Raw genomic sequence first — 56504 nt, forward strand, 5'->3', positions numbered from 1 at the left:
GAGGCGCCCTGCCGTGAAGTTGCGCGAGAGGGGCGACTCGCAGGTCGCGATGAGGTCTCCCAGGCCCGCCAACCCGATCATGGTGGACGCCTGCGCACCCATCGCGACGGCGAAGTCGGAGATCTCGGCGAGCCCGCGCGTCATGACGGACGCCTTCGTGTTCTCGCCGTAGCCGACGCCGTCGACGATGCCGACGGCGATGGCGATGAGGTTCTTGAGGACTCCGCCGAACTCGGTGCCGATGACATCCACGTTCACGAACGACCGGAGGTAGTCGTTGCGCGCGAGCTTTGCGACACTGACGGCTGTGGCCTCGCTCGCGGATGCCACGACGATCGCCGTGGGCTGCTCCTTCGCGATCTCGAGCGCGATGTTGGGGCCGCTCGCGACAGCCACCCGCTCGGCCGGGAGCTGCAGGACACCCTCGAGCACCTCGCTCATGCGCAGCCCACTCGCCCGCTCGACGCCCTTCATGAGGCTCACGACGACCGCGTCGCCCTCGATGAGGGGGGCCAGCTGTGCGGAGAGCTCACGGGCGGTCTGCGCCGGCACCGACACGAAGACGAACTGCTGCCCGCGGACCGCCTCGACCAGGTCGGGTGTCGCGTGCAGGTTCCTCGGGAGGTCGATGCCGGGGAGGTAGCCCGTGTTCCGGTGCGACTCGTTGATCTCGTTCGCGACCTCGGGGCGGCGCGCCCAGATGGTCACGTCGTGGCCCGCATCCGCGAGCACCTTCGCGAACGTCGTGCCCCAGCTGCCGCTGCCGAGGACGACGGCACGCTGCGCGGAGCTCACGCTCCCCCCGCCTCTCGGGACGATCCGCCCCGGTCCTGGGGGAACTTGCCGTGCTCGCTCTGGCCGTGCTTGGCGGGGTCGTAGAGCTCGGCCGGAGCCTGCTCACCGCGGATGCCCTCGAGGAGGCGGGTCACGTCGTGCATGACGAGCTCCGTGGCGCCCTTCATGGCGCTTGCGCTGTGCATCCGCCCGGTGAACTCCGTGAGACTCACCGGTTCCCCGACGTGCACCGTGATCTTGGTTCGCCACCGGAGCGTCGGCTTCTTCGAGTACCGGGGCAGGATGTTCTGCGCACCCCAGATCGCGGTCGGGTAGACGGGGATGTCGGCGCTGAGCGCGACCCTCGCCGCGCCGTTCTTGCCGCGCATCGGCCACAGGTTCGGCTCGCGGGTGAGGGTGCCCTCCGGGTAGATGATGACCCCCTGTCCGAGCCTCGCGAGCTGCTGGGCGGACGCGATCGCGGCCTGGTTGGCGCCGCGCGCGTCGCGCGAGACGGGGATCTGCCCGCTCTTGCGGAGGATCCAGCCGAGTCCCTTGACGCGGAAGAGCCGGTCGGCGGCCATGAAGCGCGGCGCGCGGCCGAGCTTCCACACGGCCATCCCCATGATGAGCGGATCGACCTCGCTGGTGTGGTTCGGGGCGACGATGAACGCGCCCCGCTCCGGCAGCGTGCCCTTGATCTCCCAGCGCATGATCGGCCAGCTCAGCGGAAAGGCGATCGCCGCGAGGAACCAGAAGATCGAGGGCTTGCTCTTCTCAGGAGATCCGCGCTTCCCGGCCGACACTCCTACGCCTCAACCGTGAAGTCAGCTCCGAGGGTCTCGAGCTTCGCGATGAAGTTCTCGTAGCCGCGCGCGATGATGCCGACGTTCGAGACCCGCGAGGTGCCCTCCGCCGCGAGCGCCGCGATGAGGTGGCTGAAGCCGCCGCGGAGGTCGGGGACCTCGATGTCGGCGGCCTTGAGCTTCGTCGGGCCGGAGATGACGGCCGAGTGCTGGAAGTTGCGCTGGCCGAAGCGGCACTCCTGGCTGCCGAGGCACTCGCGGTGCAGCTGGATGTCGCTGCCCATCTCGACGAGCGCGTCGACGAAGCCGAAGCGCTGCTCGTACACCGTCTCGTGCACGATTGAGACGCCGTGCGCCTGCGTGAGGGCCACGACGAGCGGCTGCTGCCAGTCGGTCATGAAGCCGGGGTGCACGTCGGTCTCGATGACGACGGGGCGCAGCTCGCCACCAGGGTGGTAGAAGCGGATGCCGTCGTCGTGGATCTCGAACGCTCCGCCTGCCTTGCGGAACACGTTGAGGAACGTGAGCATCTCGGGCTGCTTGGCACCGCCGACGAAGATGTCGCCGTGCGTGACGAGTGCTGCGGAGGCCCAGCTGGCTGCCTCGTTGCGGTCGAAGAGCGCCTTGTGGCTGTAGCCGCCGAGACGCTCGACACCCTCGATGCGGATGACGCGGTCGGCATCCACCGAGATGATGGCGCCCATCTTCTGCAGGATGTTGATGAGGTCCATGATCTCGGGCTCGATGGCCGCGTTGCGCAGCTCCGTGCGGCCGTCCGCGCGGACGGCGGTGAGCAGGACCTGCTCGGTGGCGCCCACCGACGGGTACGGGAGGGTGACCTTGGCACCGTGGAGGCCCTCGGGGGCGCTCATGCGGATGCCGCTCGGGAGCTTCTCGATGACAGCTCCGAAGTTGCGGAGCACTTCGAGGTGGAAGTCGATGGGCCGGTCGCCGATGCGGCAGCCGCCGAGGTCGGGGATGAAGGCCTCGCCGAGGCGGTGCAGCAGCGGGCCGCAGAAGAGGATCGGGATGCGGCTGGAGCCGGCGTGCGCGTTGATCTCGGCCATGTGGGCCGTCTCGACGTTCGTCGGGTCGAGGCGAAGGTCGCCGGAGACCTCGTTGCGGTCGATCTTCACGCCGTGGAGCGTGAGGAGACCGGCGACGACGCGCACGTCGGAGATGTCCGGCACGTCGCGGAGGACGCTGACCTCCTCGCCGAGGAGCGCCGCGACCATGGCCTTGGTGACGAGGTTCTTCGCGCCACGCACCTCGATGCGACCCGAGAGCGGGCGTCCGCCGTTGAAGACGATGGTGTCGCCGGTCAGACCGACTGATGCGCCGGCGCGAGCCGAGTCGTTGGTGATCGTGTTCACTGAGTTGCACTCCCTGCGGTGGTGGACCTGCGGATCGGAAGAGTCCGCGGACGCCACGCCTCTCGGCGTGACTCAAAGGTGGAGATCGCGTGTTCGTCACGCAACGTCAACGAGATGTCGTCGAGCCCCTCGAGCAGACGCCATCTCGTGTAGTCGTCGATCTCGAACGTCGCCGTCATGTCTCCGACAGTAACGGTGTTCGTGGTGAGATCAACGACCGCAGTCGCACCCGGGGCCGCCTCGGCGGCGTCCCAGAGCTGTTCTACGAGGTGCTCGGCGAGCGTGGCGACAAGCAGCCCTTGCTTGCCGGCGTTGCCGAGGAAGATGTCGCCGAAGCGGGATCCGATGACGGCGCGGAAGCCGTAGTCCTTGAGCGCCCACACGGCGTGCTCCCTGGAGGAGCCGGTGCCGAAGTCCGGTCCGACGAGCAGGATGCGCGGGTTGTCCTGGTACTCGGGACGGTTGAGCACGAAGTCCGGGTCCTGCCGCCAGCCGTTGAAGAGCGCGTCCTCGTAGCCCGTCTTCGTGACGCGCTTGAGGTAGACGGCGGGCAGGATCTGGTCGGTGTCGACGTTGGAGCGGCGCAGCGGCACGGCGGCTCCCTCGATGCGGGTGATCTTCTCCATCAGACGGCCACCTCCTGCGGCGTTCGGGTATCGGTGCTCGCGGCGGGCGCGTTGGGCTCGTCGAGATCAGACGGACTGGAGAGCGTACCCCGAACCGCGGTCGCAGCGGCGACGAGGGGCGACACGAGGTGCGTGCGTCCGCCCTTGCCCTGCCTGCCTTCGAAGTTGCGGTTGGAGGTGGATGCGCAGCGCTGCCCGGGCTCGAGCTGGTCCGGGTTCATGCCGAGGCACATCGAGCAGCCGGCGAAGCGCCATTCTGCGCCGAATTCGGTGATGATCTTGTCGAGGCCCTCGGCTTCCGCCTCGAGGCGCACGCGTGCAGAGCCGGGCACGACCATGACGCGGACGCCCTCGGCCTTCTGGCGTCCCCGGATGACGGAGGTGAAGGCGCGGAGGTCCTCGATGCGACTGTTGGTGCAGGAGCCCATGAAGACGACGTCCACGGGGATGCTCTTCATGGCTCGTCCCGCTTCGAGCGCCATGTACTCGAGCGCGCGCTCGGCGGCCTGGCGGTCGTTGGGGTCCGCGAAGTCGGACGGTTCCGGGACGACTCCGCTGAGGGAGATGCCCTGACCCGGGTTGGTTCCCCACGTGACGAACGGCTCGAGGGTGTCGGCGTCGATGAAGACCTCGGCGTCGAAGCTCGCGTCGTCGTCGGTCCTGAGGGTGCGCCAGTAGTCGACGGCCGCGTCCCACTCGTCGCCGACCGGGGCGTGGTCGCGGCCTTCCAGGTAGGCGAAGGTCTTGTCGTCCGGGGCCACCATGCCGGCGCGAGCGCCTGCCTCGATCGACATGTTGCAGACGGTCATCCGGCCCTCCATGGAGAGCGCCTCGATGGCCGAGCCGCGGTACTCGAGCACGTAGCCCGCTCCGCCGCCCGTGCCGATCTTCGCGATGACGGCGAGGATGATGTCCTTCGCCGTGACGCCCTCCTTGAGCGTGCCGTCGACGTTGATGGCCATCGTCTTGAACGGCTTGATGGCAAGCGTCTGCGTGGCCAGCACGTGCTCGACCTCGCTCGTGCCGATGCCGAACGCGATGGCTCCGAAGGCGCCGTGCGTCGATGTGTGGGAGTCGCCGCAGACGACCGTGATGCCCGGCTGCGTGAGCCCGAGCTGCGGCCCGACGACGTGCACGATGCCCTGCTCGGCGTCGCCCAGGGGGTGGAGCCGGATGCCGAACTCCTTGGCGTTGCGGCGCAGCGTCTCGATCTGCGTGCGGCTCGTCGTGTCCGCGATGCGGTTGAGGATGTCGACCGTCGGCGTGTTGTGGTCTTCCGTCGCGATGGTGAGGTCGGGGCGCCGCACCGGCCGACCCGCGACTCGGAGACCGTCGAAGGCCTGCGGGCTGGTGACCTCGTGCATGATGTGCAGGTCGATGTAGATGAGGTCGGGCGAGCCGTCTTCACCCTTGGCCACGAGGTGGTCTTCCCACACCTTCTGAGCCAGGGTCCTGTGCTGCGACTGTGCCTCGTGCGTACTGTTTTCCGTCTTCATGTTGCTTGCGTCTCCTCGCATCTGCTCAGGCGCCATCGACACCGCGACGGGATGCACCTGCGAAGTTAGGCCCCGTCGCGGCAGCAAAGGAGAAGCAGACCGGCAGACATGCGGACCATGCTAACACTGCGCCTTTCTGCGGGTTCTGGGCCATGAGCTGCATCCGTTCGGGCATGCGGCTCCTGACTGGGCGAAGGCGGGGCGGCGCCTAGCTCCGGCGTATCGAGAGCCGGTACTCGCCCAGCTGCACGACGTCGCCTGAGCGGAGTTCCGCTGGGACTCCAGGCTCAACCGCCAGCGCGCCGTGCGCATTCCCGCCGGGGAAGAGGGCGACGCCGTTCGTGGAGTTCAGGTCGTCGACGTAGAGGCGCTCGCCGTCGGCCCAGAAGCGCGCGTGCGTCTTCGACATGGTCTGCGTGATGTCGGGGACCGCGGAGACGGAGGCGTCGGGGAATCGATCCTGCGAGGGGTTTCGACCGATGACGACTGGCCCGTAGATGGGGACGCTGACGCCGTCGGCGAGGACGACCACCCACTCGGGCAGAGGCTGCTCGGCGCTGGCGCCCGGGGAGTCGTGGCCCGGCTGATCGAGCCTCGTCTCGGACGCGTGCGCCGCGCCGGTGAGCCCGGCCGGAGATTCGAGCGAGAGACCAGGCTGCGGGGTGCCGCCGAACGGGGCCGCGCTGGGGGCCGCGGACGGCGCCGCGAGCTGGTCGCTTGTCCACGGCGCTGCTGGCGCGTGCGCCGACGGCGAATGGTCGGGAAGCGAGGGCTGCTGCGGGGAGAGCCTCGGCCGTGGCGCTGGCATCGGGGGAAGCGGGTACTCGTCGTCGAGCTCAGCGCGCAGCCAGTCGTCGGCTGGCGCTTCCTGCGCCCCGCCGTTCGCTGCCGACGGCGGCGACCATTCGGGCCGACCCGACGTGTTCGCTGCCTCAGGCATGATCGCGCCCTGCCCGATCAGCCCGGGCGGCACCCCGATGAACCCAGAATGTTCCACGGGGCCATGATACGGGGCGTGGGGCGCGGCGGAACGTGAAGAGTCCACGCAGGCGGCGCCAGAAGCCGACGGACCCCCTCGCCTCGGCGACGGCGGCGTCCGCGTCAGCCCACAGCGAGGCCAGGTCCTCGTCGCTCACGGGGTCGTCGCCGAACACGGCCCGGTCGCTTCGGTCGGCGAGCGGGACGAGCGAGGGATGCACGGCGCCAGCGGTCTGGATCCGGGTCGCTCGGAGCGGAATCGGGTAGCCGAGCTCGGCGAAGCGGTCGATGCTGTCGCTCCACGCCCCGGCCGCGCGCCGGTCGGGGCTGCCCTCCCGGAGCCGCCGGCTCCGCCGCCTGCGCTTGAGGAGCGCGACGGCGATCAGTGGGACGAGGAACAGCGCGAGGGGGACGGCGAGGGAGATGCCGAGCGTGAGCGCCCAGGCAGGCCACGTCTCCTCGTCATCGGGTTCCTCCTCCTGTCGTCGCTCGTCGGCGCTCGTGAGGAGCTCGTCTGGCTTCTCCTGCGTCTGCGGGGGCTGACGCACCTGCGCCTTCGGCTTGGACTGCGGGTCGGTGGTCGTGTTGACGGGCACGTCGGTCTGCTCCGGCGTCGGGTCGAACGCGACCCAGCCGAAGCCCTCGAACGGCACCTCGACCCAGGCGGTGACATCGGAGCCTCGCACCTCGGTGGTGCCGTCTGCCGAGATCTGCTCCGGCGCGTAGCCCATGACGACCCTGGCGGGGAACCCGAGCTGGCGGGCCATGATCGCCATCGCGGACGCGTACTGCTCCTGGTCGCCGACGAGGTAGCGGAGGTCGAAGAGCTCCTGCATGCGGTCGAGCCCGTGTCCGGCGCGCGATGGCACGGAGTCGCTCGCCGTGCCGTGGCTGAAGAAGCCCTCGGCGATGAGCGCGTTCTCGATGGCCTTGAGCTGCAGGTATGGGGAGGTCTCGCCGGCGACGTAGCTCTGCATCCGCTCGACGAGGGCGGCGGGCGCCGACGGCATCGCGGGATAGTCGAGGTCGAGGACTGCCGCATTGTCGAGCTGCCCCTCGATGGGAAGGTCCTGGACGAGCGCGGAGATCTGGTAGCTGTCGCCATCGCGGAGCCCGGAGGTGATGAGCCCTCCCCCGGTTCTGGCGTTGTAGCGGAAGTCACCGCTGCGGTCCGGCAGGCTGCCGCCTGCGAGATTCACGTCGGTGGGGATGCCGACGCTCGGCAGCCAGATGTCGGAGTAGTCGCGGATGGTGACGTCGATCGATCGCTCGGAGGATGACGTCAGCGGGGGGTCGCTCGGGACGACTCGACCGGAGAGGTTGTAGCTGCCGGTCGAGGCGAGCGTCGCGGCGGGGTCGGCGATCTGCCAGGACTTGCCCGAGTAGCTCTCCAGCGTCGCGAGGCGCACCCGGTCTCCCCCTTCGAGACCGGTCACGTCGAACAGCGTCGAGTCAGGTCTGAGCTTCGAGTACTCGCGGAATCCGGCGAGTGGGCTCGTGTGCGAGAGCGGGTCGAACGGCGGCGTGACTTGCTCGCGCGCCACCACGCGCTGCTCGGCGACGGTCGCGGAGGCGACGTAGCCGCCCGCGGTCGTGATGACGGCGGCGACGAGGACGATCACGGCGGTGCCGAGCGCACGGGAGCGCGCGAGGGCTCGCCTCGCCCCAGTCGACGCGATGTTGCCGAGGCCGCGGCGCCAGCTGAGCCAGACGAGCGCGATGACGGCGAAGGCACCGCCGCGCAGCACGCCGGCGACGCTGTCCTCGGTGCCGACGAAGATGGCGCTCGCGAGGACCGCCAGGGGGCCGAGGAGCGCGAGGCTCGGTGGCCAGATCGCCCCAGGCCGCTTCGGGGCGACCCACAGCAGCAGGATCATGGCGACGAGGGAGGTGACGGCCGCCGCGAAGTACGGGAGCACCGCGAGGTAGGCGGGGGCGAGGAGCGGGGTGGAGAGCGTCACGGCGTCGCGCCAGGCGAAGACCGGGGCGCGCGCGAGGTCGGCGAGGGTCGAGAAGCTCGGCAGCACTCCCGCGAAGGCAGCCTGCGGCAGCGCGAAGGCGGTGCCGAGCAGGAAGTAGGCCGCGGTGGCGACGAGGAGGGTGTTGAGCCGAGTGAGGTCGAGCCAGCGCGCGAGGATCGCTGATCCGATGCCGACGATCAGGCCGCCCGCGACCGCGAGCAGGAACCAGGCGCCGCCGAAGGCGGGCGCGAAGCCGAGCGAGGCGAGCAGCGTCAGGACCGCGATGACCAAGGCGTCGATGAGGGTGCGCGACTCCAGGCCAGGGCGGAGGTGTCCGCGTGCCGCCTGGCCGCGTCCTGCCCTGCCCGGCCGTGTTCTGCCCGGCCGCGTCCTGCCAGCCCCCGTCCTGCCCCGTTCGGCCGGCCGCGGAGCTGTCTCCTCTCCGAGGGCCCCGCCCGACGCGGCCGCCGTCACGCGCGCACCCGCGTCTCGCGGACCAGGCGCGGCAGGTCGTCGAGCTCCGGCACCGTGCAGACGACGGTCTCGCGCAGCCGCGTGCGACTCGCGGGGTGCCCGATGGCGCAGCGGAAGACGACGAGGGTCACGTCCGCCGCGTACACGGACTGCAGCTGCCCGAGCTGGGCATCCGTCGTGGCGCTTCCGCAGACCAGGAACACGATGCTCGCCTGCGGGAGGCGTCTGACGCTGAGCGCGATGAAGTCGCGGAGGGAAGGTGAGCTCGCCGTCCACGCCTCGAGCCTGCTGCTCCCGTCAAGCATCGACGAGACCGCTCGGGTGGGCAGACGGCCGCTCTGCGTGAGGGCGCTCACGGCGACGCCCGAGCTGATGAGCTCCTGCGTGAGGGACGCGAGCACCTCGACGGCGAGCTCGAACTCGTCCTCCGAGGCGTAGGCGGCGGCCTCGAGGGTCTGCAGCACGTTGGCCTGCGAGCGCCGCGTCTCCTGGAACTGCCGGACCATGAGGAGACCCGTGCGCGCGCTGGTTCGCCAGTGGATGTTCCTCCGGTCGTCGCCGGACTCGTAGGGCCGCAGCGCGTGGAACGCGAGGTCGTCGTCGGTGATGCGCTCCCCCGTCACGCCCTCGAGGTCGCGGAGCAGCCCGGCGACCTGGGCGGTGAGGCGAACCGTCCGGGGGTGCACGAACAGCTCGAGCACCCCGGTCCACCTGGTCGACCGCTCGAGGAGCCCGAGCGGGTCTCCGCGCAGCGACCTGGCAGGTCCGGCCTCGATGACGGCCCTCCGGCTCGTCGGCACGGCGAAGAGGTCCTCGTGCGTCTCGTCCGGCGCGAGTTGCGGAACGCTGAACTCGGCCGTCGCGTGCCCGACCGGCAACGCGAGGCGGGTGGGCAGCACGCGGCGCTCGCCGAGGTTCGTGACCTGCAGCCGACCGAGGGCTCGGTCTCCGACGCGCACTCGCCGGGGCTCGAGCTCGACCTGCACGCCGAAGCTCTCGCGCCCGATCGTGAAGGGCACCGCGGCGGCGAAGACCCCGACGAGGACTCCCCCGATGCCGATGAGCTCAAGCCAGCCGAAGGCGGTTCCGCCGACGAGGAGCACGACACCGGCGACGAGCACGATCCACCCGAGCGGCGTGACGCACCTGATGGCGTCGCCGATCGTGAGGCGGTCGCGCTCGGCGAACTCGACCTCAGCATCGGTGGAGACGTGCCCCTCGGTCATCAGGCGGCTCGGTGCTGGGGAGGTTCGACCTCGATGAGGCAGCGGTCGATGACCTGATCCGGGGTCGTGCCGGAGAACTCCGCCTCGGGGTCGAGGATCAGCCGGTGCGCGAGCACGGGATGTGCGAGGTCGCGCACGTCGTCGGGCACGACGTAGCGGCGACCGTGCGCGAGCGCCCAGGCCTTGACGGCGCGCGCGAGCGCAAGCGCGCCGCGGACGGAGACGCCGACGAGCACGTCGCGGTCGGCGCGCGTGGCGGTGACGATCTCCGACACGTACGCCATGATCGACTCGTCGACGTGCACCTCGGCGGCGAGCTCCTGCATGACGACGACGTTCTCGGCGTGGAGGATCGCGGGCACGCTGTCGGCGCGCTGCCGGTTGCCCGCGTCCATGAGCAGCCGCACGGTGCTCGCGTGGTCGGGGTAGCCGAGGGACGTCTTCATGAGGAAGCGGTCGAGCTGCGCCTCAGGGAGCTTGTAGGTGCCCGCCTGCTCGACGGGGTTCTGCGTGGCGATGACGAGGAACGGCACGGGAACGGGATGCGGGGTGCCGTCGACCGTGACCCGCCCCTCTTCCATGACCTCGAGGAGGGCCGACTGTGTCTTCGGCGAGGCGCGGTTGATCTCGTCGGCGAGCACGATCGAGGCGAAGATCGGGCCGGGGTGGAACTCGAAGGCGCGCGTGCCCTGATCGAAGATCGTGACGCCCGTGACGTCGGAGGGCAGCAGATCCGGGGTGAACTGCACGCGGCTGTTGCTGCCGTCGATGGTCTTCGCGAGCGCCTTGGCGAGCACCGTCTTGCCGGTGCCAGGCACGTCCTCGAGGAGGAGGTGGCCCTGGCTGAAGAGGGTCGTGAGCGTGAGCTCGACGACGTGTCGCTTGCCGACAACCGCCTGCTCGATGTTGGTCGTCAGACGCTCGAAGGCGTCCTGGAACCAGGCGGCCTGCTCTTCGGTCACGGTCATGCTGGCTCCTCTTCGCGACGCTCGTGCGCGCCGGCTCTCTCGATTGTCTGCTCGACCACCGACATCGTTGCTACCACGAGTCGAGGGGCTTCTTGCTTCTGGCGACCTCCGCACCGTTCAGGTACACGACCACGGTGTACCCGCCGAGGCTGCCCTGGCACTTCTCGAGCACAGTGCCCGACTCGCCGTTGATCGCGGCCCCGCTCACGTTCGTCTGCGTACCGACGAGCTTGTCTTCCCCGGACTTCGCCTTGCTGTAGCACTCGACGGTGTAGGGCGCGTCGGAGAAGTCCTGGCCCTTGATGACGAAGCTGCGGACCTCGTCGGGCTTGCCAGAGACCTTCTTGCCGCCGATGACCTCGACGCTCATGCGCGCCGTGTAGTTCAGGTTGCCGATAACGGGGTCCGTCGAGGTGGAGACACCGGCCTCGTTCTTCGCGGCGACCGAGACCTTCACTGGCGTGGAGGAGAACTTCGGCACCTGGATGCCCGTGATGGCGAACGAGAGCTGCGTCGCGGGCACGCTCGTGGTGGTCGGCGACTGCGCGCCGACCTGCACGGTCACGTCGTAGCCGCTGAGACCACCACCGCTCGCAGTCGGTTCAGCCCACTCCGCCGTGAGGGTGCCGGTGAGCTCCCCCGGCGGAGTCTGGCCGTCGGCGACCTTCAGATCCTGCGGGGCCTGCGGGAGGTTGATGGGCTTGGCGCTGGTCGAGCTCGCGGGAAGCCCGTAGCCGAGGGAGTTCAGGGCGCGGACCGTCGCCGTGTAGTCATTGCCAAGGACGAGGCCGTCATCTTCCGTGAACGTGACGCCGTAGACGTCGCCGGCCGTCGTCTTGGTGAAGACTGCACCGCCGCCCGTGAGCGTCACCTCGTACCCGGTGATCTCCGGCCCGTTGGAGACGGCGCCAGACCAGTTCACGGCGAGCGTCCCCAGGGCGCCGCCCTTCCTGAGCGACACATCGCTCGGGGCGCCTGGGACGTCCTGGACCTCGACGGTCGCGAGCCCGGTCGTCTCCCGGAGCGGGTCGCCCGTCTGGTCTCCGATGCGGTAGCTGATGGTGATGGTGCCGATGAAGTTCGTCGCCGGCGCCACTCGCAGCTGCCCGTCGACGCGCGAGACGGTCGCTTCGGTGGCGGAGCCCGCGACCTCGCTCGCGGAGATGAGCGTCAGCGGGGACTCGGGGAACGGGTTGAAGTCGTTGGCGGTGACATCCACCATGACGGGCCCGTTGCGGCGGGCGAGCTGCTCGTCCGGAACGGCGCGCGGCAGCGGCTTGGAGGTGGAGACGACGGTCACCGTGACGGTTCCGGTCTGCACGAAGTCGCGGAACGTGTAGGTGATCGTGTACTTGGCGACGGTACCGACCTTCGCGTCCACCCCAGCGGCGACCTTGACGGTGCTGCCGTCGAGACTCGATTGCAGCTCGCCCGTGCCGCCCGTGAGCTTCGAGAACTCCACCTGGGGAACGACGTCCTTGTTCGGGTGGCCGGTAGCGGTGCGGAGGTCGAAGCTCTGCTCGGTGCCCTGCTCGACGGTGAGCTGGGGTGCGACGAAGGTCGGTGCGACGTCGTAGAAGTCGGGGTCGCCGACCGTGATCGGAACGCGGATGGTCGCGATGCCGGCGTTCTGGTCGTCGGCGCTTTCTGCATCTGACACCTGGAAGGTGATGGATGCCGGCCCGCGGAAGCCGGGCTTCGGGGTGAACTTCAGCCTGGTGTCGCTCTCCACGAGCGGGCTGCCGTCGGCCTGCTCGGCCCACACCTGCTCGGGGTTGATGAGCGAGACGCGGTTGCCGGACGGGGCACGCACGAGGTCGTTGACGTCCCACGAGATCGACTCGCCGACCTTCGCCTTCTGGGCGGGGAGGTCAGGAATGAGGAACGGCGACTGGCGCTTGGATTCCTCCGTGATGAGGGCTGGCACCATGATGAAGCCCGCCGCGGTGAGCCCCGTGTCCTCGGCGGTGAGCCGGTAGACGACGATCTGCCGGACGTCGCTGAGCGAGACCGTGACCCGTCCGTCGTCCTCGACGGTCGCGGCTCCCGCGCCGGCCCCCGCGAGGTCGACCGCGAGCTCGCTGACTCTCCCGCCCGGGTTGGTGGCGCCGTCTCGCACGTCGATGCTGAGCGTCTCGGCGCCAGCGAAGTCGTCGAGGCGCACCACGTGGTCGACCGCCGTCGGAGAAAGCGTGGGCGCATCCGCGTTGATCGTGACGTGGATGAAGGCGGCGTCCTGCCCGCCCTGGCCGTTGATGATCGTGTACGGAACGGAGATGAACTCCCCGTCGCTCGGCACCGTGACGATGACGGAGTCGCCGTCGACCTCGGCCTCGAGGCTCGGGTCGACGCCGACGAGCTCGGGCACGAGCTCAAGCGTGTAGCCGTTCGGGTCGGAGTCGTTCTTCAGCACGGGGACCGCGATGCGCAGGCCCGGCTTGGCGCGCACGTTGTCGTCGACCGCGATCGGGGGCGCTGTCGCGGCGGGACGGGCGACGACGCCGACCCTGATCGTGCCCTCGGCGCGCTGGCCGTACCCGTCGACGACCTCGTACCGCAGCACGTCGGTGCCCGTGGCTCCAGGGAACGCCTCGTAGACGAAGGAGGTCTGCGTGACCTCGCTCACGGAGCCCAGCGTCGGAACGTCGACGAGCTGCGTGAGCTCGACCGAGTCGCCGTCTGGGTCGATGCCGTCGAGCGGCACCTCGATGCGCACGCTCGCGCCCTCGAAGACCCTGGCGGTGTCGACGCCGGGTGCCGGCGGCCGGTTGCTCGACTCGTCGGGCGCCGTCACCTGGAAGGACACGGTCGCCCCCGCCTGCTCGCCGTGCTCGTCGACGACGGTGTAGCCGAGCGAGTAGGTGCCGGGCTCGGACGGGGCCTGGAGGCGGACGTCGTCGCCGGACACGAAGGCGTAGCCGTCTCCGACCTGCACGGTGCTGAGGGCGGGCGAGAGGGACATCTGCGCCTCGTCGGGGTGGGAGTCGTTCTCGAGCACGGAGACGCTCGTGTAGTCGCCGGCGCGCACGCGCCTCGTGTCGTCGACGGCGACGGGCGGCTCGTGCGTCACGGCGGGCTCGACCGGGACGACGACGATGTAGCCGACCGACGTCGATGCGCCGTCGGTGATCGTGTACGGGAGCTCGATGGACTGCTGGATCGCGGACTGCGAAGAGAGGCGCACGATCGTGTTGTCGATGAGTTCGACGGCGAGGCCTGCTCTGCGGGCATCGTCGGTGGTCTCCACGCTCTGCACGGATAGCACGCCCGTTCCGGTGGACACGTCGTTGCCGAGCACGTTCACGACGTTCGATTGGCCAGGGCGGAGGTAGGCGAGGTCGCGCACCGCGGTCACCTGCGCCGCGCCCTCGACGGGCTCCTCGACGTCGAAGCGGATGATGCCGACCGACGTGGCCGCCCCCGCCGAGACCGTGTACTGCACGTAGGCGGTCATGGCGCTCGCCGAGGTGAAGGTGACGGTGCCGAGGTCGGGGTTGAAGCTCGCGCCTCCCGTGTTGGTGCCGAGCTCGGCGATCTCGACGAGCTCGAGCGCCTGACCGTTGGGAGAGAGGTCGTTCACGAGCGGCTGCGCCGTGATGGAGTCGCCGATGACTCCGCGCGCGAAGTCCGGCGTGCCGATCGGCCCGAGCGTGCCGGGCGCCTCGACGCGGATGCGCAGCTCGCCGGCCACCTGCGCGGTGCCGTCCGAGACGAGGTACGGCACGACCCGCTCCCCCAGCTCTGCGCTGACGGCGGTGAAGGTGATGCGTCCGTCCGGCGTGAAGCTGACGGTGTCGCCGACGGGAGCGGTGGCGCCCTGGAGGAAGACGGGGTCGCCCTCCGGGTCCGTCCAGTCGGGCATCACGTTGTAGGAGATCTTCTGGCCAGCCTCGACCGCCACGGCGCTCGTGCGGTTCGTCGTCGGGGCCTGGTTCTCCGCATCGGCCGGCTGGATGCGGATCGTGACCCGTGCCTCCGCCACGCCTCCCGGCCTGCCGTCCGAGGCCGTGTACGTGAGCGTCTGCTCGCCCGATGCTCCCTCCGTGGCGCGGAACTGCAGGGCCCGGCCGTCGTCGATGACGCGCAGCTCGCCGAACGATGGCGGCGGGTCTGCGGAGAGACCGGTGATCGTGAGGATGTCGCCGTCGACGTCCGAGTCGTTGTCGAGGACCGTGAGGTAGGCGGTCGATCCGGCCCGGACCCCGTAGGAGTCGTCGACGAGCTCGGGCGGGGTGTTCTCCTCGCCACGCTCGGCGAGGGTCGCCTCGAACGATTCCTCGGTGGCCTCGTTCTCGCCCTCCGTGCCGTCGGTGTCCTCCGGCGGGACGAGCTCGTTCCAGTTCTCGACCAGGCGCATGTTCTCCTGCGGCAGCCACACCTGGCCCGTGGCGACGTCGTTGAGCGCGACGACGTTGCGGTTGACGCGGTACAGGAGCTCGCCGAGGGGCGGCGTCGACATGGACTGCACGCTCGGCTGCTCGTCACCGCACGCGATCATCGTGACGGCGGCCTGCGCCCAGGCGGCGTGCGCGCAGCCCGCGACCACGGCGGGGCGCGCCGTGCCCTGGGCGGTCGCCAGCGAGCCGTCGATGCCCGCCGGGGCCGCAGCGGCCTCGCCACCGCCGAGCGGCACGCGCAGGATCCCGTCGCCGGTCGCGAGCACCACATCGGGGGACGCCGCACCCTGGAGCTGCACGCGCAGCGCGCTCTCCGGCACCCCACGGGCCTGCCCGTCGACGAGGAGCGCACGTGCGGCGGTGTCGAACACCACCGGCTGCTCGCCGACGGCAGTGAGCTCGTAGTCGACGGGGGCTCCCGCGAGCGGCTCCCAGAGCTGCTCACCGCCGATGCCCTCCATGCGCAGGATCTGCTGCTGCTCCGGTGCGACGGCGAGCACCGTGCCGAGCGAGGTCACGAGGACCTGGGCGTCGGCGCCGAGCTCCGCCACCGGCTCCGCGGTCGCGGCGTCGAACGCGAGCGGCTGCGTGGCGTCGATGAGCCAGAGCCGTCCCGTGGCCGGGTCGAGGAGCGCCAGGACGCCACCCCCGTAGGAGCTGCGACTGCCCGCGGGCGTCAGGATGCTCTCACGCAGGTCGGTGAGAGCCGGGTCGACGCGGCCGAGCGAGCCGCTGGTCTGGTCATGCAGGAAGACGGTGTCGCCGTCCTGCAGGATGCCGACATCCGCCGTCACGAGGCTCACGCTCGCGTCGAGCTCCTGGATCTGCGCGTTGAGCCGGCCTGCTCGGAGGTCCGAGCTGTTCGACACCCAGACGTCGCTGCTCTCCAGCTCGACCTCGGCCGCGGCGAAGCCCTCGTGGAGGAGGGCGAAGAGCAGGGGCGTGCCGATGAGGAGCGCCATGACAAGCGCCATCGCGAGCTGCCGGCGGCTTCGCGGGGTCGGCGCTGTTCGGCGCATGCGTACCCACCCCCAGCAGAGCTCGTCAGTGCCTCACCTCGGAGCGCACGAGACTTCATTGTGCACGAGGACTCGATGCCAGCGCGACAGGGAGTGCTGCCCGTGCCCCGGCGAGAGCGACGGCGTGCGTCTGCCCGCCGAGTGCCGTCAGCGCCGGTCGAGCGTGTCCAGATCGTCCGGCGTCACCAGGCGAGTCGAGATGGCGTACTCGACGAGACGCGCTCGCCGGTTCGAGGCGAGCTTGCTACGGCCGCCGCGCAGCCCGGAGACTCCGAACTTGTCGAGCTTGTCGCACACGTTGTCGAGCTTGCGGTTGAACGTCGGGAGCGTCCAGCCCAGGCGAGCCGCCGCGTCCGCCGAGCTCGGGATGACCCCGCGCCCTGGAACGGCGTTGCGCAGGACATCTTCTGCGAGGGCGAGGATCAGCTCGCGCTGCGACTCGGTGAGGTGGATGACCGCCTGCGTCGTGTTGCCGGACGGCGACATGTTCACGTGCGAGGTGTTGTAGAAGTCGGACGCGGAGTGGATCGCGAAATCGTAGGTCGTCGATCCCGCCGTGAACATGACCTGCATGTGCTGGAACACGACCGGGAGCTTGGCGCCCGGCGAGAGCCACGACTGCACCTGGCCGGAGTCGTCCGTGACCGTCGCGGAGAGCACGGAGCCAACGTTCGAGAGCCACCACATGCCGAACTCCGCCTGGAGCACCAAGAACTGGCGGTGCAGGTACGGGTTCTCGTCGATCACGAGGTCGGCGTCTCGACCGATCGTGAAGGGGTCCGCGGGGTTCAACTCGTACCACTCGCCGACGAACTCGACGCGAAGCGGCCCGAGCGGGGGCACCTGGCTCACGATTCGCTCATCGGAATCCGGAATCTCGATGGACTCTTCCGGAGCCTCGTTCGCTTCCGCGGCAGAGGTGTACTTGCTCTCACTCATGACACCATCATGGCGGATCGGCGAGGTCATTGCGGATAGCAGACTTCGAGCGGCTCGGAGCTGACCTTCCCGCCGCGGCGGATCTCGACCTCGATGCACGTCACGGCGCCATCCTGCACGTTGGGAACGACGACCGAGGTCTCACTTGTCGTCGCCCCTTCCTTGCTGCCCTCGCCGAGTCTCCAGTAGTAGACGTCACCCGGCTGCGGGTCGGGGTTCGACCAGGAGAAGGTGACGGATCCGTCGGGGCTGCGGACGGCGACGGGGGCAACGAGCACTGGGGGGAAGCCGCCAGACTGGATGGAGACGGGGGTCGTCGTCGCACGGCCGATCTCCTCGTCTGCGGGGGTGAGCATCCAGGAGATCGCCGCGACGATGCCGATCACGAGCACGAGCCCTCCGGCGATGACGCCGACGAGTCCGTTCCTGGAGAGCTTCCTCGAAGAGGCGGCTGCGTTCGCCGCGCGCTCGCGGGCAAGCTCGTCTGCCCTCGACGCGGGCGCGTCGATGGTGCTGCCGGACGAGGCTCCGAACGTCCGAGCAGGGGCGGCGGGCACGGCGTCCGCGCGACCGGGGGTCGTGATGGGCCGAGCCGTCGTCGGACCCGAGTCGTCGCTCGGCGCTCCTCCGGTGTGCTCCGTCTCGCGGGGCCGCCTGCCGGTGCGGGGTCCGCTGGCCGTCTCGTACCTCGCGGCGAACCCGCCCCGAGACTGCTGAGCCGCGACCCTGACCACGGCGCGCGCCGAGGTCAGCTCGGCCTTGCTGGCGCGGGCCCCCTCGTGCACCTGGGCGTTGATGAGGGAGACGGGCCGCAGGCTCGTCGCGTCCGCATCGCCGCCGCCGGTCGCGGCCGTCGCCGAGATCGTCATGTTGGGCACGTCGATCGCGGTCGGTGCGTAGTTGAGCTCCAGCTCGACGCGCTGCAGCGCGTAGGCGAACTCGACCGCGCTCTGGTACCGGTGGGCAGGGTTGCGGGCCATTGCCTTGTGCAGGACGCTCACGAGCGACCGGGGCACGTCGCCGCGGAGGATCGGCGAGATGGCACCGCGCTCGATGCGGGAGATGAGGTCGAGCGTCGTGTTCCGCTCACCGGGGCGCTCGAAGGGAGTGTGGCCGGCGATGAGCGAGTAGATGGTCGCGCCCAGCGAGAACACCTCGCTGCGCACGTCGGGCTTGGGCTCGTCCTCGAACATCTCGGGCGGCGACCAGGGCACGGACAGGCCGCCACCGCCGGCGGGGGGCGCCTCGACGAGGTCATCCGCCTCGGCGAGCTCGTCGTCGACGGCGGACGAGATGCCGAAGTCGGTGAGAGCGGGCCAGCCGAAGTCATTCGTGAGGATGTTCGCTGGCTTCACGTCTCGGTGCAGGATGCCGACGGTGTGCGCCGTCGCGACGGCGCTCGAGATGCGCACGCCCGTGCGCAGGGCCTCCTCGACGGGGATCTGCTCGCGCTTGTAGCGTTCCGAGAGGCTGAGCCCGGATGCGAACTCCATGACGAAGTAGGGACGCCCATCGCCCGCCACATCCGCCTGGAAGATCGTGACGATGTACGGGTGCGACGACATCTGCGCCATCAGATTGGCCTCACCGATGAACGCCTGCCTGCTGGTCTCGCCGAGGTCGTCGCCGCCGAGGAGCACCTTCACGGCGACGAGGCGCCTGGGGAACTGCTGCTCGTAGAGGAAGACGTCGGAGAACCCGCCGGAACCTAAGTGCTTTCGGTAGAGGTAGCCAGGGATCTCGGGCGGCTCGGCTGGGGATCGCCGCTGCCCTGCCACGGCTAGCGCCTCGCTGTCATGGCGAGGTTCCGCACAGTGAGGAAGACCCCGCTCCCGAGGTCGATGACCGTGTCCGGCATGACCGCGGTCGGCTCCCCCGCGCGCAGGCGCTGCGGGCCGCGCCCAGGCATGACGACGTCGGTCCCGTTGCGGGAGTGGAGGTCGGTGACGACGATGACGCCGCCCTCGACGGTGAGGAGCACGTGGTTGCGTGAGATGTCGGTGGCGCCCGTCAGCTTGACGTGGCGAGGGAGGACGCCGCCTATCTGCTCCGCCCCCATGCTGGGCGCCCTTCCGAGCACGAGCGGCCCCGAGAGGTCGACGGTGGCTCCCGTGGACAGCTCGACGATGTACGACGCCTCTCCCCCGCCCGCGCGCTGCTCTGGCGGGTTCGGCGCAGCTGACGCCTCGGACGGGACGTCGACGGCGTGCTGCTGCCGCCGCTGGTCGGCGGCGTGGGCGGTGAGGGAGGCGAGGTCCGCCTCCGGGCGCGTCTCGGAGGAGATCGCCTGAACGAGCACGGTGTCGCCGAGGTCCCCACCGCGTGCGGCGGACTCGTGGCGGTGGGCATCGTCGACGCGGAGGTCTCGGAGGGAGCCGCCGACGATCGTGAGGCCGTCGTGCTCCCCGACCTCGTCGAGTGCCTCCGGAGCATGGAGCGCCTCCGTGCCCGCAGGGGCCGCAGGAGCCGCCGGCTGCTCGGCGCCGCCCTCGTGGAACTCCTGGCGGGCGGCGCTGCGCGCTGAGGCCTCCTGTCGGATACGGCTCGCCTCGGCGCTGAGGATCGTGCGGCCATCGTGCTCCCCAACCTGATCCGCAGTGACGTCCGGGTCGAGGATCGGCACGGGGAAGGTCTGGACGTCACGGATCGGTGACCGGTCGCGGATCGGTGACTGGTCGCGAATCGGTGACTGGTCGAGGTTCGGCAGCTCGTCACGGTCGAGTCGCGGCGCATCGACGTCGTCGTCGGAGCCGGGTGTCGTCGTGGCCTCGGGCGGCAGATCGAGGATGGTCGCCTCGGAGAGGGCGTCGCTGCTGTGCCCGCTGTCGCCGATGTGCCTGCTCTCTTCGCCGTCTGGACCTGAAGCCGGGTCCGCGTCCGGACCGTCGGTGCCGAGCGAGTCGAGGGCCCGCGAGTGCAGGTTCGGCGTGTCGAGATCCGGGTCCGGGGCGACGACCGTCTCCGATCCCACGCCCACGGGAGCACGCGTCTCGGAGATCTCCTCGTCGCAGTCGGCGAAGAGCAGCTGGATCGGGACCTGGTCGAGTCCCCGCCGATCGTTCTCCACCGTGACCTCGACGCCTCGCGCCGACGGCAGGAGCACCTCGACCCACGTCGATGCCTCCCCCGCGCTGATGACGGCCGGTCGGATGCCGACGTGCGGTCCGCTCGACAGCTCCTCGACGCGCAGGGGGCCTCGCGCGAAGGCACGCAGCCCGTTCCCCTCGCGCGTCAAGTAGACGAACGGGGCGACCTCGCTGAGCGGTCCTGTGCCGATGATGGCGGCGAAGACCTTGTCGAACGAGAGGGCACCCTCGGCGAACGCGAGGCGCGCGGCCCCGATGGTCCCGGTCCCCTCGCAGGCGTCACGAGGCTCGGGGCTCGACTCCGCGGGGGTCGACGGGGCGGGCGGCCGCATCAGGAGGAGGGCATGCCGACGCTGGCGGAAGACCACCGGAGCTTCTGCCTCGACCTCGTGGGGTGCCTCGGTCATGGTTACCTCGGCGTCGTGTCTTCGAAGGTGTCGTCGGTGGCCGGGGCGGCGATCGGCCCCGTCGTGACGGGCGGGGTCACCGATGCCTGGTCGGCGTTCGCGTACTCGGAGTCGATGACGACGACGCTCACGTTGTCTCGTCCGCCGACTTCGACGGCCGTCTGCACGAGCGTCTCCGCGAGGGTCAGCTCCGGTTCCGGATCGGAGTGGTACTCGAGCATGACCTGCGAGATCTGCTCGTCACTGAGCTCCTTCGTGAGTCCGTCCGAGCAGACGAGGAAGACCTGATGGCCGTGCACGGGCATGAGCCAGATGTCGGCCTCGACGTCGCTCTCGGAGCCGACCGCGCGCGTGATGACGTTCCGGTCGGGGTGGATGAGCGCATCCGCTGCCGAGATGAGGCCCATGGCGACCATCTCCTGCACGGCGGAGTGGTCGACGGTCACCTGCACGAGCGCGCGACCGTTCCAGCCGTACACGCGGGAGTCGCCGACGTTGAAGATCATCCAGTGCAGCAGCTCGGCGCCGAGGTCGGCGAGGTCGACGAGGGCGATGCCGGACAGCGTGGTTCCCGCCACGGCGCCTGGCCCGTCGGCTTCGGTCACGAGGTCCTGGACGGCCCGATTGGCGCGGTCGATGGTGCGCAGCACGCGGTCCGGGGTCGCCGGCTCCTCGACCTGGAACTCCTCGTCGAAGGTCGCGACGACGGTCTGGCTCGCGCGGTCGCCGTAGGCGTGACCGCCCATTCCGTCGGCGACGAAGAAGACGGGCATGCGCGCCAGGACGGAGTCCTCGTTCACCTGGCGCACGCTTCCGACGTCGCTGGCGGCGCTCACGCGCAGCGCGACGGCTTCCTCCGCGCGTGCGTACGACGAAGCCAGTTCAGTATTCACAAATAGCACCTCTGGAACTCTGCCCGGGTGGCCTGCCCCGAAGGCACACCTTGTACGCGTAGATCGCGCGTGCGTCCATTGTGGCATTGCGGGGGCGCTGCTGCGAGACCGGCCCGCGACACCGTCGGACTCTCACACCCCGTCCAGGATCGTGCCGAGCCGGTCGAGGCGGATGCGGCGCGTCACGCCGAGCCGTCCCAGGAAGCGCTCATCGTGGCTCACGACGAGCAGCGCGCCACGGTAGTCGCGTAGCGCGTCGACGAGCTGCGCCGTCGACTCCCGGTCGAGGTTGTTGGTGGGTTCATCGAACAGCAGGAGCTGCGCGGGCGGGGTGGCGAGCAGCAGGCGCACGAGAGAGACCCGGAAGCGCTCGCCGCCTGAGAGCGAGGAGACGGGCCTGTCGACGACGGCGCCTCGCAGCAGGAACCGCGCGAGCTGGGCGCGGAGCTCCTGGGCGGCGGTCTCGGGGGCGGAGCGCTGCAAGTTCTCGAGGACGCTCGCGGCGTCGTCCAGCCCGTCGAGGCGCTGGCGCAGGTATCCGACTCGGCCCGTGGACGCCGTGACCCACGCTCCCCCTCGGGTCTCGATGCGCTCGCCGCCGGCACCGGCACCGCCACCGCCACTACCGCCGGCACCGCCGAGCGACCGCGCCGACGCGGCGACCGCGTCGAGGAGCGTCGTCTTTCCGGAGCCGTTCGGACCCGTCAGCGCGATGCGCTCCGGGCCCATGATGACCAGCCGCCCCGCGGCCTCGGGCCGCGCGGGATCGGGCCGCGCAGGATCGGCGTGCGACGGTCCGGGCTCCGTCGGTTCGGCGCGCGCGGGGTCAGCGCGCGCCCCCAGCTCGAGCGTCACGAGGCGGCGGGAGGTCGCGACATCCGGGTCCGGGAGGTGGATGCGGATGCTCGCGTCGTCCCGAACTCGCCCTTCGGCGAGCTCCACGGCCGCCTCGGCCCCCGCGAGGCGCGAGTCGTGCTGGCTCCGGAGCCTCCCGGCCGAGACCTGGGCTCGCGCCTTCTGCCCGTTGAGGAGGATCTTCGGCGCGCGCTTGTTGGCCTGGGCCTTCTTCCCCGCGCGGAGGCTGCTCGCGATCTTCACCTCAGCGTCGCGGCGATCGCGCTGCTCCGATCTCAGGGCGCTCTCCGCGGATCGGAGCGCCTGCGCGGCCGCCGCCTGCTCGCGTTCGAGCTGCAGCAGGTAGGCGCTGTACCCGCCGCCCGTCACCGCCAGCGCACCGCCTCTCAACTCGGCGATCTGGTCGACGTGCTCGAGCAGCTCCTCGTCGTGGCTTGCGATGACCAGCGTGCCTCGCCACGATTCGACGAGCGCCGCGAGGCGCTGCCGCGCATCCCGGTCGAGATTGTTGCTCGGCTCGTCCAGCAGCACGATGGGGGACCTGCCGAGGCGGAGCCCGGCGATGGCGACGAGCATCGCCTCGCCGCCGGAGAGGCCGCCGAGGGTGCGGGTGAGCATCTCCTCGTCGAGCCCGATGCCGCGCAGCTCGGCCGCGGCGAGCGTCTCGATGTCCCAGTCGTCACCGAGCACGTCGTAGTCGGCGGGGTCGACAGAGCCGCCCTCGATGGCGCGGAGGGCGGCGATCTTGCGATCGACGCCGAGGAGCGCGGTGACGGGAAGCTCCGTGTCGAGGGTCAGCTGCTGCGGCAGGTAGGCCACGTCCGCATCAGCTCGGACCGCGCCTCCCGTCGGCACCAGTTCTCCCGCGAGCAGGCGCAGCAGCGTCGACTTGCCGCTGCCGTTTCGGCCCACGAGGCCGGTTCGGCCGGGCGGGAAGGCCCCGGTGAGCGCATCGATGGCCGGGGACCCGTCCGGCCAGCTCAGGCTGAGGTGGTCGAACGAGAGTGGGTGGTTGTTCTTCGGTGTCGGCTGAGACACGGTGCTCCCTGAAAGTTCAGTGCGCGCACTGACACCGGGAGCCTCAGGAGGTGGGTTCGACGGGCGTCAGCGCACGGAGTGCGGTGCGGGGGCGTCGAGGATCTTCACCGGCCTGCCAATCTTCGGGGACAAGAACGCAGAGACTTTAGCACCGGACGCCGAAAACCGACTGAAGTACGCAGAGCCCGGTGAAGCACACAGCGCCGGTGAAGCACATAGACCCGGTGAAGCACATAGACCCGGTGAAGCACATAGAGCTCGGCCGGAATGCACGAAGCCCGGTGCGAGATAATTCTCGAACCGGGCTTGTGTTGGTGATCCCAGCGGGATTCGAACCCGCGCTGCCGCCGTGAGAGGGCGGTGTCCTAGGCCGCTAAACGATGGGACCGTTTTGGCAACTCGGATATTCTGGCACACCGGGGAACGGCAAAGCAAATCGGGTTTTCGGAGTCGGCGCGTCGCCCGCCATTCCGGGCCACACTCCCGACCAGAATCCTCGCCAGCCCCGGGCCGCACTGCCGGTCGATGACCCATGGAACGGGCCACCCGTCGAGGAGTCCGTCAGTCACGAGTTGCTAGCGTTGCACCTCGTCTGGGCCTGCACGGGGCCGCTGCCATCAAGGGGGAACATGCGCCTCACCAAGCTCGAGCACGCCGCACTCTCGATCGAGAAGAGCGGCTCGCGTCTCTTCATCGATCCGGGCAAGTTCACGACCCCGATCACGGAGGCCGCCGGGACGGTCGCCATCGTCATCACGCACGAGCACGACGACCACTGGACGCCGGAGCAGCTGACGCGCATCCTGTCTCGGAATCCGCGGACGCCCATCTTCACGACGCCGTCCGCTGCGGAGAAGATCATCGCGGCAGACCTCCCCGACATCGGCGAGGTCATCGATGTCGCTGCCGGGGAATCGGTGCTGGTCGGGGGGTTCGACCTGCAGTTCTTCGGCGGCGAGCACGCCATCATCCACAGCTCGATCCCCCGCATCGAGAACATCGGCGTGCTCGTGGAACGCGGCGCCCTCTACTACGGCGGCGATGCCTACGTCGCGCCGGAGGGAGTCGACATCGACGTGCTCGCGGTCTGCGCGAACGCGCCGTGGATGCGCCTCGCCGAGTCGATGGACTACGTCGAGCGGGTGCGCCCCAAGCGAGTGCTGCCCGTGCACGAGATGCTGCTGGCCAAGGTCGGCAAGGCGCTCGCGGTCACGCGTCTGCGCGAATCCGCCGATCGGGTCGGTGCGAACCTCATCGACCTGCAGCCGTTCGAGACACTCGAGCTCGACTGACGCCCGGCCGCGCTGACGCTGACGCTGACGCTGACGCTGGCGTGCCAGCTGGCCTGACAGGGCGGCCGAGCCGGGCCACCCGGGCACCCCTGGCCGGGCCACCTGGCGGGCCAACGTCAGTGCTCGCGGAGCACGTCAGTGCTCGCGGAGCACGTCAGTGATCGCGGAGCACGTCAGTGATCGCGGAGCATGTCAATGCTCGCGGAGCAGGTCAATGAGCTCGCTCTTGCGCTTGCCGGAGTACCCGGTCAGCTCGAGCTCCCTGGCCCGCTTCCGCAGCTCGTCGACGGTCCAATCCTCGTAGGAGCCGGCTTCCCCGCCCTTCTTGCCGACCTCGCTTCGCCCCTTCCGGGCGGCTGCGTTCGAGATCCTGGCGGCTTTCTGCTTCGAGTTGCCCTCGTCGCGCAGTTTCTCGTAGAGCTCCTCATCCTTCAAGCTCGGCTGGCTGTCGGCGCCGGATTTCTTCTTGGCCATCGGCTGTTCCTCTCGCTCGTGAGCTGACGCTCGCCCTGTGCTCGTGCCCGCTCGATCGCGGTGCCCGCTCAGAGGTTCTTGCCGCCCGTGACGGCGATGATGGCGCCCGTTGTGTAGCTGGCTTCGTCGGACGCGAGGTAGACGTAGGCGCCTGCGAGCTCGGCGGGCTGGCCGGCGCGCCCGAGTGGCGTGTCCTGCCCGAAGCTCGCGAGCTTCTCCTCGTCCCACCCGGTGGCCGGGATGAGCGGCGTCCAGACGGGACCGGGGGCGACGGCGTTGACGCGCACGCCCTTCGGCCCGAACTCCTTGGCCATGGACTCGGTGAGCGAGACGAGGGCCGCCTTCGTCATGGCGTAGTCGAAGAGCCCCTCGCTCGGCTCGTACCCCTGCACCGACGAGGAGAAGATGACGGAGGCGCCGGGCGGGAGGTGCGACTCCGCTGCTCGGAGCGTGTAGATGGGCGCCTCGAGGTTGGTCGCGATCACGCGCCTGATCTCGTCGGTTGGGGTGTCGCCGATGCTCGTGCGGTCACGCTGGTAAGCGGCGTTGAGGACCAGCAGGTCGATGCCTCCGAAGGCGGCGACGGTCGCGTGGACGATCTCGGCGCAGTACTGCTCGTTGCGCAGGTCACCCGGCAGGAGGAGGCCGGTCTCCCCCGCCTCGTTGATGAGGCGCGCCGTCTCCTGCGCGTCGGCTTCCTCCTCGGGCAGGTACGAGATCGCGACCTTGGCGCCCTCCCGGGCGTAGGCGATGGCGACGGCGCGGCCGATCCCGGAGTCTCCCCCGGTGATGAGCGCGCGGCGCCCCTTGAGCCTGCCGTGGCCGGTGTAGCTCCGCTCGCCGTGGTCGGGGGCCGGCGTGGTCTCGCCCGTGAGTCCGGGCTGCTGCTGCCCCTGGCCGGGGAATCCGCCTTCGCGGAAGAGGGTGCGGGGGTCGGTGAGTGCGGTCATCGTGCGCCTCCGTGGGGTCGGTTGTGCGTCGTGACTGGCGGGAGGCTCTCGTGGCGAGCTGTGCCCCCGGCCGGGACTGAACCAACGCTATGGACCGAACGTGGGCATTCACTGACCAGCGGGTGCATGCGCTCTCAGCTTCCTCCGCGGCGCATGCCCCAGGTTCCCGCGCGTCTACCGCGTGCGCCGCACCCCGAACGCGACGAGCGCCGCGCATCCGCAAGCCAGGACCGCCACCGCGACGAGGAGCGGGAGCATGCCGAAGGTCGGGGCGAGGGCGGAGAGGATGGCGGGCAGCGCGAAGCCGATGTAGGTGAGCGCGTAGTAGAGGCCGGTGAGTCCCGCGAGGTTGCGGCCGCCGGCCATCGCCTGCACCTCGACGAGCCCCGTGAGCATGCAGACGCCATAGGCACCGCCGAGGAGCACGCCGGCGGCGCAGGCGACGAGCGGCGACTGGACGGCGACGTTGGCGGCGACGAGGAGGGTGCCGATGGCGAGGAGCCCGAGCCCCACCGAACCGGAGGCCCCGCCGACGCGGGCGGCGATTCGGGGCACGCTCGGCTGAATGAGGAAGCCGACAGTGAGCGACACGAGCGTGAGGAGCGCTGCGAAGGCGATCTCGAGGCCCCCGAGCCGCTCGACGACGATCGCGGGCGACACGGCGAAGGCCAGCGCCGGAGCCGCGAACACCCACGGCGCCATGGGCACCACGACGGTGAAGAAGCGCCGACGATGCTCGGGCGCGATGACCACATCCACCAGCGGGCGACGCTCATGCTCCCTTCCCTGCGGGTGAGATCGATCGCCAGCGGTCTCGACGCCGCGAGCCAGCGCGACGGCCGCGACGCTCGTCAGAACGAGCTGCACCACGTAGGGCGTGATCGTGGGCCACGGGGCCCACTGGGCGAGCACTCCGGCGGCGACCGCGCCGAGAAGGAAGCCCGCCGTGATGGTGAGGGATGCGCGTCTGGCGGTGACGGCTGGCGGCACGGTGCCCGTCGAGAGCTCGCGGATCCACGTGGTTCCGACGACCATCGCGACGGCCACGGAGACGCCGGAGAGGAGGCGCCCGATCATCATGGCGGTGGGGCTCGCGCTGCCGAGGGCGAGGACGACCGCGGCGGCCACGCTCAGGGCCACGGAGACCACCATGAGGGGCTTTCTCCCGAAGCGGTCGGAGAGGGAGCCGGCGATGAGGAACCCGGGAATCAGCCCGATGATGTACGCGCCGAAGAACAGGTCGACCTGCAGGGCGGAGTAGCCCTCGACCTTCCGGTAGAGCAGCAGGAGCGGGGTGAACTGGTTGCCACCCCACGCCATCATGAGCACGGCAGGCGCGGCGGCGAGCCACGACCGCCTGTCACGCTCGGCAGGCGCGGCCGTCGGCTCGGTCATCCCTTGAGCACCTTCATCGTGAAGTGCGAGGTCACCCGGTGGACGCCGGGGAGTCGCCACATCTTCTCGCGGAGCAGCTTCTCAAAGCTCTCGAGGTCGGCCACCTCGACGCGGATGGCGTAGTCGGGCGAGCCGAACATGCGGCGAACCTCGGTGACCTCGTCGAGCTCGACGGCCTGCGACTCGAACGCCTCCACCGTGGTGTGCGCCTGGCTCGTGAGGTCGACGTCGATGAGCACCTTGAAGGCGCGTCCGACCCTGTCGGGGTTCACCTCGGCGTGGTAGCCGAGAAGGACCCCATCCTCCTCGAGGCGGCGAACTCGGCGCAGGCAGGGCGCCGGGGTGAGCCCCACGCGCTGCGCGAGTTCAGCGTTCGTCAGTCTGGCGTTTCCCTGCAGTTCGCGCACGATTGCGCGATCGATGGTGTCCACACTTGATTATTGCCGAATATGGCACTGGGAGGCACGCATCCGCTCTCGGAATGCGCGGCTTCCGTGCCAAGATCTCCGCATGACCACCGCAGATCCAGAAGCGCGCGGCGCCCGCCCGCCGGGATCCGCAGCGCCCCATGCGGGCACTTCCGCGGACTCAGCCGCGGGAGCGCCCGCCAGAGTCCCGGCGACTCGCGGGGAGCGCATCCGGGCCGGACTGAGCGACTCGCTCGCGGCGGGGCTCGGAGTGGTGCCGCTTGGCGTGGCGTTCGGCGTGCTGGTCCTGCAGGCAGGCCTGCCCTGGTGGGTCGCCCCGTCTCTGTCGGTGTTCGTGTACGCGGGTTCGATCGAGCTGCTGCTCGTCGGGCTCATCGCCGCGGGCACCCCCATCGCGACGATGGCCCTCACCACGTTCTTCGTCAACTTCCGGCACGTGTTCTACGCGTTCTCGTTCCCCCTGCACCTCGTGCGTGGCCGGCTCACGCGCCTCTACTCGATCTGGGCGATGACCGACGAGGCCTACGCGATCGTCACGCCCATCCCCCGCGAGCAGCGATCCGCGACGCGGCTGCTGACCCTGCAGCTCGCCCTGCAGACGTACTGGGTCTTCGGGGGCCTGCTCGGGGTGGCGCTCGCGAGCGTTCTCCCCGGCGAGATCAAGGGCCTCGAGTTCTCGCTGTGCGCGCTCTTCACGGTGCTCGCCCTCGACGCGATCCGTTCCCGTGACGACGTGCCGTCGCTCCTCATCGCCGGCCTGAGCGTCTCCTTCGGGTTGCTCTTCGTGCCAGGGGCACCCCTCTTCGCGGCGCTCATCCTCTTCGCCGTCTCGCTGGCGGTGCGCGCGCTCTTCGCCGCGAGACGAGACCGCACGGAGGCATCGGTGCGCGATGTTTGACGTCTGGTGGTTCGTGGGCGCACTCGCGGTGTGCGGCGGCATCACGTTCGGACTCCGCGCCCTGCCGTTCGTCGCACTCAAGCCGCTTCGCGACTCCAAGACGGTTCAGCGACTCTCGGTCTGGATGCCCGCGGGAATCCTCGCGATCCTCGCCGCCGTCACCTTCAGCGACTTCGCGAGCGAGCCGCGCACCGCACTGTGGGCGGCGCTCGCGCTCGCCGTGACGGTGGGCGTGCACCTGGGCTTGGGGCGCAGGACGCTCCTCAGCGTCGGGCTCGGCACGGCGACCTTCGTCGTGCTCGTCAACCTCTTCTAGCGTCTTCCAGCTTTGAGCGTCTTCCAGCTTTTCCGGGACCCTTCCCATTCCTCCGGGACCCTTCCCGTTCCTCCTGGACCCTTCCCGTTTCTCCGAGCCCCTCCTGGCCTCGCCTGGCGCCTTTCTAGCCCTTATGCCCCCTCCTGGCCTCTGGTGACCCCTTCGAGCCGGGCTCGCTCGAGCGAGCACTCCGAGGTCGGCGCTCGCTACCTCGGCTGGCGAGTGTCGTAACTGGACTGGAATGCGCGGTGCCCGTAGCCGTCCTTGAGCATGACGACGAGGGTCGCGGTCACTCCGGCGACGACGATGGTGGCGACGACGATTCCTGTGATGATGAGCGTGATGAGTTCCATGGGGCCACCTCCGTGACGATCGACAAGTGCTGCGGATAAGCACATCCAATCGCCACATTGGCCTGGCCGTCGCGGTCCACTTGGCGCATACTGGACCCATGGAGTCGACATCTGGTTCTCGCATTTCCGCACGCACGCTGCTCTCCTTGGCTGGTGAGCTTCGTGACGACTCGTCCGCCTACGAGGCTCTCGCCGAGCGCATCCGCCTGTTGATCGTCGATGGGCGCATTCCGGTCGGGACGCGCCTGCCCTCGGAGCGCGAGCTGGCTGTGCAGTCCGGGCGCAGTCGCACGACGATCGTGGCCGCCTACCAGTCGCTGCGCGACAGCGGGCATGTGCTGAGCCGGCAGGGTTCGGGGAGCCGGGTGACGCTCCCCCGCCTCGGCAGGCAGGACCACCGCCCGAGTGGCGAGGGGGAGAACTTCGGGGTCGATTTCGCCCGCGCAGTGCCGCCGCCCGTCGAGGGGCTTGCCGAGATCATCGCCGACGCCGCGAGCTCGATGCCGCTTGCGCTCGGCGCCCCCGGGTTCGATCTCCTCGGCACCCTGTCGCTGCGCTCGGCGATCGCCGAGCGCTACACGGCGCGCGGGCTGCCGACGACGCCCGACCAGATCATCGTGACGATGGGCGCCCAGCACGCGATCTCGCTGACGGCCCACACGCTCCTCACGCGCTCGGATCTCGTCCTGGTGGAGTCGCCCACGTATCCGCACGCCTATGAGGCGATGCGCCGCGCGGGTGCTCGACTCATCGCGACTCCGGTGACCACCGGCGGCTGGGAGATCGAGCACCTCATCGAGACGATCGAGCGGATGCGCCCCGCCCTCGCGTACCTCATCCCCGACTTCCACAACCCGACGGGTGCGTCGATGCGGCCGGAAGACCGGGTGCGGGTCACGGAGGCCGCTCGGGCGGCCGGCACGATCCTCGTCGTGGACGAGACGACCGCGGACCTGTCGATCGACCGGCCGTGGGATGACGGCCCGTTCGCTCGTCACGCGCGCGGCGCGTCCCCGTTCTCCGGCTCGGGGGTCGTGACGGTCGGCTCTCTGAGCAAGGCGGCCTGGGCCGGCCTGCGCATCGGCTGGATCCGCGCCGACGCAGCTCTGATCCGTCGCTTCGTGCAGGCGCGTCCGGCCGGCGATCTGGGGACGCCGCAGATCGAGCAGCTCCTCGCGGAGCGTGTCGTGCGGGCACTCCCAGAGCTACTGCCCCGACGCCGCGAGCAGATGCGCCTGCACCGTGACGCCTTGCACGCCGCGTTGAGCCTCCACCTGCCGGAGTGGCACGTGCCGTGGCCCGACGGTGGGCTGTCGATGTGGGTGCACCTCGCGCAGCCGGCGAGCTCCGCGATGACGTCCCTGTCGGAGGCGCGCGGCCTGGCCCTGGTCGCTGGTCCGAAGTTCTCCATCGATGGGAGCCTCGAGCGGTTCCTTCGGGTGCCGTTCACGGCGCCGGTCGCCGATCTGGAGGCGGGCACGCGGATCCTCGCCGAATCCTGGGCGCAACTCTCGGCGCGCGACGTGCGATCAATGGCGGATACGCGTCTGCCTGAGATGGTGTAGTCCATGGTTCTCTTCCTCAGCGACATCGACGGCACGCTGCTCAGCGCTCAGCGCACGCTCTCCCCACGGACGATCGCGGCGATCGAGGCGGTGCGGGCGGCCGGTCATCACTTCGTGCTGTGCTCGTCCAGGCCCCCGGAGTCGATGCGGGTGCTCGAGCGCCTGTACGGCGGCATCGGCTCGCCGCTTGTGGCCTTCAACGGCGGCTTGGTGCTGTCGGGCGACGGCGAGGTGCGGCATGACGTTCCCATCGCGTCCGCAGATGCGCGCTTCATCGCCGATCACTGCGAGGCGAGCGGCTTGCACGCGAGCTTCTTCGCCGGCGAGCACTGGTACGCGTGGGGTGAGGATGAGTGGACGGACCGGGAGCGCACCCACACGTGGGTGTTCCCGGAGCCCGCGTCGACGTTGGAGTTCGTCGCCTCGGGCGGCGTGGATGTGACGCCGCCGCACAAGGTGATGTGCATGGGTGACCCTGCCCTGGTCGATGCGCTGGAGGCGGCCCTCGCGGACCGTTCGGGCGTCGTGACGTACCGGTCGAAGGACACGTACCTGGAGATCGCGAACGCAGCGTGCTCGAAGGGCACGGGCCTGCTCGCGGTCGCTGACCTGCTGGGGGTGGCGCGGGAGGACCTCTACTACTTCGGCGACAACTTCAACGACCTGCCGGCCTTCGAGGTCGTCGGCCACCCGATCGCCGTTGCGAATGCCCGCCCGGAGGCGCTCGCGGTGGTGGAGTCGGTGATTCCGAGCAACACCGATGACGGTGTCGCGGTGTTCCTCGAGGATTGGCTCGCCGGAAGCGCGGGTTGACCTGGCGCGACCAGTCCACTGACCTTCGGGTGGACCGCGACACGCCCGGGCGTCTCCGATTGGATTGCAGTATCCGGCGCCTGCCGGCAGATCACGGAGGTGGACTCATGGAACTTCTTGCTCTTGGTATCGGGGTTGTGGCGGTTGTCGCCTTCGCGGCGGAGACTGTTCGCGCCGTCCGCAAGGATGGGTACGCGCAGCGCCCCACGCGCTTCGGGTACAACACTCGTCAGCCGCAGCTCTAGTCGCAACTCTCATCGCAGCTGTCAGCGCAGCCCTCAATGCAGTGCTGCGCTCTCTCGATTGAGAGGGCTTGGTGAGCAACCGGTGCCGCCCTGGTCTTCGTGACCTCGGCGGCACTTTCGCGTTTGCGCGCCGTAGCGGGGCCCTCTGAGCCGGGTCGCGCCTCTCCGGGCCAGGCGGTGTCTCCCCGACTCAGACTGTGCCTCTCCGGGCCAGGCGGTGTCTCCCCGACTCAGACTGTGCCTCTCCCGGCCAGGCGGTGTCTCCCCGACTCAGACTGTGCCTCTCCGCGACAGCCGTCGTGGCGGTCTCAGGGTCTTCGGTTGACCCGTGGACGGGCGGCCTGAGAATCGTCGGCGCGGGAGGTGGCCGCCCGGGAGGTGGCCGCCCGGGAGGTGGCTGCCGGTGGCGGGTATCCGCGGCGGCGTCCGGCTCTGGGAGGGACATGCTGCCCGAGCGCGGGCACGACGTGCCAGCGCCCATTGCTGTTCCGAGTCAGGGTGAGCCGTTCTCGGTGGACTTCGTGGTGGTGGAAGGAGCACAGCAGGATGCCGTCTTTCGCGTCGGTTGGTCCGCCTTCGCTCCAGGGCAGGGCGTGGTGCACTTCGCACCACCTCACGGGTGCGCTGCATCCGGGTGCGCGGCATTGCCGGTCGCGGGTCGCGATCGCCCGGCGTTGGGCTGTGGTGAAGAGGCGTTGTTTGCGGCCGAGGTCGAGGATCTCGCCGTTGGTGTCGGTGATCGCGATGCGGATGAGTCCGTCGCACATGATCTGCGCGGCGACGCTTGGTGGGATCGGCTCGCCGGTGCGCTCGAGGTGGGGCACGTCTTCGGGGCGGGTGGCTGTGCCGTTGACACCGGCTGTCGTGGCCACGATGACGATCGTGGGTGCCTCGCCGCCGGTGCGGGGCGCGTCGGGTGACTCGGCGTAGGCGCGGACGATCATCGTGAGCGCGTCGATGCGCTGCTGCTCGATCGACCGCGGGTCGACCAGTGGGAGGTCAATGATCTCGTCCTCACCGACGTCGCCGTCGTTGTGACCGTCATCTTCACGCCCACGAGCACCGGCAGCACCGTCAGCACCGTCGTCGCGGTCGTCAGCACCGTCAGCACCGTCAGCACCGTCAGCACCGTCGTCAGCACCGTCAGCACCGGCGTCGCGGTCGGCAGCACCCGCAGCACCGGCAGCACCACCGGGAGCACCGTCGTCACCACCGGGAGCACCGTCGTCAGCCCCGCAAGTACCGTCGGTGCGGCCTGCACCGAACGGGAGCCCGTCGGGTCCGAGCGCTGGGGCGGTCGGTTCCCCGCACTCGGACGCGGCCGGGAACTCCACAGTTCGACGCGGAGAGAGGAGGGCGTCGAAGACTGAGATCAGCTGCTCGCCCTGCTCGGGCATCGCGACGAATTTGCCGGTGATGGCACCATCGGCGCGACGCGAGATCCAGAGCCCGCGCTCCTCGGCGATCTTGTCGGCGCGCGGCTCGTCGCCGTCGGGGTCGAGGTAGGACACCCAGGTTGCGGCCTGCACCTCGAGCACCTTCGGCACCGCCGGCTGTTCATCTTCTGGATTCAGGCCGCACGCGGACGCCACGAGCTCGATCTCGGCGCGCGCGAGCTCGTCGACATCCACCCGGTTGCCGGTGCGGTCGAGCCCCTTCGTGATTGCCGATGCCTGCGCCAGCGACATGACTCCGGAACCCACCGCCTTCGATACTTCCGCGTATCTCGGTGGGATCGGCTCGCCTGTGGCACTCATTCGCTCTCTCGTCACCCCTGCGAGCTGCACGAGGGTCTTCGCCTCGAAGGGCTTCACAGCGAGCACCTGCTCGACCATCGCCGGGAGGTTCCGGAAACCGAACTTCCGCGCAACCGTCTCCGCTCTCGGCGACTCGTCTTCACGCCGCAGCAGCTCGCCCGCGACCTCCACCAGAGCCGCATCCAGCACTCGTCGGCGAGCAGCGAGCTCACGGAGCACGACGACGATCTCAGCGTCCGGGAGACCCGTCAGCGGGCACCGCGCCTCGAGGAGCGCGTCCACGACAGCCGTCTCGCCTGAGGACTGCCTTGACGACTGCCCTGACGACTCGCCTGGCGACTCACGATGCGTCTCCTGCTGAGCCTGCGATGCCACGGTAACCTCCCCCAAGATCACCATCAGACTAGCACTGGACCGAACCAAAAATCTATATCAGGACCAGGTTTTCTTCAAGAAAATAGGAACTAGCTTCGAATGTGGGACCTGCTCCGAATTACCCCAGGTGAGCAGAGGAAATCCACCCGCACTTCGCCACGGGCCGCTTCCGAGCGAGGAGGAGCCGGGCCCCGCCCGAGCGAGGAGGAGCACAGCAGCGTCCTACGCTGACGTGATGACCTACCTCCCCCGGGTCGTCGAGCACTCGGCCCTCACGCCGGCCGAGCTCACGGCCCTTCGTGCACTCTTCGATCGCGAGTACCGCTCAGTGCACGGCGAATGGGACCCCGAGCAGCCCTACGGCTACGCCCCGGCCTCCACGCACGCGATCGTCTTCGACGCAGGAGGTTCCGCCGTGGCGCACGTCGGGTTCCAGCGACGCGAGATCACGGTCGGCCACGCCCAGGTCGCGGTGGCCGGCACGGGTGGCGTGCTCGTCGATGACCGACTCCGAGGCCAAGGCCTTGGCGAACTCGCGATGTCGCTCGCTCGAGGTGCGATGCGAGCCGCCCCCGACCTCGAGTACGGCTATCTGGGATGCCGGGAAGACGTCGTGCCCTTCTATGAGCGGACCGGGTGGCATCGCATCCACGTCGTCGAGCGAAGCACAGCGCGCGCGCTCCCACCCGAGACGATGGGGCGAGCGGAGACGGGCGTCGAGGCAGTCGTCGAAGCAGGCTCTCCGGTGCTCATCTCGCCGATTCGGCAGGGCGTCGATCCCTGGCCTCCCGGTGTGGTCGACCTCCGGGGCAGACCCTGGTAGGGCGGGGCGCGTAGTCGGCAACGGGCACCCGCCGACCGGCGGCGCTAGGGAGCTGGGGTCGGCCCCTCGCCTGCGCCCCCTGGCCCAGACCGTCCGGTTGCGTCTCGCGCCTCGAGCTCGCGGAGGCGCTTGAGCCGCGCCCATGGGACGAATCCGATCCACATGACGGATGCCACTGCCGCTCCCATGATCATCGACGAGATATCCATGCGATCCACGGCACGAAATCCGCCTGGACCGCGCATCGGCTGCGCGACGGAGATCGCGCACGCCGGCAGCCAGGCCGCTCCCGCGCGTCTTCCCGGCCCGCGGCCCCCTGCCCCAACCCCCTGCGCCCTTGGCCTTGCGCCTTGCTCCTTGCTCCTGACTCCTGACTCCTTGCCCCGCCCCTACTCCCCGCTCCAGCGCCGGTCGCTGCGGTCGAGCAGCACGTAGACGGTGCGGATGAAGGCGACCAGGACGCCGATCGCGCAGATGCCGCTCACGACGAGGGACACCCAGAAGATCATCGTGAGTGCCTCCTGCTGCTCGGTGCCGAGCGCGAGCTGGGCAGACGCCAGCGACGACACGACTCCGCTGAGCGCGCCGACGAGCACGAACACCATCCACCACATGAAGGAAGTCGCGGACGACCCGTCGGCCGCGGATCGGAACGAGCCCCTGGAGTGCGAAGTCATGCATCCAGTCTGCCGATCTCGCCCCGCCAAAGAATCCCCGGAGACCCGAGGCAGACCTGGGGCGCCCCGCAGTCGCCGTCCGGCTCAGGCGTGCAAAGATGACCGCATGTCGCGCACCCCGACCGAGCTTCTGAGCCCCGCAGACCAGGAGCGCCGGCGCAGCCTGCGTGTCATGAAGGCGGTGGCGTTGGGGGCCCTCCTCTTCATGGCGGTGGTGTTCGTGATCGCGTTCGCGCTGCAACGAGATGTGCCAGCGTTCGCGTACGTCCGCGCCGCCGCGGAGGGCGGCATGGTGGGCGCGCTCGCCGACTGGTTCGCCGTGACGGCCCTCTTCCGGCACCCGCTGGGCATCCCGATCCCGCACACGGCGATCATCCCGAAGCGGAAGGACGAGATCGGCCGCACGCTCGGCGAGTTCGTGGAGACCGAGTTCCTGCGCGGCGACGTGGTGCGGACGAAGCTGCAGGCCACGTCGATCGCGGCCCGCCTCGGCGAATGGATCGAACAGCCGGAGCACGCCGAGCGGATCGCCTCGGAGGCCTCCATCATGGCGACGGGGGTGCTCGAGGCGCTCAGCGACGACGACGTCCAGGGCCTCATCGAGGACCTGGCTCGCGAGCACCTCGTCGAACCGCAGTGGGCTCCCCCGCTGGGTGAGTGGATGTCGCGCGTCGTCGCGACCGGCGCGCATCGGGGCGCCGTGGACCTGGCCGCCGACAGCGCGGCCGCGTGGCTCGCCGCGAACCAGAGCGCCTTCGATGGCCTCGTGTCGAGGCGTCTCCCCTCGTGGGTTCCGTCAGCGGCGACCAGGCTCGTCGACAACACGGCGTACAACGAGGCGGTCAAGTTCGTCGCGGCGGTGCGAGCGGACGACGCGCACCCCGCCAGGGCGGCCATCGACGGCTACCTGGCTCGCCTCTCGGACCAGCTGCAGCACGACCCGGAGCTCATCGCCCGCTTCGAGGGCGCCAAGGGCAACATCTTCGACAGCCCCCGCATGCGCGAGCTGGCCGCGGAGGCCTGGAACGCCGCGAAGACGGGCCTCCTGCGCTCGCTTGCCGACCCGGCGAGCGCGCTCCGCACCCGCGCCACGGCGGCGCTCGTCGACATCGGGCAGCGGCTGACGACGGATGCGCAGCTCCAGCAGCGGGTGAACACGTGGGTCATCGACGCGGCGGTGTTCCTCGTCGACCGGTACCGGCACGAGATCTCGTCGATCATCTCGGACACCGTCGCGAGCTGGGACGCTGATGAGACGAGCGAGAAGATCGAGCTCATGGTGGGCCGCGACCTGCAGTACATCCGCCTGAACGGCACGATCGTGGGTGCCCTCGCGGGTGTGACGATCTTCACGGTCGCCCACGCCTTCCTCGGCTGAGGTCCCGCGCCCCGCACCCAGCCTCCCGCATCCGGCATCCCGCACCCCGCACGATCTCGAGGCCCCGGTCGCTCAGCCGTAGAGCTCCCGGTAGCGCCTCTGGGCGGCGGGGTGGAGCGCGATGGGCAGAGTGTCGATGAGGTTCGACGCGGTCAGGTACTGCACGCCGAGCGATCCTTCCGGCACGAGCTGCGCGGCGTCTCGGATGAGGACGTCGACGAGCGCCCTCGCCACGTGGTCCGGGAGGTCGGGCCGGGCGAGCAGGTAGTTGGAGACCCCGATCGCGGGCACCGCTTCGGCGCTCCCGTACGTGCTGGCAGGGACCGCCGTGAGCGTGTAGACGCCGGGATGCTCGAGTTCCAGGGCCGGGAGCGCATCGGTGAGGTCGACGAGTTCCACCGCGGTGTCGAGGTCCTGCACGGCGGGAAGCGGCAGCCCGCCCGACCAGAAGATCGCGTCGACGGTACCGGCTTCGAGGGCCGAGACTGCCTCGTCGAGGTACAGCTCGGAGATGACGCTCGCGCCCGGACCCTCGAGGAGGCCCAGCGTGGCGAGGAGCCGCCGGGCGGTGAGCGCCGCACCGGATTGGGGCGCCCCGACCGAGACGCGCCGCCCGGCCAGGTCGCCGATGGCGCTGACGGGTCCGTCTGAGCGCACGAAGCACTGCAGGTAGTTCTGGTAGACGCGCCCGATCGCGACCTTGTTCTGCGCGTCGGTCGCCGCCGCGTCGGCGAGCACGATGGCGAGCTCGGCGTCGCGGGCCTGCAGGAGCGCCAGGTTCTCGACGCTTCCACCCGTCGTGACCACGTCGAGCCCCGTCGTGCCGTCTCGGCGAAGCGCTTCGCGGAGCAGCTCACCGAACTGCACGTAGGTCCCACCCTGCTCGCCGCAGGCCATGCGGATGCGAGGGGACGGCTGCCGGAGGGAGCACCCGGCGAGCGCGAGGGTCGCGGCGGCGGCCGAGGCCGCACCGGCGCCGAACAGCAGGCCGCGCCTCGTGAGGGTCACCACGTCCGCACCAGGCTGATGCGGGCGCGGAGCCCTCCTTCAGGGGCGCGGTCGTAGTCGACGGTGGCGCGGTTGGCGCGTGCCAGCTCCCCGACGATCGCGAGGCCGAGGCCGGTCCCCGGCAGGGATCGGTGGTTCGGCGAGCGCCAGAACCGCGTACCGAGCTGGACGAGCTCGTCCTCGTCGACGCCGGGTCCGTCGTCGCTGATCTCGAGCACCGCGCGTGGGCTGTCTACCTCGAACGCCTCGAACGCCTCGGGCGATTCGCTCCAGCCGTCGAGCGCACCGTCAGGCTCTCCTTCGGCTGGCGCCGCCGCGGACCGCCCGGAGCTGGGCGTCGCTACGAACCGGATCGTGACGGTCGCCCCCTCGCCCGCGTACTTCCGCGCGTTGTCGAGCATGGTCTCGACGATCTCTTCCAGGTCGCTCTTGCGACACGCAACCCTGATCTTGTCCTCGCCGTCGAATCGCAGCAACATGCCCTCGTCGCGAAAGCGCTCCTCGTGGGGCGCCGTGAGCATGGCCGCCGAGGTGAGATGCTCTCGCGCGGCCCCGTCGGCGAAGCCCGTGCGCCTGCCGCTCGCCTCTGCCGTGGCGCGGTGCTCGGCATCGGCGAGCACCAGCATCCGGTCGACGACGTGCTCGAGACGGTCGAGGTCGCCGCCGACGGCTTCCAGCGCCGCCTCCTCCGCCTCGTCGCGCGGGAGGGCGTCGATGCGCAGGCGGATAGCGGCGAGCGGGTTGCGCAGCTGATGCGACGCCTCGGCGACGAACCCCCGCTGCTGCTCGAGTGCATCCTCGACTCCCCTCGACATACGCGCGAACGAGGAGGAGAGGCGCCTGAGCTCGAGGGGACCCGTTGCAGCCGCGAGGTCGGGCTCCCGCTGCTCGGCGAGGGCGTTCGCGGCCGCGTCCAGGGCACGAACGGGACGCAGCACCCAGCTGGTCCAGAACTGCGACGCGGCGAAGAGCAGCAGCAGGAGCAGCAGGCCCGCAAGCGCGACGAGCGCCCACCATCCGGTGATCTGCGCTTTCGCCTCCGCCTGGTTCACTTCGAGGACGACCGCCCCGGATGCGGCGCTCGCGCCGTTCGCGAACGGCTCGGCCACGAGGTGCGTGTCGTCGCTCCACGGGTAGATCGTCGAGATGGAGCGCTGCGGCACCGTGCGTGACGCGGCGAGCACCAGCGACGCGACCTGCGGGTCCAGCTCCAGGCCGCCGACGGAGGACACGACCTGGCCCTCGCTGTCGACGACCATCGCCGCTTCGCCGTACGTCTCGGCGAAGCGCTCGAGGTAGCGCTCGAGGCCGGACGCGTCGTCGGCGGCCACCGCCGTCTCCGCGCGCTGCACGATCTGGTCCATCGAGGTGGCACGCTGCAGGGTGAGCTGCTGGGTGCGGTTCACGGCGATGCCCTCGCTCGCCGGGACGATGATGGCGATGACCGTGAGCAGTCCGAAGAGCATGAGGGGCAGCAGCACCTGCAGCTTCATCGCGCCGGCTTCGTCTCGAGCCGGTAGCCGAAGCCGCGGATCGTGGTGATGGCGACGGCGGGCAGCTTCTGGCGCAGCTGCGCGAGGTGCACGTCGAAGGAGCGCGAGGTGGCGGCGTAGGCGTCGCCCCACACCTGGTCGAGGAGCTCCTGCCTGCTCACGGCCCTGCCGAGCCGTTTCGCGAGAATCGAGAGCAGCTCGAACTCGGTCGGCGTGAGCGAGACCTCGGCCCCGCCGACGACGACTCGCCGCGAGAGCAGCTCGATCCTCGCGTCGCCGAGCTGCACCACCTCGGGCTCCGCGGCGGGCGCGCGACGACGGGCCACGGCGTCGATGCGGGCGAGCAGCTCGTGCATGCGAACGGGCTTCACGAGGTAGTCGTCGGCGCCGAGGCCGAGCGCTCGAACCGTCGAGCGCTCGTCGCCGCGGGCCGTGACGACGATGACGGGAACCTGGCTCACCTGGCGGAGCCGCCTGAGCACCTCCAGGCCGTCCATGTCCTCGAGTCCCAGGTCGAGGAGCACGAGCTCGACGTCTCGGTGCTGGAGGAGCACGTCGCTGCCGCGGGCGACCTGCACGCAGGCGTGATCGGCGCGGCCGAGCACGGCCGCGAGGGCGGCGGAGACGGACGCGTCATCCTCGGCGACGAGCACACGCATACCCCCAATGGTAGGCGCGGGCGGAGATGCGAGGTCCACGTAAAGGGAATGTAAGGATCCGCTCGCGCCCCTTGCCCGGTGCAGAGAGTTGTCCAGTACACCCACACCGAGGTGGGGCCACAGCTCCGCCTGCTGGCAGATGAAGATCAACGACGATGGAGAAGTCAATGACGACGACACAAGTGCCGGGCAGCCTGCGCCGCTCGGTTTCCAACACCCTGAAGGGCTCGGCCGGCAACCTCGTCGAGTGGTACGACGTCTACGTCTACTCGGTCTTCGCCTCGTACTTCGAGTTCCAGTTCTTCGACTCCGAGGACAAGAACTCGCAGATCTACATCTGGGCGATCTTCGCCGTCACGTTCCTCATGCGCCCCATCGGGGCCTGGTTCTTCGGCCGCTTCGCGGACCGCCACGGTCGCCGCCTCGCGCTCACGGTGTCGGTGTCGATCATGGCCGGATGCTCGTTTGTCATCGCCCTCACCCCCTCCGCTGCCGTCATCGGCGCCGGAGCCGCCATCATCCTCATTATCTGCCGCCTCGTGCAGGGCTTCGCGACGGGCGGCGAGTACGGCACGAGCGCGACCTACATGTCGGAGGCGGCAATCCGCGGCCGCCGCGGCTTCCTCTCGTCGTTCCACTACGTGACCCTCGTCGGCGGCCACGTGCTCGCGCAGGCGACGCTCCTCATCATGGTGCTGGCCATGCCGACCGAGGCGATCTCCGAATGGGGCTGGCGCATCGCGTTCGCGATCGGCGGCGTCGCCGCGATCGTCGTCTTCTACCTGCGACGCACCATGGACGAGTCGCTCAGCGAGTCCGCGCTCGAGTCGGTCAAGGACGGCAAGTCGCGCTCCTCCGGCTCGATGAAGGAGCTCATCCTGCACCAGTGGCGCCCGCTGCTGCTCTGCTTCCTCATCACGATGGGCGGCACCGTCGCCTTCTACACGTACTCGGTCACGGGCCCGGGCATCGTGAAGAAGGCGTTCGCGGGCGACGACGTCGTGTCCGGCACGATCCTGAACCTCATCGCGCTCACCGTGCTCATGCTGCTGCAGCCCATCGGCGGCTGGCTGTCCGACATCGTGGGCCGCAAGACGCTGCTCGTGTTCTTCGGCGCAGGCGGCGTGCTCTACACGTGGTTCCTGCTCACCTACCTGCCGCAGCAGACCAACGAGTTCGCGGCGTTCGGCATCCTCGTGGGCGGCTTCGTGATCCTCACCGGCTACACGTCGATCAACGCCGTCGTGAAGGCCGAGCTGTTCCCGACCCACATCCGCGCCCTCGGCGTCGGCTTCGGCTACGCCATGGCGAACTCCATCTTCGGCGGCACGGCGCCGCTCCTCTACACGGCAGCCGGCGAAGCGCAGCAGGTGCCGCTGTTCATCGTCTACGTCACCATCGCGATCGCCGCGTCGCTGGTCGTCTACGTCTTCTTCCTCCACAACAAGGGCGCGAACTGGCTCGACGACGAGAAGGCGATGCGGGCGAGGGACACGGACCGGGACGAGAAGCGCGAGGCGCGTCAGACCGCTGGCGCACGCTGAACCGCCGCTGACTCCCCCGCTCATCCCCGCTGACCGCCGCTGAGGCGGAACGCACCCACACGGCGAATGCAGGCTCGTTTCCGAACGAGCCTGCATTCCTCGTCTGGCTGCGCCGCGGCGGAGGAGACGAGGCGGGGCGGAGGCGGGGCGCAACCGTGGCACAGGCCTGCCCGGGCGTTCACCTCCGAGCCGCGTTCCGGCAGCGGCAGGGAGGGCAGGGCCCACGCGCAGGCTTCCACCGTCGCGCACCCGTACATTGACGGCATGACTTCCCGGATGCTCCCCCTTCGTTTCGGATCCCAGACGGTGCTCATCACGGGCGCGAGCTCGGGGCTCGGGGCGGAGTTCGCCCGCCAGCTCGCGTCTCGCGGCAGCGACCTCGTGCTCGTGGCCCGGCGCGAATCCAAGCTGGAGAGCCTCGCCGTCGAGCTGCGCGACCGGTTCGGCGTGACGGTGACGACGATCGCCGCCGATCTCGGCGACCCGGGCGCCGCGGCCGCACTCAGGACCGAGCTCGAGGGCCGCGGAGTGAGCGTGACGAGCCTCATCAACAACGCGGGGTTCGGCACGAGCGGCGGCTTCCACGAGGAGGACGCCGAGCGGGTGCGCGCCGAGATCGCCCTCAACGTCGCGGCGCTCGTCGACCTCACGCACACCTTCATCGCGCAGCTGCGCGCGGGCGACGGCTTCCTCGTCAACGTCGCGAGCGTCGCCGGCTACCAGCCCACGCCGGGCTTCGCCGTCTACGGGGCGACCAAAGCGTTCGTCCGCAGCTTCACCGAGGCGCTGTGGGCCGAGTCGGCGGGCACCGGGCTGCGCGTTCTCGCGCTCTCCCCCGGCCCCACCGCAACCGAGTTCTTCGAGGTCGCCGGCGAGGACATCGGCTCCGGCCTGCCGAAGATGACGGCCCGCAAGGTCGTCGGCCTCACGCTTCGCGAGCTCAAGAAGCCGAACCCGGGGCCCTCCGTCGTCCCCGGCCCGATCAACACGTCTCTGACGATCGCCTCGAAGCTGGTCCCGCGGAAGCTGCTGCTGCGTGCCATGAGCCGGGCGTCGCGCTCCCGCTGACGACGCGCCCCGCGCTCGGCTTAGCGCAGCAGCTCACCGATCTCGGCGAAGTGCTGGCTGTACCTGTCGACGAGCTTCCGCGCCACCCCGACCGAGTCGACGAGGGGGTGCACGGCGAAGCCGCGCCAGGCGAGCTCGCGGGAGCCGCGCGTCGCGGCTTCGATGACCAGCCGCTCGGCGGACTTCACCTGCACCATCAGCCCGAGCATCTCTCCTTCGACGGGCGCGACTGGCCACGGATGGACGCCATCGGCGTCAACGACGCAGCCGACCTCGACAACCGCGTCGTCGGGGAGCGCGGGCACGAGGGAGCCGTTGCGCACGTTCAGGATCATGGTGGCTGGCCGCCCGGAGGAGAGGGCCGCCATGAGGTCGAGCGCGACGCTCTCGTAGCCGCCGCCCGCGACGTCCTCGACCTCGCGCTCCTCCCCCTCCTCGCGGCTCTCGGCCATGTAGCTCGCCTCGCGCTCGTGGCGGGTGCGCATCCACGACTCGAAGGGGTCGGCGCCGGGGTTCGCGAAGAACTCGCCCTGCTGCGCGTCGAGGTACTCGCCCCTGGTCGCGTCCGCGGCGCGGATGCTGGCGTTGGCTTCACGCGTGAACGAGTAGTAGTACAGGTACTCGTTGGGCAGGGCGCCGAGCGCCCGCACCCAGTCGAAGCCGAGCAGGCGCGCCTCCTCGATGCGCTGCAGCGACGTGTCGGACGCGAGCAGCTCCGGCAGGCGCTCGACGCCGTCGACCTGCAGCGAGCGCAGCCAGCCGAGGTGGTTCAAGCCGACGTAGTCGAAGGCCACCGCAGAGGGCTCGCCCCGACCCTCGGGGCCGGCCGAGAGGCCAGCCCCGGCGACCGCCGCCGCGCGGCGCATGAGCCCGATCGGGGTGTCGCAGATGCCGACGACACGGTCGCCCAGCACGCCCCGCATCGCCTCGGTGACGATTCCGGCGGGGTTCGTGAAGTTGATCACCCAGGCATCGGGAGCGACCCGCTTGATCGTCTCGGCGAGCGAGACCATGAACGGGATCGTGCGCAGCGCGTACGCGAGCCCTCCAGGCCCGACCGTCTCCTGGCCGAGCACCCCCAGCTCGAGGGCGATGCGCTCATCCGCGACCCTGCCGGCCGTGCCGCCCACGCGGACGGCGCTGAACACGAAGTCCGTGCCGCGCAGCGCCTCCTCGAGGTCGGTCGTGACGCTGATACGCGGCGCGAAGCGCTTCTCGCTCGCGATGCGCTCGACGATGACGCGGATGATCGCCAGCCGCTCCGGCGAGACGTCGTAGAGGCTCAGCTCGTCGATGCGCACGGGCGCCTCGTCGGAGGCCACCGCCTCGAACACCTGGGGGACGCGGAACCCTCCGCCTCCGATGATCGTGAGCTTCACGAGAACATCACCTCGACTTTCGCTGTCCGCAGCACGGCGAGCGTCGCCGGGTCCGCATGGTCTTCCGTGACGATCGCAGAGATGGCGGATGCGCCGCACACGCTCAGCAGACCGACCCCGGGGAACTTCGTCGCATCCGCCAGCACGACCGTGCGCTGCGAGGAGGCGATCATCGCGAGCTTCACGGGCACCTCGGTGCCGGTCGTGTCGGAGATCGTGCCGTCTGCTCTGATGCCGCTCGTGCCGAGGAAGCACACGGTCGCGCGGATCTGCGCGAGCGCCTGCTCGGTCAGCACCCCGACCATCGAGCTGTAGTTCTTCCGCACGACCCCGCCGAGCACGATGAGCTCGACGGCGTCGTCGTCGCGAAGCGCGTCCACCACGGCGAGGCTCGAGGTGATGACGGTGATGCGTCGCCCGCGCAGCTGCCTCGCGAGCAGCGCCGTCGTGGTGCCGATGTCGATGAGGACGACGTCGCCGTCGCGGACGAGCGTGGCTGCCCGCGCCGCGATGGCGGTCTTCTGGGCGCTCTGGTGGGTCGCGACCTCGGCGAACGGCACCCGGTCGGGCTCGATGCCGCCACCACCGCGGACGCGGCGAAGCAGACCCTCGGCGCTGAGGGCGTTGAGGTCCCGCCGGACCGTCGACGGCGACACCCCGAACTCGACGGCGAGCTCCTCGACCGTGACCTGACCGTCCGCGCGCAGCGACTGCAGGATGCGAGCCTGACGCGTCGTGGTGAGCATGCGAGGCATCGTAGCAGTCACCAACGAGCACGTCGCAAGCACGAACGAGCGGGACTTGACGCACGAACGATCACCGCGCAGGATGTGTGAGCAACACCGCTGTTGCTACCGAGAGGAGCCGCGATGGCTTCGGCCCATCACGACACACCCCCGACCGACTCGGTCGATGGTGCGCGATTCGATGTGGTCCTCGCGGGCTCCGTCTTCTTCGACATCGTCTTCACCGACCTCCACGGCTCGCCGAGCGCGGGCACGGAGGTGTGGGCAGAAGGCATGGGCTCGACGCCTGGCGGCATCGCCAACCTCGCCGTCGCGGCCAGCCGCCTCGGGCTGACCACCTCGCTCGCCTCCGTCTTCGGCGACGACGTCTACGGCCGCTGGTGCTGGGAGCTGCTGGAGGAGCACGAGGGCATCGACCTCAGCCGTTCGCGGCGCTTCGAGAACTGGCACACCGCGGTCACGGTCTCCGTGGCGCAGGACGGCGACCGCAGCATGATCACGCACGGACACCCGAGCCCCATCTCGAGCGACGCTCTCCTCGGCGACGGCGTCTCGAGCCGCACCGCGCTCGCCGAGCTCGGCGCCATGACGAGCCTCGAGCAGGAGCCGTGGTGGCTGCGCGCGGCGGCGCACGGCACCCGGATCTTCGCCGACGTGGGCTGGGACGACACGGGTGTGTGGGACCGAGCCGTCCTCGAGCCCCTGTCGTCCTGCTACGCGTTCATGCCGAACGAGCGGGAGGGCGTCGAGTACACGCGCACCAGCTCGCCCCTCGCAGCGGCCCGCGCCCTCGCCGAGCACGTGCCCATCGTCGTCGTGACCTGCGGCAAGGACGGTGCCATCGGCATCGACTCCGCGACGGGTCAAGAGGTCCGCGTTCCTGCCGTGCCCGTCCGCGCCCTCGACGCGACCGGCGCCGGGGACGTGTTCGGCGCATCCTTCGTGCTCGGCTCCCTGCGCGACTGGCCGCTCGAGCAGCGCCTCCAGTTCTCGGCGCTCTGCTCGGCCCTCGCCGTGCAGCAGTTCGGCGGCTCGCTCGCGGCCCCCGGCTGGGGCGACATCGCCGACTGGTGGGATGCGACGCGAGCCTCGGGAGACGCCGAGCTCACCGAGCGCTACGGCTTCCTGCAGGACGTGTTGCCGTCGGAGCGCCCCGGCGCGGTCCGCCGCGCGGAGGCCACGTTCCGCCTCGTCGACCACTTCCCCGGAGTCTGACCGGCGCGCCAGAGCCGACCCAGCCGGGCTGTCGGCACCGCATCCGCGACAATTGACCGCTGGTCCCCCATCGCACGAAACGCACCCTCAGCGAAAGAAGGAAGCCGAACATGAACGAGAAGCATCGGAGAACCGCGGCGGTCGCCGGCGGGTTGGCACTCGCGCTCGCCCTCGCAGGATGCGCGCCCGGCACGGGCCAGCAGGCCGCCCCCGATGCCTCCACGGCGGAGATCAGCACGGACATCTCACAGGTCGGCGACGTCACGCTGACCGTCTGGGACCAGGAGGTGCGAGGCGGGCAGAACGAGCAGATCGAGCAGCTGAACGCGGCGTTCGAGGAGAAATACCCGAACGTCACGATCGAGCGCAACTCGCAGGCCTTCGACGACCTCGCGACGACGCTGCGCCTCGCGCTGACCGACGAGAACGCGCCGGACGTCGTGCAGGCCAACAACGGCCGCAACACGATGGGGGCGTTCGTCGAGGCCGGGCAGCTGCGCGCGCTCGACGACTACGCAGAGGCCTACGGCTGGTTCGACCGCTACCAGGAGTCGATCCTCCAGTACTCGACGTACAGTGAGGACGCCAAGGTCTTCGGAGACGGCAACCTCTACGGCCTGCCACAGGTCGGCGAGGTCGTTGGCATCTTCTACTCGAAGGCGAAGCTCGCGTCGCTCGGCGTCGAGGTGCCGGGAACGTGGCCCGAGTTCGAGGCGGCGCTCGCGACGGCGAAGGCTGCAGGCGAGACGCCCATGCAGCTCGGCAACATCGAGCAGTGGCCGGCGGGCCACGTGTTCGGCCCGCTCCAGGGCGAGTACGTGGATGCGGAGACCATCACGAACCTCGGGCTCGGCAACCCGGGGGCGAGCTGGACCACTCCGGAGAACGTCGAGGCGGCGACCGCCCTCAAGGGCTGGGTCGACGACGGCTACTTCAACACGGGTGTGAACGGCACCGACTACGACGCGGCCTGGCAGGCGCTCGCTGAGGGCAACGGCGTGTTCCTCATCGGCGGCTCGTGGCTCGCGGCCGACCTCGAGGCGAGCATGGGCGATGACCTCGGCTTCTTCGTCCCGAAGACCAGCGAGGGGGCGCTTGCGACGACCGGAGGCACTGGACTCCCGTTCGCGATGACCTCCGCGGCAGACAATACGGACGTCGCGGCCGCCTACATCGACTTCCTGACAAGCGACGAGGCTATGCAGATCCTGGCCGACACCGGCAACCTGCCCGTCAACAACTCGGCTGAGCTCGCGCCGGAGTCCGGCGTCTTCGCCGACATCTACGGGGCGTTCGGCGAGGTCACCGAGTCTGGCAGCGTGCTCCCGTACCTGGACTACGCGACGCCGACCTTCGGCGACACCATCGGCCAGTCCTTGCAGGGGCTCATCGACGGGCAGCTCACGCCGGAGCAGTTCACCGAGACCCTCGAGACCGACTACGCCGACTTCATCGCGGCGAATGAGTAGCCTGCGCCCGGTGGCGCCCGCGCAGCCCGAGCGACGCCCCGAATGACGAACTCGAGCGCGACGGCGCGCGAACGTCGCCCGGCGAAGGGTGCCCGCCGCGGCACCCCCGCCTGGGTGCCGTTCGCGTACCTCGCGCCCGCGTTCCTCCTGTACGGCACGTTCCTGCTGTTCCCGCTCGGCCGGGCCGTGCAGTTCTCGTTCTTCGAGTGGGACGGGCTGGGCGCATCCACGTTCGTCGGGTTCGACAACTACGTGCAGATCGTGCAGGACGAGCGCTTGCGGGAGGCGTTCGGGCACGCGTTCGTGCTGATCTTCTTCTACTCGATCCTGCCGCTCGCGGTGGGCCTCATGCTCGCCGCGATCCTCACGCGGGCGCGGGTGCGGGGACTCGGCTTCTTCCGCACGCTCATCTTCCTGCCGCAGGTCATCGCGATGGTCGTCGTCGCGGTCACGTGGCGGCAGATCTACGCGCCGGACGGCCCCCTCAACGCCCTGCTGCGCCTCGTCGGGCTGGAGAGCTGGACGCGGGCGTGGCTCGGCGACTACACCTTCACGCTGCCGGCCGTCGGCCTCATCGGCTCGTGGGTGTCGCTCGGGCTCGTGACCGTGCTGCTCATGGCAGGGATGAGCCGCGTGCCGAAGGAGCTCTACGAGGCGGCCAGGCTCGACGGCGCGGGCCCGGTGCGCGAGTTCTTCTCGATCACGCTGCCCTCCGTGCGGGGCGAGATCACGGTGGCGCTGACGCTCACGATCGTCGCAGCGCTCAAGACCTTCGACCTCATCTACGTCACCACGAGCGGCGGCCCTGGCACGTCCACGACGGTGCCGAGCTTCGAGGTGTACCGGCGGGCGTTCGAGCTCGGCGAGGTCGGGGCCGCCACGGCCGTGGGCGCCGTGCTCACCCTCATCGTGTTCGCCATCAACTTCGTCGTGAACCGGATCGGAGACCGCGCGTGAACGTCTCCGTGTTCGAGAAGGTCGCCAACTACCTGATCCTGGGCGTCTTCGGGCTGGTCATCCTCGGCCCGATCAGCGTCATCGTCACGCTCGCATTCGGGCCAGAGAACGCGAGCGTCGCGCAGGAAGGGCGCATCTTCCACTGGGAGAACTTCCCCACGGCGTGGGAGGTCGCGCGGTTCGGACAGTACATGCTGACCTCGGTCGTCGTCGCCGTGATCGTGGTCGTCGTCGCGGTGCTCGCGTCGATCCTCGCGGGCTACGCGCTCGGCACCATGAAGTTCCGCGGCGCGACGCCCATCTTCTACCTCTTCCTGCTCGGCATCATGGTGCCGACCGAGGCGTTCATCGTGCCCCTGTACTTCGACCTGCGCACCGTGGGCCTCACGAACACGGTGTGGGGCGTCGCGTTCCCGCAGATCGCCATGTCGATCGCGTTCGGCACGTTCTGGATGCGCACCTACTTCCGCTCCTCCAGCCAGGCGCTCATCGACGCGGCCAAGCTCGATGGGGCTGGCTCCATGCGCATCCTGTGGCAGGTGCTCGTCCCCATCGGCCGGCCAGCCATCCTGACGCTCGTGCTGCTGACGTTCATGTGGACCTGGAACGAGTTCCTCATCCCCCTCGTCATGTCGCCGAACGGCAGCGTGCGCACCGCGCCGCTCGGCCTGGCCTTCTTCCAGGGGCAGTACACGCAGGGCACCGCGCTGCTCGCGGCGGGCGCCATCATGGTCGCGCTGCCCGTCGTCGTGCTCTACATCTTCCTGCAGCGGCACTTCATCCAGGGGATGCTCGAGGGGGCGGTCAGGGAGTAGCTGGCCTGCGTGCTCCTGGCACGGCCCGAGTGGGCTCGCCAGTGTAGTCGGCGAGGAGGGGTGGGGGCAGCGGCCCCTTGATGCGCTGCCCCGCCTGCTTCTCCTCCCACGCGTGGGCGAGGATCCCCACGGAGCGGGAGAGCACGAACAGGCCCCGCGCGAGTTCCGGCTCGACGCCGAGTTCCGCGTAGACGATCGCGGAGATGCCGTCGATGTTCATGGGGATGCGCCGCTCCCCCCGTTCGAGGGCCCGCTCCACTGCGAGCCCGGCGGCAAGGTGCCTCCCGGAGATGTCCCCCGCGGCGAGCGCGTCCTCCACGAGCTGCAGCAGCGGGTCGCGTCGTGGGTCTCTGGGGTGGAAGCGGTGCCCGAAGCCCGGCACGAACACGCCGCGGCTCTTATGGTCGGCGATCGCCTCGCGGGCGAGCTGATCCAGCGGTACGCCCTCGGTCTCGTGCCGTTCGACGAGGTCGTTCAGCAGCTGCACGCACTGCTGGCCCGCGCCGCCGTGCGTATCCCCGAGGACGTTCACGCCGTTGGCGATGGCTGAGTTGAGGCCGACGCCGCACGTGGCGGCCATGCGTGCGCTTGCGATGGAGGGCGCCTGCGGGCCGTGATCGACGCTCGCGACGAGGGTCGCCTCGAGGAGGTTCGAGACCGTCGCGCTCGGCAGGCTCCCCGTCGTGAGCAGCCAGATCGTGCTCACGAAGCCGACGTTGCCGATGACCTGCTCGATCGGGTACCCCCGGAGCTCGATCTCCCCCGGGGCGATCCGGGTCACGCTTGTGCTCCACCACGCCGTGGTGTCGGCGACGGTGGGCTGGTCGGCGGGACTGGCGCTGCTGATCATACGGCTCGCTCCTCGTGGAATGCTCGGATCTGCGCGGCGTCGTAGCCGAGCTCGCGCAGGATCTCGTCGGTGTGCTGCCCGAGACCTGGAGGCGGCACGGTTGGTGCGCTCGGGCGGTCGTCGAGGCGGATGCCGTTGCCCAGCACCCGCAGCGTCTCCCCCTCTCGTCCCGGGAACGGGAGGTCGTGCACGAGCTCACGGTCGATGATCTGCGGGCTCTCGAGCATCTCGGGAACCGTGAGCACCGCTGCCGCAGGCACTCCTGCCGCCGAGAGCCGCTCCTCCCAGTAGGCCGTGTCCTCAGCGCCGAGGGCCGCTTCGATCTCGTCCGTGAGCTCGGCCCTGAAGCGCTTGCGGTCCTCCCGGTCGCGGAAGCGGGCATCCGCAGCGAGCTCCGGGCGCCCGATGACCCGCGTGAGGGCTTCGAACTGCTCCTGCTTGTTCGCCGCGATGTTGAGCGCCCCGCTTGCTGTCTGGAAGGTGCCGGACGGCGCGGCAGTGCCGTTGTCATTGCCGAGCGCTCGGGGCACCTGGCCTGCCACGAGGTGGTTGGAGACGACCCAGCCCATGGCGGTCACGGCGGTCTCCAGCATCGACACGTCGATGCTGGATCCCTCGCCCGTGCGCTCGCGCCCGTGGAGTGCTGAGGTGATGGCGAACGCGGCCGCGAGCCCGCCGAGCGTGTCGGCGATGGGGTAGCCGGCTCGGAGCGGGGAGGTCTCCGGCGTGCCGGTGACGCTCATCATGCCCGAGCCGCCCTGGATGATCTGGTCGTACGCGGGCTTGGATCGGAGCGGCCCCGTCTGCCCGAATCCGGAGATCGCGCAGTACACGAGGCGTGGGTTGATGGCGCGCAGCTCCTCCCAGCCGAAGCCGAGACGGGCGAGCACCCCAGGTCGGAAGTTCTCGCACAGCACGTCGGCCTCGGCGACCAGGCGGCGCATGACCTCCTTGCCCCCGTCGGACTTCAGGTCGAGGGTGATCGATCGCTTCTGGGCGTTCTGCGCCAGGAACGAGACCCCCATCAGCTCGCTGTTCAGCTCCGAGTCCGACCCGAGGCGCCGTGCGAGGTCTCCCCCCTTGGGCACCTCGACCTTGATGACCTCGGCCCCCATGAGGGCCAGCTGGTAGCACGCGTACGGCCCGGCGAGGACGTTGGTCATGTCGAGCACGCGCACCCCCGCGAGGGGGCCCGATGTCTTATCCGTCAAACCGTGACTTCCTTTCTGGTGGCGAGCTTCGCGCGGATGACGCGCACGATGACAAACGCCACGGTGATGGCGAGAACGGAGTAGAGGGTGATGGTGATGGGGCTGTCGATCAGCACGCTCGGGTCGCCCTCGCTGACCGCCATCGCGCGGCGGAATTCCGTCTCGGCGAGCGGCCCGAGGATGATCGCGATGAGCATCGGGGCGACCGGCAGCCCGTAGCGCCGCATCGTGAAGCCGATGAGGCCGATGACGACGACGAGCACGAGGTCGAGGATCTTGCCGCTCGTGGCGTAGACGCCGAGCATCGCGAAGAGCGTGATGCTCGCGTAGAGGTAGTGACGCGGGATCTTGAGCAGCTTCGCCCAGAGCGGCGCGAAGGGCAGGTTCAGGATGAGGAGCACGACCATGCCGATGAAGAAGCTTGCGAGGAGCGCCCAGACGAGTTCGCTCGACCGCTCGAAGAGCAGCGGCCCTGGCTGCAGGCCGTACTGCCGGAAGGCGGCGAGCAGGATCGCGGCGGTCGCCGAGGTCGGCAGTCCGAGCGCGAGCAGCGCGCCCATCGCGGTTCCGGCGGTCGCGTTGCCAGCGGCCTCCGGGCCTGCGACGCCCTGGATGGCGCCGAGGCCGAACATGGGCTTCTTGCGACGCTTGTCGAGCCTGCGCTCGGTTCCGTAGGCGAGGAACGTGGGCACCTCGGCGCCGCCGACGGGGATGATGCCGAACGGAATCCCGATCGCAGTGCCGCGGAGCCATGCGGGCATCGCCTGGCGGAGCTCGCGCAGGGACAGCCAGAGGCGCCCCTTCGATTGGATGAGACCGGTGTCGTCGGAGTAGCCGCGTCGGCCGGCGACCGCGAAGACCTCGCCGAGGGCCAGCAGCCCGACGGTGATGACGACGATGTCGATGCCGTCGAACAGCTCCGGGATGCCCGCCGTGTAGCGGGAGGCCCCCGAGATGGAGTCGATGCCGACGACCGAGATCGCGAGGCCGAGCACGAGGGCGGCGAGGCCGCGGATGATCGACTGCGTCACGACGGCGGAGATGGCGATGAAGGCGAACACGGCGAGCGCGAGGTACTCGGCAGGGCCGAACAGGGTCGCGAGCTCGGCGAGGCGAGGCGCGAAGAACACGACGAGGATCGACGCGAGGATGCCGCCGATGAACGCTCCGATGGCCGACGTCGCCAGCGCCTGCGCCGCTCGACCGTTCTTGGCCATGATGTGGCCCTCGATGGAGCCCGCGATGGCCGTGCTGTTGCCCGGGGTGTTCATGAGGATGCCGGCGATGGAGTCGCCGAAGAGCCCGCCGAAGAGGACACCCGCGAACATGATGAACGCGCCGATGGGGTCGAGGGAGAAGGTGACGGGGAGCAGGAGGGCGACGGCCATCGCGGACCCGAGGCCAGGGAGGACGCCGACGGCGGTGCCGAGCACCGCGCCGATGAGCACCCACAGCATGTTGATGGGGGTGAGGACCGTCAGGAACCCCTCCCCGAGATTGGCGAGCGTATCCATCAGAGGACTCCTACGAAGATGCCGGGGGGCAGGTTGAGGCCCAGCCCGATCGAGAACGCGATCTGCACGATGGAGGACATCGCGAGGGCGAGGAAGATGTCGAAGAACGGGCGCCGGCTTCCGAGCGCCCGGGAGATGCCCCAGAAGAGGAAGGCTCCGGAGAGCAGCCAGCCGAGCGGGGTGAGCGCCGCGATGAACACGATGGTCGTGCCGAGGGCGCCGAGGAGCGAGCGCACATTGGTGCGGGGGCGGATGTGCTCGGCCTGCAGTTCGCGGTCCTGGGCGACGGCGAGCTCGTCGAGGTCGTAGTCGGGATCCTCCTCGATCACTCGCCGCTCTCCGCGCAGCTCGGCCTGGTCGGGTTCGGCGACCCGTTCCGGCTCCGGATTGCGGATCACGTCGATGGCCAGCAGCACCGCGATCACGAACACCGCGACCGTGACGATGGCCGGGAAGACCTGCGGCCCGGGCTGCGAGACGTTGCCGGGAACGTCCATGGTGATCGTGCCGATGGCGAGGCCGATACCGGTCAACGTGAGGATGCCTGGCACGACGAGGCCCGTCCGGCGACGCCACCAGCCTGGCCTTGAAGTGGTGTCGTGCTGCGTCCACGCGGAGGTGGGGATGACGCCGGTCATAGTCCGAGCTCCTCGATGATCTGGTCGACTCTCGCCTGGTCTTCCTCGATGAACGCGGCGAAGTCGTCTCCCGTGAGGAGGGCCGGCTCCCAGCTGTTCCGCTCGAGGGTGTCCTGCCACTCCGGCGTCGCGGCCATCTCCTCGAAGATGGCGACGAGCTGGTCTCGTTCGGCGTCGGTGATGCCGGGAGGCGCGACGATGCCTCGCCAGTTCGGGAGGTGCACGTCGACGCCCTGGTCGATGAGCGTCGGGACGTCGATGCCATCGATCGGCTCCTCAGCGGAGACGGCGAGGGCACGGAGGTTGCCCGCCTCGATCTGGTCGCTGAACTCGTTGTAGCCGCTGACCCCGATCGCGACGGTGTTGGAGAGCAGCGACGTGAGCACTTCTCCGCCTCCCGCGTAGGAGACGTAGTTGATGTCGCCCGGATCGATGCCGGCTTCCTCGGCGACGAGCCCGGCGAGGAGGTGGTCGGTCCCGCCGACGCCTCCCCCGCCGATCGCGACGGAGTGCGGGTTCTGCTTCCAGTCGGCGATGAAGTCGTCGAGCGTCTCGTATGGCGAGTTCGCGGGGACGATGAAGACCTCGTAGTCCTCGGCGAGGCGCGCGATGGGGGTCGTGTCCGACAGGTCGACGGTCGACTTGTTGACGTTGATGGCGCCCATCATGACCGTGCCGGTCATCATGAGGTTGGTCGGGTCGGCGCCGAGGCCGACGAACTGGGAGAGGCCGATCGTGCCGCCAGCTCCTGGCACGTTGACGACCTGCACGTTGTTCACGATGCCGCCGGCCCGGAGCGCCTGCTGCGATTCCCTGGCCGCGAGATCCCAGCCGCCGCCCGGGGCGGAGGGCGACATGAAGGTCAGTTTGGTGCTGGGGTCGGTCCCCGTCGTCGATTGGCTCGCGTCGAACGCGGCCACTCCGACGAGCACCATGGTCGCGGCGATGCCCACCGCGCCCATGAGCTTCCGTTTTGCTGTCACGATCACTCCCTTGTGATTGACTGTCCACAGAGCGGACATATCTGTCCACCAGATGGTACGCTAGTGTGACCGGGCAAGCAAACGATCCGAAGCCGGAGACCCCATGACAAGCGCCGACGACGCACCAGCCCAGCGGTCAGAACCGGGCGGCATCCGCGCCGTGAGCCGAGCCCTCGATGTCCTCGACTGCTTCGAGAACGAAGGCCAGTCGCTCGCCATCGCCGACATCGTCCGCCGCTGCGAGCTCCCGCGAACGACCGTGCTGCGCCTCGTCGACACCCTGGTGGGCGAGCGGATGCTGCAACTCCTCCCCGACGGACGCGTGAGCGTTGGCCCCCGCATGATCCGCTGGGGAGCATTCGCGAAGGCAGCCTGGTCGGCTCCGGCCCCCACACTTGAGCGCCTCCGCGAGCTCGCCGAGCAGACGGGCGAGACAGTGAGCCTCTACGTCCGCCGCGACCTCAAGCGCGTCGCCATCGCCCAGGCCCCCGGGCGACACACCATCCGCCACGTGGTCCAGGTCGGCGACGAGCTCCCGATCTGGCTGGGCGCCGCATCCACGACGCTCCTCAGCGGCGAACGCCCGGAGATGCTCGACGCCGTGCTCGCGAAGCTTGACGCGGACCGGGCGATCGACGTCGACACCGCCGCCCTCCGGCGCAGGGTCGACGAGATCCGCGAGCAGGGCTGGGGACTCAGCCACGGCGAGCGGGAGTCCGGCAACAGCGGCCTGGCGATGCTCGTCCCCGAGAACCCCGAGCGACCGCACCTGCAGCCCGTCGTCGTCGTGCTCGGCGGGCCCACCGCGAGATTCGTCGACGCGCGCATCCCCGAGTTCGTCGACGCGCTGCGCGCCTGCGTGCGCGACGTGCCGCGCACCGGGCTGCCCCCGGCACTCGAGTGAGCCGGCGGCGCGGCCGAAGACGGCCAGCGCCCCAGCAGAGCTGGACCAAGAACCTTGAGCAGGACCTTGACCAAGACCTTGAGCAGGACTGTGAACCGACGAAGGAGACGGTGCGATGAGCGCAACGGTGTTCGTGACGGCCCCTCGGCTCGGCGAGTCGGGGGTGCGTGCCCTCGCCGAATCCGGCAGCAGGGTGATCTACCTGCCGGAAGGTGGCGGGCGCGCTGAGGTCGAGGAGATCCTGGCGCGCGAAGCGGTCGACGCCGTCATCTCCCGCACCGTCGAGCTGTCGGCAGGGGCGATCGAGTCGTGCCCGTCGCTTCGAGTCATCACGAAGCACGGCGTCGGCGTCGGCAACATCGACGTCGAAGCCGCGACTCGGCGCGACATCCCAGTGCTCACCACGCCGGGGGCGAACGCCCAATCCGTTGCCGAGCTCACGATCGCGCTCATGTTCACCGCCGCCCGCCGGGTGTCCTGGATGGACGCGGAGATCCGGCAGGGCCGCTGGAGCCGAGCGCAGGATGGACGGCAGCTTGCGGGCGCCACGCTCGGCCTCGTCGGGGCAGGCCAGATCGGGCAGCGGGTCGCCCGCACCGCGGCCGCGACGGGCATGCGCGTGCTCGCCTTCGATCCCGGGTTCGGCCTCGACGCCCCCTCCCCCGAGCTCACGATGGTCGGCAGCCTCGAGGAGCTGCTCGGCCAGGCCGACGTGCTGAGCCTCCACGTGCCACTCAGCGAGCGCACGCGCGGCCTCATCGGGGCCGCCCAGCTCGCCCTGCTGCCGACAGACGCCATCGTGCTGAACACGGCCCGGGGAGAGATCGTCGACGAGCCAGCCCTCGTCGACGCACTCCGCAGCGGACGGCTCTTCGCCGCGGGCCTCGACACCACCTGGGCTGAGCCCATCGAGCCGGGCAACCCGCTGCTCACCTGCCCGAACGTCGTCATCACGCCGCATGTCGGCGGCTCGACCCCGGCGGCGCTCGAGGCCAT

Annotated in this window: 49 protein-coding genes and 1 tRNA gene (2 of these 50 cut by a window edge); 16 read left to right on the forward strand and 34 right to left on the reverse strand. The window is 69.9% G+C overall.

Annotated features, from left to right (window positions below):
* From ITJ67_RS13270 to ITJ67_RS13345, 16 genes are all read right to left on the reverse strand, one after another.
* Nucleotides 1-795 carry the 5' portion of an NAD(P)H-dependent glycerol-3-phosphate dehydrogenase gene (locus tag ITJ67_RS13270; protein ID WP_160072551.1) on the reverse strand. 213 nt of this gene lie to the left of the window's left edge, so the window shows 795 of its 1008 coding nt (coding positions 1-795); its start codon is at nt 793-795; the stop codon falls past the left edge of the window.
* Nucleotides 792-1580, reverse strand: coding sequence for a lysophospholipid acyltransferase family protein (locus ITJ67_RS13275; protein WP_323741462.1), 789 nt, complete (start codon nt 1578-1580; stop codon nt 792-794). Before ITJ67_RS13275 ends, ITJ67_RS13270 begins: the two co-directional genes overlap by 4 nt.
* A 2-nt stretch (nt 1581-1582) precedes the next feature.
* Nucleotides 1583-2953, reverse strand: a complete 1371-nt coding sequence (gene murA / locus ITJ67_RS13280; protein WP_104240609.1) for a UDP-N-acetylglucosamine 1-carboxyvinyltransferase — start codon at nt 2951-2953, stop codon at nt 1583-1585.
* Nucleotides 2950-3579, reverse strand: coding sequence for a 3-isopropylmalate dehydratase small subunit (leuD, locus tag ITJ67_RS13285; protein WP_160072553.1), 630 nt, complete (start codon nt 3577-3579; stop codon nt 2950-2952). Before leuD ends, murA begins: the two co-directional genes overlap by 4 nt.
* Complete coding sequence (leuC, locus tag ITJ67_RS13290; RefSeq protein WP_194677967.1) at nt 3579-5075, reverse strand: 3-isopropylmalate dehydratase large subunit; 1497 nt, start codon at nt 5073-5075, stop codon at nt 3579-3581. The genes leuD and leuC overlap by 1 nt, the downstream gene beginning before the upstream one ends.
* 208 nt (nt 5076-5283) lie before the next feature.
* Nucleotides 5284-6072 (reverse strand): FHA domain-containing protein, encoded by a 789-nt coding sequence (locus tag ITJ67_RS13295; RefSeq protein ID WP_194677968.1) that lies wholly within the window; start codon nt 6070-6072, stop codon nt 5284-5286.
* Nucleotides 6008-8305, reverse strand: a complete 2298-nt coding sequence (locus ITJ67_RS13300; RefSeq protein ID WP_194677969.1) for a transglutaminase domain-containing protein — start codon at nt 8303-8305, stop codon at nt 6008-6010. The genes ITJ67_RS13295 and ITJ67_RS13300 overlap by 65 nt, the downstream gene beginning before the upstream one ends.
* Nucleotides 8306-8484: 179 nt before the next feature.
* On the reverse strand, nt 8485-9714 hold the full coding sequence (locus ITJ67_RS13305; protein ID WP_194677970.1) for a DUF58 domain-containing protein: 1230 nt from the start codon (nt 9712-9714) through the stop codon (nt 8485-8487).
* A complete protein-coding gene (locus tag ITJ67_RS13310; protein WP_194677971.1) occupies nt 9714-10682 on the reverse strand; it encodes an AAA family ATPase in 969 nt (322 codons plus the stop codon). The genes ITJ67_RS13305 and ITJ67_RS13310 overlap by 1 nt, the downstream gene beginning before the upstream one ends.
* 70 nt (nt 10683-10752) lie before the next feature.
* Nucleotides 10753-16098, reverse strand: a complete 5346-nt coding sequence (locus ITJ67_RS13315; RefSeq protein WP_194677972.1) for an Ig-like domain-containing protein — start codon at nt 16096-16098, stop codon at nt 10753-10755.
* A 147-nt stretch (nt 16099-16245) separates the two neighbouring features.
* Nucleotides 16246-17037: a hypothetical protein gene (locus tag ITJ67_RS13320; RefSeq protein WP_228502829.1), complete on the reverse strand. Its 792-nt coding sequence runs from the start codon at nt 17035-17037 to the stop codon at nt 16246-16248.
* Between the two features lie 26 nt (nt 17038-17063).
* The gene (locus tag ITJ67_RS13325; protein ID WP_194677973.1) at nt 17064-18815 is read right to left on the reverse strand and encodes a serine/threonine-protein kinase; all 1752 of its coding nucleotides are present in this window, start codon (nt 18813-18815) and stop codon (nt 17064-17066) included.
* Between the two features lie 2 nt (nt 18816-18817).
* Nucleotides 18818-20530: an FHA domain-containing protein gene (locus ITJ67_RS19760; RefSeq protein WP_228502832.1), complete on the reverse strand. Its 1713-nt coding sequence runs from the start codon at nt 20528-20530 to the stop codon at nt 18818-18820.
* 2 nt (nt 20531-20532) lie between these two features.
* A complete protein-coding gene (locus ITJ67_RS13335) occupies nt 20533-21423 on the reverse strand; it encodes a PP2C family protein-serine/threonine phosphatase (protein WP_323741463.1) in 891 nt (296 codons plus the stop codon).
* 132 nt (nt 21424-21555) lie between these two features.
* Nucleotides 21556-23316, reverse strand: coding sequence for an ABC-F family ATP-binding cassette domain-containing protein (locus tag ITJ67_RS13340; RefSeq protein ID WP_194677975.1), 1761 nt, complete (start codon nt 23314-23316; stop codon nt 21556-21558).
* Between the two features lie 312 nt (nt 23317-23628).
* Nucleotides 23629-23704, reverse strand: a tRNA-Glu gene (locus ITJ67_RS13345).
* 241 nt (nt 23705-23945) lie between these two features.
* On the opposite strand from ITJ67_RS13345, the gene ITJ67_RS13350 reads away from it, so the two are divergent.
* Nucleotides 23946-24608 carry an MBL fold metallo-hydrolase gene (locus tag ITJ67_RS13350; RefSeq protein WP_194677976.1) on the forward strand — a complete coding sequence of 221 codons (663 nt, stop codon included), beginning with the start codon at nt 23946-23948 and terminating at the stop codon, nt 24606-24608.
* 192 nt (nt 24609-24800) lie between these two features.
* On the opposite strand, the gene ITJ67_RS13355 is transcribed toward ITJ67_RS13350, so the two are convergent.
* The 4 genes from ITJ67_RS13355 to ITJ67_RS13370 form a co-directional block, all read right to left on the reverse strand.
* Entirely contained in the window at nt 24801-25082 is a 282-nt protein-coding gene (locus ITJ67_RS13355) for a Rho termination factor N-terminal domain-containing protein (protein WP_160072573.1), read from the reverse strand.
* Between the two features lie 68 nt (nt 25083-25150).
* On the reverse strand, nt 25151-26032 hold the full coding sequence (locus ITJ67_RS13360) for an SDR family oxidoreductase (protein WP_194677977.1): 882 nt from the start codon (nt 26030-26032) through the stop codon (nt 25151-25153).
* Between the two features lie 174 nt (nt 26033-26206).
* The gene (locus ITJ67_RS13365) at nt 26207-27427 is read right to left on the reverse strand and encodes an MFS transporter (RefSeq protein WP_160072577.1); all 1221 of its coding nucleotides are present in this window, start codon (nt 27425-27427) and stop codon (nt 26207-26209) included.
* On the reverse strand, nt 27424-27858 hold the full coding sequence (locus ITJ67_RS13370) for an Lrp/AsnC family transcriptional regulator (RefSeq protein WP_104330679.1): 435 nt from the start codon (nt 27856-27858) through the stop codon (nt 27424-27426). The genes ITJ67_RS13365 and ITJ67_RS13370 overlap by 4 nt, the downstream gene beginning before the upstream one ends.
* Nucleotides 27859-27937: 79 nt before the next feature.
* Between ITJ67_RS13370 and ITJ67_RS13375 the strand changes: the two genes are divergently transcribed.
* Together ITJ67_RS13375 and ITJ67_RS13380 are read left to right on the forward strand one after the other, a co-directional pair.
* Nucleotides 27938-28753 carry an AzlC family ABC transporter permease gene (locus ITJ67_RS13375; protein ID WP_194677978.1) on the forward strand — a complete coding sequence of 272 codons (816 nt, stop codon included), beginning with the start codon at nt 27938-27940 and terminating at the stop codon, nt 28751-28753.
* Complete coding sequence (locus tag ITJ67_RS13380) at nt 28746-29069, forward strand: branched-chain amino acid transporter permease (RefSeq protein ID WP_160072581.1); 324 nt, start codon at nt 28746-28748, stop codon at nt 29067-29069. Before ITJ67_RS13375 ends, ITJ67_RS13380 begins: the two co-directional genes overlap by 8 nt.
* Nucleotides 29070-29275: 206 nt before the next feature.
* On the opposite strand, the gene ITJ67_RS13385 is transcribed toward ITJ67_RS13380, so the two are convergent.
* Nucleotides 29276-29422 carry a hypothetical protein gene (locus ITJ67_RS13385; protein WP_160072583.1) on the reverse strand — a complete coding sequence of 49 codons (147 nt, stop codon included), beginning with the start codon at nt 29420-29422 and terminating at the stop codon, nt 29276-29278.
* Nucleotides 29423-29520: 98 nt separating this feature from the next.
* Between ITJ67_RS13385 and ITJ67_RS13390 the strand changes: the two genes are divergently transcribed.
* The 3 genes from ITJ67_RS13390 to ITJ67_RS13400 all read left to right on the forward strand — a co-directional run bounded on the left by ITJ67_RS13390 (nt 29521) and on the right by ITJ67_RS13400 (nt 32045).
* A complete protein-coding gene (locus ITJ67_RS13390; RefSeq protein ID WP_160072585.1) occupies nt 29521-30987 on the forward strand; it encodes a PLP-dependent aminotransferase family protein in 1467 nt (488 codons plus the stop codon).
* A gap of 3 nt (nt 30988-30990) precedes the next feature.
* Nucleotides 30991-31800, forward strand: a complete 810-nt coding sequence (locus ITJ67_RS13395) for a Cof-type HAD-IIB family hydrolase (protein ID WP_194677979.1) — start codon at nt 30991-30993, stop codon at nt 31798-31800.
* A gap of 107 nt (nt 31801-31907) precedes the next feature.
* Nucleotides 31908-32045, forward strand: coding sequence for a hypothetical protein (locus tag ITJ67_RS13400; RefSeq protein ID WP_160072589.1), 138 nt, complete (start codon nt 31908-31910; stop codon nt 32043-32045).
* Nucleotides 32046-32353: 308 nt separating this feature from the next.
* On the opposite strand, the gene ITJ67_RS13405 is transcribed toward ITJ67_RS13400, so the two are convergent.
* A complete protein-coding gene (locus tag ITJ67_RS13405; protein ID WP_194677980.1) occupies nt 32354-34177 on the reverse strand; it encodes an HNH endonuclease signature motif containing protein in 1824 nt (607 codons plus the stop codon).
* Nucleotides 34178-34412: 235 nt separating this feature from the next.
* On the opposite strand from ITJ67_RS13405, the gene ITJ67_RS13410 reads away from it, so the two are divergent.
* Nucleotides 34413-35000: a GNAT family N-acetyltransferase gene (locus ITJ67_RS13410; protein WP_194677981.1), complete on the forward strand. Its 588-nt coding sequence runs from the start codon at nt 34413-34415 to the stop codon at nt 34998-35000.
* A 44-nt stretch (nt 35001-35044) separates the two neighbouring features.
* Here ITJ67_RS13410 and ITJ67_RS13415 read toward each other — a convergent pair whose 3' ends face one another.
* Both ITJ67_RS13415 and ITJ67_RS13420 read right to left on the reverse strand, forming a co-directional pair.
* Nucleotides 35045-35209, reverse strand: a complete 165-nt coding sequence (locus ITJ67_RS13415; protein WP_160072595.1) for a hypothetical protein — start codon at nt 35207-35209, stop codon at nt 35045-35047.
* A 180-nt stretch (nt 35210-35389) separates the two neighbouring features.
* Nucleotides 35390-35677 (reverse strand): hypothetical protein, encoded by a 288-nt coding sequence (locus ITJ67_RS13420; RefSeq protein WP_160074038.1) that lies wholly within the window; start codon nt 35675-35677, stop codon nt 35390-35392.
* 106 nt (nt 35678-35783) lie between these two features.
* Here ITJ67_RS13420 and ITJ67_RS13425 point away from each other — a divergent pair, with 106 nt between their 5' ends.
* Nucleotides 35784-37055 carry a DUF445 domain-containing protein gene (locus ITJ67_RS13425; protein WP_194677983.1) on the forward strand — a complete coding sequence of 424 codons (1272 nt, stop codon included), beginning with the start codon at nt 35784-35786 and terminating at the stop codon, nt 37053-37055.
* Nucleotides 37056-37127: 72 nt separating this feature from the next.
* Here the strand turns inward: ITJ67_RS13425 and ITJ67_RS13430 are convergent, their stop codons facing one another.
* From ITJ67_RS13430 to ITJ67_RS13440, 3 genes are read right to left on the reverse strand one after another with little or no spacing between them, the layout of a single operon-like run.
* Nucleotides 37128-38066, reverse strand: a complete 939-nt coding sequence (locus ITJ67_RS13430; protein WP_194677984.1) for a TAXI family TRAP transporter solute-binding subunit — start codon at nt 38064-38066, stop codon at nt 37128-37130.
* Complete coding sequence (locus ITJ67_RS13435; RefSeq protein ID WP_160074044.1) at nt 38060-39556, reverse strand: sensor histidine kinase; 1497 nt, start codon at nt 39554-39556, stop codon at nt 38060-38062. Before ITJ67_RS13435 ends, ITJ67_RS13430 begins: the two co-directional genes overlap by 7 nt.
* Nucleotides 39553-40215 carry a response regulator transcription factor gene (locus ITJ67_RS13440; protein ID WP_160074046.1) on the reverse strand — a complete coding sequence of 221 codons (663 nt, stop codon included), beginning with the start codon at nt 40213-40215 and terminating at the stop codon, nt 39553-39555. Before ITJ67_RS13440 ends, ITJ67_RS13435 begins: the two co-directional genes overlap by 4 nt.
* Before the next feature lie 167 nt (nt 40216-40382).
* Here ITJ67_RS13440 and ITJ67_RS13445 point away from each other — a divergent pair, with 167 nt between their 5' ends.
* A complete protein-coding gene (locus ITJ67_RS13445) occupies nt 40383-41759 on the forward strand; it encodes an MFS transporter (RefSeq protein WP_228502837.1) in 1377 nt (458 codons plus the stop codon).
* A gap of 264 nt (nt 41760-42023) precedes the next feature.
* Entirely contained in the window at nt 42024-42827 is an 804-nt protein-coding gene (locus tag ITJ67_RS13450) for an SDR family NAD(P)-dependent oxidoreductase (RefSeq protein ID WP_228502841.1), read from the forward strand.
* A 20-nt stretch (nt 42828-42847) separates the two neighbouring features.
* On the opposite strand, the gene ITJ67_RS13455 is transcribed toward ITJ67_RS13450, so the two are convergent.
* A complete protein-coding gene (locus ITJ67_RS13455) occupies nt 42848-44206 on the reverse strand; it encodes a 6-phospho-beta-glucosidase (RefSeq protein ID WP_194677986.1) in 1359 nt (452 codons plus the stop codon).
* Nucleotides 44203-44952: a DeoR/GlpR family DNA-binding transcription regulator gene (locus ITJ67_RS13460; RefSeq protein WP_160074050.1), complete on the reverse strand. Its 750-nt coding sequence runs from the start codon at nt 44950-44952 to the stop codon at nt 44203-44205. The genes ITJ67_RS13455 and ITJ67_RS13460 overlap by 4 nt, the downstream gene beginning before the upstream one ends.
* Nucleotides 44953-45075: 123 nt before the next feature.
* Here ITJ67_RS13460 and ITJ67_RS13465 point away from each other — a divergent pair, with 123 nt between their 5' ends.
* From ITJ67_RS13465 to ITJ67_RS13480, 4 genes are all read left to right on the forward strand, one after another.
* Nucleotides 45076-46167 carry a PfkB family carbohydrate kinase gene (locus tag ITJ67_RS13465; RefSeq protein ID WP_194677987.1) on the forward strand — a complete coding sequence of 364 codons (1092 nt, stop codon included), beginning with the start codon at nt 45076-45078 and terminating at the stop codon, nt 46165-46167.
* A gap of 110 nt (nt 46168-46277) precedes the next feature.
* Nucleotides 46278-47636: an ABC transporter substrate-binding protein gene (locus ITJ67_RS13470; RefSeq protein ID WP_160074054.1), complete on the forward strand. Its 1359-nt coding sequence runs from the start codon at nt 46278-46280 to the stop codon at nt 47634-47636.
* Nucleotides 47637-47678: 42 nt separating this feature from the next.
* Complete coding sequence (locus ITJ67_RS13475; protein WP_194677988.1) at nt 47679-48593, forward strand: carbohydrate ABC transporter permease; 915 nt, start codon at nt 47679-47681, stop codon at nt 48591-48593.
* Complete coding sequence (locus ITJ67_RS13480) at nt 48590-49408, forward strand: carbohydrate ABC transporter permease (protein ID WP_160074056.1); 819 nt, start codon at nt 48590-48592, stop codon at nt 49406-49408. The genes ITJ67_RS13475 and ITJ67_RS13480 overlap by 4 nt, the downstream gene beginning before the upstream one ends.
* Here the strand turns inward: ITJ67_RS13480 and ITJ67_RS13485 are convergent.
* Genes ITJ67_RS13485 through ITJ67_RS13505 form a run of 5 tightly spaced genes read right to left on the reverse strand, consistent with a single transcriptional unit; the run spans nt 49398 to nt 54604 of the window.
* Complete coding sequence (locus ITJ67_RS13485) at nt 49398-50258, reverse strand: citryl-CoA lyase (RefSeq protein WP_194677989.1); 861 nt, start codon at nt 50256-50258, stop codon at nt 49398-49400. The two genes, ITJ67_RS13480 and ITJ67_RS13485, sit on opposite strands and share 11 nt — an antisense overlap.
* A complete protein-coding gene (locus ITJ67_RS13490) occupies nt 50255-51469 on the reverse strand; it encodes a CaiB/BaiF CoA transferase family protein (RefSeq protein WP_228502843.1) in 1215 nt (404 codons plus the stop codon). The genes ITJ67_RS13485 and ITJ67_RS13490 overlap by 4 nt, the downstream gene beginning before the upstream one ends.
* Nucleotides 51466-52983: a tripartite tricarboxylate transporter permease gene (locus tag ITJ67_RS13495; protein WP_104240575.1), complete on the reverse strand. Its 1518-nt coding sequence runs from the start codon at nt 52981-52983 to the stop codon at nt 51466-51468. Before ITJ67_RS13495 ends, ITJ67_RS13490 begins: the two co-directional genes overlap by 4 nt.
* Nucleotides 52983-53621: a tripartite tricarboxylate transporter TctB family protein gene (locus ITJ67_RS13500; RefSeq protein WP_160074058.1), complete on the reverse strand. Its 639-nt coding sequence runs from the start codon at nt 53619-53621 to the stop codon at nt 52983-52985. Before ITJ67_RS13500 ends, ITJ67_RS13495 begins: the two co-directional genes overlap by 1 nt.
* Entirely contained in the window at nt 53618-54604 is a 987-nt protein-coding gene (locus ITJ67_RS13505) for a Bug family tripartite tricarboxylate transporter substrate binding protein (protein WP_236558545.1), read from the reverse strand. The genes ITJ67_RS13500 and ITJ67_RS13505 overlap by 4 nt, the downstream gene beginning before the upstream one ends.
* A gap of 103 nt (nt 54605-54707) precedes the next feature.
* Between ITJ67_RS13505 and ITJ67_RS13510 the strand changes: the two genes are divergently transcribed.
* Together ITJ67_RS13510 and ITJ67_RS13515 are read left to right on the forward strand one after the other, a co-directional pair.
* Nucleotides 54708-55508 carry an IclR family transcriptional regulator gene (locus ITJ67_RS13510; protein ID WP_160074060.1) on the forward strand — a complete coding sequence of 267 codons (801 nt, stop codon included), beginning with the start codon at nt 54708-54710 and terminating at the stop codon, nt 55506-55508.
* 115 nt (nt 55509-55623) lie between these two features.
* A protein-coding gene (locus ITJ67_RS13515; protein WP_194677990.1) for a hydroxyacid dehydrogenase crosses the window boundary here: on the forward strand, nt 55624-56504 show its 5' portion. It continues 109 nt past the right edge of the window; 881 of the gene's 990 nt are visible here — the first part of the coding sequence; it begins with the start codon at nt 55624-55626; the stop codon falls past the right edge of the window.

Origin of the sequence: Pseudoclavibacter sp. VKM Ac-2867, from assembly GCF_015351275.1 — a bacterium.
GTDB lineage: Bacteria > Actinomycetota > Actinomycetes > Actinomycetales > Microbacteriaceae > Pseudoclavibacter.

Bases quoted from the DNA above. Each gene is read 5' to 3' on its own strand.
- ITJ67_RS13435 (WP_160074044.1), bottom strand. From the start codon at position 39,556: ATGAAGCTGCAGGTGCTGCTGCCCCTCATGCTCTTCGGACTGCTCACG.
- ITJ67_RS13310 (WP_194677971.1), bottom strand. From the start codon at position 10,682: ATGACCGTGACCGAAGAGCAGGCCGCCTGGTTCCAGGACGCCTTCGAG.
- ITJ67_RS13360 (WP_194677977.1), bottom strand. From the start codon at position 26,032: ATGACCGCACTCACCGACCCCCGCACCCTCTTCCGCGAAGGCGGATTC.
- ITJ67_RS13315 (WP_194677972.1), bottom strand. From the start codon at position 16,098: ATGCGCCGAACAGCGCCGACCCCGCGAAGCCGCCGGCAGCTCGCGATG.
- ITJ67_RS13495 (WP_104240575.1), bottom strand. From the start codon at position 52,983: ATGGATACGCTCGCCAATCTCGGGGAGGGGTTCCTGACGGTCCTCACC.
- ITJ67_RS13460 (WP_160074050.1), bottom strand. From the start codon at position 44,952: ATGCTCACCACGACGCGTCAGGCTCGCATCCTGCAGTCGCTGCGCGCG.
- ITJ67_RS13415 (WP_160072595.1), bottom strand. From the start codon at position 35,209: ATGGATATCTCGTCGATGATCATGGGAGCGGCAGTGGCATCCGTCATG.
- ITJ67_RS13320 (WP_228502829.1), bottom strand. From the start codon at position 17,037: ATGAGTGAGAGCAAGTACACCTCTGCCGCGGAAGCGAACGAGGCTCCG.
- ITJ67_RS13470 (WP_160074054.1), top strand. From the start codon at position 46,278: ATGAACGAGAAGCATCGGAGAACCGCGGCGGTCGCCGGCGGGTTGGCA.
- ITJ67_RS13475 (WP_194677988.1), top strand. From the start codon at position 47,679: ATGACGAACTCGAGCGCGACGGCGCGCGAACGTCGCCCGGCGAAGGGT.
- ITJ67_RS13425 (WP_194677983.1), top strand. From the start codon at position 35,784: ATGTCGCGCACCCCGACCGAGCTTCTGAGCCCCGCAGACCAGGAGCGC.
- ITJ67_RS13390 (WP_160072585.1), top strand. From the start codon at position 29,521: ATGGAGTCGACATCTGGTTCTCGCATTTCCGCACGCACGCTGCTCTCC.
- ITJ67_RS13450 (WP_228502841.1), top strand. From the start codon at position 42,024: ATGACTTCCCGGATGCTCCCCCTTCGTTTCGGATCCCAGACGGTGCTC.
- ITJ67_RS13365 (WP_160072577.1), bottom strand. From the start codon at position 27,427: ATGACCGAGCCGACGGCCGCGCCTGCCGAGCGTGACAGGCGGTCGTGG.
- ITJ67_RS13395 (WP_194677979.1), top strand. From the start codon at position 30,991: ATGGTTCTCTTCCTCAGCGACATCGACGGCACGCTGCTCAGCGCTCAG.
- ITJ67_RS13440 (WP_160074046.1), bottom strand. From the start codon at position 40,215: ATGCGTGTGCTCGTCGCCGAGGATGACGCGTCCGTCTCCGCCGCCCTC.
- ITJ67_RS13350 (WP_194677976.1), top strand. From the start codon at position 23,946: ATGCGCCTCACCAAGCTCGAGCACGCCGCACTCTCGATCGAGAAGAGC.
- ITJ67_RS13485 (WP_194677989.1), bottom strand. From the start codon at position 50,258: ATGATCAGCAGCGCCAGTCCCGCCGACCAGCCCACCGTCGCCGACACC.
- ITJ67_RS13375 (WP_194677978.1), top strand. From the start codon at position 27,938: ATGACCACCGCAGATCCAGAAGCGCGCGGCGCCCGCCCGCCGGGATCC.
- ITJ67_RS13500 (WP_160074058.1), bottom strand. From the start codon at position 53,621: ATGACCGGCGTCATCCCCACCTCCGCGTGGACGCAGCACGACACCACT.
- ITJ67_RS13400 (WP_160072589.1), top strand. From the start codon at position 31,908: ATGGAACTTCTTGCTCTTGGTATCGGGGTTGTGGCGGTTGTCGCCTTC.
- ITJ67_RS13420 (WP_160074038.1), bottom strand. From the start codon at position 35,677: ATGACTTCGCACTCCAGGGGCTCGTTCCGATCCGCGGCCGACGGGTCG.
- leuD (WP_160072553.1), bottom strand. From the start codon at position 3,579: ATGGAGAAGATCACCCGCATCGAGGGAGCCGCCGTGCCGCTGCGCCGC.
- leuC (WP_194677967.1), bottom strand. From the start codon at position 5,075: ATGAAGACGGAAAACAGTACGCACGAGGCACAGTCGCAGCACAGGACC.
- ITJ67_RS13385 (WP_160072583.1), bottom strand. From the start codon at position 29,422: ATGGAACTCATCACGCTCATCATCACAGGAATCGTCGTCGCCACCATC.
- ITJ67_RS19760 (WP_228502832.1), bottom strand. From the start codon at position 20,530: ATGACCGAGGCACCCCACGAGGTCGAGGCAGAAGCTCCGGTGGTCTTC.
- ITJ67_RS13305 (WP_194677970.1), bottom strand. From the start codon at position 9,714: ATGACCGAGGGGCACGTCTCCACCGATGCTGAGGTCGAGTTCGCCGAG.
- ITJ67_RS13410 (WP_194677981.1), top strand. From the start codon at position 34,413: ATGACCTACCTCCCCCGGGTCGTCGAGCACTCGGCCCTCACGCCGGCC.
- ITJ67_RS13355 (WP_160072573.1), bottom strand. From the start codon at position 25,082: ATGGCCAAGAAGAAATCCGGCGCCGACAGCCAGCCGAGCTTGAAGGAT.
- ITJ67_RS13465 (WP_194677987.1), top strand. From the start codon at position 45,076: ATGGCTTCGGCCCATCACGACACACCCCCGACCGACTCGGTCGATGGT.
- ITJ67_RS13510 (WP_160074060.1), top strand. From the start codon at position 54,708: ATGACAAGCGCCGACGACGCACCAGCCCAGCGGTCAGAACCGGGCGGC.
- ITJ67_RS13445 (WP_228502837.1), top strand. From the start codon at position 40,383: ATGACGACGACACAAGTGCCGGGCAGCCTGCGCCGCTCGGTTTCCAAC.
- ITJ67_RS13380 (WP_160072581.1), top strand. From the start codon at position 28,746: ATGTTTGACGTCTGGTGGTTCGTGGGCGCACTCGCGGTGTGCGGCGGC.